The 57,671-nt window shown below is 60.2% G+C and carries 46 protein-coding genes and 13 pseudogenes (1 of these 59 cut by a window edge); 41 read left to right on the forward strand and 18 right to left on the reverse strand.

The features are described 5' to 3' along the window. Positions 1-452: 452 nt before the first annotated feature. Entirely contained in the window at positions 453-704 is a 252-nt protein-coding gene (locus ACFSOZ_RS18730) for a DUF6074 family protein (protein WP_379100383.1), read from the forward strand. Positions 705-1,409: 705 nt separating this feature from the next. Here ACFSOZ_RS18730 and ACFSOZ_RS18735 read toward each other — a convergent pair. The 3 genes and pseudogenes from ACFSOZ_RS18735 to ACFSOZ_RS18745 all read right to left on the reverse strand — a co-directional run. Beyond that, entirely contained in the window at positions 1,410-2,384 is a 975-nt protein-coding gene (locus ACFSOZ_RS18735) for a hypothetical protein (protein ID WP_379100385.1), read from the reverse strand. 639 nt (positions 2,385-3,023) lie between these two features. After that, positions 3,024-3,511: pseudogene (locus ACFSOZ_RS18740) on the reverse strand (4-phosphopantoate--beta-alanine ligase); the annotation flags it as partial. Further along, a pseudogene (locus ACFSOZ_RS18745) lies at positions 3,508-3,792 on the reverse strand (3-methyl-2-oxobutanoate hydroxymethyltransferase); the annotation flags it as partial. The pseudogenes ACFSOZ_RS18745 and ACFSOZ_RS18740, both read right to left, overlap by 4 nt. Before the next feature lie 79 nt (positions 3,793-3,871). Here ACFSOZ_RS18745 and ACFSOZ_RS18750 point away from each other — a divergent pair. The 16 genes from ACFSOZ_RS18750 to ACFSOZ_RS18825 all read left to right on the forward strand — a co-directional run bounded on the left by ACFSOZ_RS18750 (position 3,872) and on the right by ACFSOZ_RS18825 (position 16,608). Next, the gene (locus ACFSOZ_RS18750) at positions 3,872-4,834 is read left to right on the forward strand and encodes an NUDIX hydrolase (RefSeq protein ID WP_379100386.1); all 963 of its coding nucleotides are present in this window, start codon (positions 3,872-3,874) and stop codon (positions 4,832-4,834) included. Positions 4,835-4,898: 64 nt separating this feature from the next. Beyond that, on the forward strand, positions 4,899-5,873 hold the full coding sequence (gene nadA, locus ACFSOZ_RS18755) for a quinolinate synthase NadA (RefSeq protein WP_379100388.1): 975 nt from the start codon (positions 4,899-4,901) through the stop codon (positions 5,871-5,873). Further along, positions 5,870-7,414, forward strand: coding sequence for an L-aspartate oxidase (locus ACFSOZ_RS18760; RefSeq protein WP_379100390.1), 1,545 nt, complete (start codon positions 5,870-5,872; stop codon positions 7,412-7,414). The genes nadA and ACFSOZ_RS18760 overlap by 4 nt, the downstream gene beginning before the upstream one ends. After that, the gene (gene nadC / locus ACFSOZ_RS18765) at positions 7,411-8,265 is read left to right on the forward strand and encodes a carboxylating nicotinate-nucleotide diphosphorylase (protein ID WP_379100392.1); all 855 of its coding nucleotides are present in this window, start codon (positions 7,411-7,413) and stop codon (positions 8,263-8,265) included. Before ACFSOZ_RS18760 ends, nadC begins: the two co-directional genes overlap by 4 nt. Positions 8,266-8,361: 96 nt before the next feature. After that, on the forward strand, positions 8,362-9,360 hold the full coding sequence (bioB, locus tag ACFSOZ_RS18770; protein ID WP_379100501.1) for a biotin synthase BioB: 999 nt from the start codon (positions 8,362-8,364) through the stop codon (positions 9,358-9,360). Then, positions 9,357-10,496, forward strand: coding sequence for an 8-amino-7-oxononanoate synthase (locus ACFSOZ_RS18775; protein ID WP_379100394.1), 1,140 nt, complete (start codon positions 9,357-9,359; stop codon positions 10,494-10,496). Before bioB ends, ACFSOZ_RS18775 begins: the two co-directional genes overlap by 4 nt. Next, the gene (bioD, locus tag ACFSOZ_RS18780) at positions 10,493-11,128 is read left to right on the forward strand and encodes a dethiobiotin synthase (RefSeq protein WP_379100396.1); all 636 of its coding nucleotides are present in this window, start codon (positions 10,493-10,495) and stop codon (positions 11,126-11,128) included. The genes ACFSOZ_RS18775 and bioD overlap by 4 nt, the downstream gene beginning before the upstream one ends. After that, on the forward strand, positions 11,128-12,393 hold the full coding sequence (locus ACFSOZ_RS18785; protein WP_379100398.1) for an adenosylmethionine--8-amino-7-oxononanoate transaminase: 1,266 nt from the start codon (positions 11,128-11,130) through the stop codon (positions 12,391-12,393). The genes bioD and ACFSOZ_RS18785 overlap by 1 nt, the downstream gene beginning before the upstream one ends. Further along, positions 12,390-13,373, forward strand: coding sequence for a beta-ketoacyl-ACP synthase III (locus tag ACFSOZ_RS18790; protein WP_379100400.1), 984 nt, complete (start codon positions 12,390-12,392; stop codon positions 13,371-13,373). Before ACFSOZ_RS18785 ends, ACFSOZ_RS18790 begins: the two co-directional genes overlap by 4 nt. Before the next feature lie 26 nt (positions 13,374-13,399). Further along, complete coding sequence (locus tag ACFSOZ_RS18795; protein ID WP_280952830.1) at positions 13,400-13,534, forward strand: hypothetical protein; 135 nt, start codon at positions 13,400-13,402, stop codon at positions 13,532-13,534. Between the two features lie 228 nt (positions 13,535-13,762). Then, positions 13,763-14,587 carry a cyclase family protein gene (locus ACFSOZ_RS18800; RefSeq protein ID WP_378924072.1) on the forward strand — a complete coding sequence of 275 codons (825 nt, stop codon included), beginning with the start codon at positions 13,763-13,765 and terminating at the stop codon, positions 14,585-14,587. 133 nt (positions 14,588-14,720) lie between these two features. Further along, the gene (locus ACFSOZ_RS18805; protein WP_379100402.1) at positions 14,721-14,987 is read left to right on the forward strand and encodes a hypothetical protein; all 267 of its coding nucleotides are present in this window, start codon (positions 14,721-14,723) and stop codon (positions 14,985-14,987) included. Between the two features lie 293 nt (positions 14,988-15,280). After that, the gene (locus tag ACFSOZ_RS18810) at positions 15,281-15,571 is read left to right on the forward strand and encodes a hypothetical protein (protein WP_379100404.1); all 291 of its coding nucleotides are present in this window, start codon (positions 15,281-15,283) and stop codon (positions 15,569-15,571) included. Positions 15,572-15,776: 205 nt separating this feature from the next. After that, the gene (locus ACFSOZ_RS18815) at positions 15,777-16,133 is read left to right on the forward strand and encodes a hypothetical protein (protein ID WP_379100406.1); all 357 of its coding nucleotides are present in this window, start codon (positions 15,777-15,779) and stop codon (positions 16,131-16,133) included. Between the two features lie 33 nt (positions 16,134-16,166). Further along, a complete protein-coding gene (locus tag ACFSOZ_RS18820) occupies positions 16,167-16,340 on the forward strand; it encodes a hypothetical protein (RefSeq protein WP_379100408.1) in 174 nt (57 codons plus the stop codon). Positions 16,341-16,395: 55 nt separating this feature from the next. Next, entirely contained in the window at positions 16,396-16,608 is a 213-nt protein-coding gene (locus ACFSOZ_RS18825) for a cold-shock protein (protein ID WP_379100410.1), read from the forward strand. Positions 16,609-16,832: 224 nt separating this feature from the next. On the opposite strand, the gene ACFSOZ_RS18830 is transcribed toward ACFSOZ_RS18825, so the two are convergent. Continuing rightward, positions 16,833-17,297, reverse strand: a complete 465-nt coding sequence (locus ACFSOZ_RS18830; protein WP_379100412.1) for a Ros/MucR family transcriptional regulator — start codon at positions 17,295-17,297, stop codon at positions 16,833-16,835. Positions 17,298-17,732: 435 nt separating this feature from the next. Beyond that, the gene (locus ACFSOZ_RS18835) at positions 17,733-18,542 is read right to left on the reverse strand and encodes a hypothetical protein (RefSeq protein WP_379100414.1); all 810 of its coding nucleotides are present in this window, start codon (positions 18,540-18,542) and stop codon (positions 17,733-17,735) included. A gap of 270 nt (positions 18,543-18,812) precedes the next feature. Between ACFSOZ_RS18835 and xopAD the strand changes: the two genes are divergently transcribed. The 5 genes and pseudogenes from xopAD (at position 18,813) to ACFSOZ_RS18860 (ending at position 30,738) form a co-directional block, all read left to right on the forward strand. Beyond that, positions 18,813-24,635 carry a XopAD/skwp family type III secretion system effector gene (gene xopAD, locus ACFSOZ_RS18840; protein WP_379100416.1) on the forward strand — a complete coding sequence of 1,941 codons (5,823 nt, stop codon included), beginning with the start codon at positions 18,813-18,815 and terminating at the stop codon, positions 24,633-24,635. 148 nt (positions 24,636-24,783) lie between these two features. Further along, positions 24,784-25,853, forward strand: a protein-coding gene (locus ACFSOZ_RS18845) for an IS630 family transposase (RefSeq protein WP_095081613.1) whose coding sequence is annotated in 2 segments (ribosomal slippage) — positions 24,784-25,270 and positions 25,270-25,853 — 1,071 coding nt in all. Because the reading frame shifts where the segments join, the coding sequence is not laid out codon by codon here. An 11-nt stretch (positions 25,854-25,864) separates the two neighbouring features. Further along, positions 25,865-27,165: pseudogene (locus ACFSOZ_RS18850) on the forward strand (IS1380 family transposase). Between the two features lie 223 nt (positions 27,166-27,388). Further along, a complete protein-coding gene (locus ACFSOZ_RS18855; RefSeq protein ID WP_095090057.1) occupies positions 27,389-27,985 on the forward strand; it encodes a shikimate kinase in 597 nt (198 codons plus the stop codon). A gap of 1,586 nt (positions 27,986-29,571) precedes the next feature. Further along, on the forward strand, positions 29,572-30,738 hold the full coding sequence (locus ACFSOZ_RS18860) for a porin (protein WP_095090051.1): 1,167 nt from the start codon (positions 29,572-29,574) through the stop codon (positions 30,736-30,738). Positions 30,739-30,911: 173 nt separating this feature from the next. Here the strand turns inward: ACFSOZ_RS18860 and ACFSOZ_RS18865 are convergent, their stop codons facing one another. Next, complete coding sequence (locus ACFSOZ_RS18865; protein ID WP_095085660.1) at positions 30,912-31,991, reverse strand: IS5 family transposase; 1,080 nt, start codon at positions 31,989-31,991, stop codon at positions 30,912-30,914. Positions 31,992-32,128: 137 nt separating this feature from the next. Beyond that, positions 32,129-32,359: pseudogene (locus tag ACFSOZ_RS18870) on the reverse strand (transposase); the annotation flags it as partial. Between the two features lie 615 nt (positions 32,360-32,974). Here ACFSOZ_RS18870 and ACFSOZ_RS18875 point away from each other — a divergent pair. After that, on the forward strand, positions 32,975-33,259 hold the full coding sequence (locus ACFSOZ_RS18875; RefSeq protein WP_095090048.1) for a type II toxin-antitoxin system TacA family antitoxin: 285 nt from the start codon (positions 32,975-32,977) through the stop codon (positions 33,257-33,259). Next, entirely contained in the window at positions 33,260-33,769 is a 510-nt protein-coding gene (locus ACFSOZ_RS18880) for a GNAT family N-acetyltransferase (protein ID WP_378924384.1), read from the forward strand. It abuts the gene before it with no gap. Positions 33,770-33,852: 83 nt separating this feature from the next. Here ACFSOZ_RS18880 and ACFSOZ_RS18885 read toward each other — a convergent pair whose 3' ends face one another. From ACFSOZ_RS18885 to ACFSOZ_RS18895, 3 genes are all read right to left on the reverse strand, one after another. Then, complete coding sequence (locus tag ACFSOZ_RS18885) at positions 33,853-34,509, reverse strand: nucleotidyl transferase AbiEii/AbiGii toxin family protein (protein ID WP_378924383.1); 657 nt, start codon at positions 34,507-34,509, stop codon at positions 33,853-33,855. A gap of 84 nt (positions 34,510-34,593) precedes the next feature. Next, positions 34,594-34,857, reverse strand: coding sequence for a hypothetical protein (locus tag ACFSOZ_RS18890; RefSeq protein WP_095090044.1), 264 nt, complete (start codon positions 34,855-34,857; stop codon positions 34,594-34,596). 66 nt (positions 34,858-34,923) lie between these two features. Further along, positions 34,924-35,097 (reverse strand): hypothetical protein, encoded by a 174-nt coding sequence (locus tag ACFSOZ_RS18895; protein WP_379100508.1) that lies wholly within the window; start codon positions 35,095-35,097, stop codon positions 34,924-34,926. A 932-nt stretch (positions 35,098-36,029) separates the two neighbouring features. On the opposite strand from ACFSOZ_RS18895, the gene ACFSOZ_RS18900 reads away from it, so the two are divergent. From ACFSOZ_RS18900 to ACFSOZ_RS18910, 3 genes are read left to right on the forward strand one after another with little or no spacing between them, the layout of a single operon-like run. After that, positions 36,030-36,716, forward strand: coding sequence for a response regulator (locus ACFSOZ_RS18900; protein ID WP_095090041.1), 687 nt, complete (start codon positions 36,030-36,032; stop codon positions 36,714-36,716). A gap of 28 nt (positions 36,717-36,744) precedes the next feature. After that, on the forward strand, positions 36,745-38,205 hold the full coding sequence (locus ACFSOZ_RS18905; protein WP_378924382.1) for a type II and III secretion system protein family protein: 1,461 nt from the start codon (positions 36,745-36,747) through the stop codon (positions 38,203-38,205). A gap of 10 nt (positions 38,206-38,215) precedes the next feature. Beyond that, positions 38,216-38,782: a CpaD family pilus assembly lipoprotein gene (locus ACFSOZ_RS18910; RefSeq protein ID WP_095090039.1), complete on the forward strand. Its 567-nt coding sequence runs from the start codon at positions 38,216-38,218 to the stop codon at positions 38,780-38,782. 76 nt (positions 38,783-38,858) lie between these two features. Here ACFSOZ_RS18910 and ACFSOZ_RS18915 read toward each other — a convergent pair whose 3' ends face one another. Continuing rightward, positions 38,859-39,233: a hypothetical protein gene (locus ACFSOZ_RS18915; protein ID WP_378924381.1), complete on the reverse strand. Its 375-nt coding sequence runs from the start codon at positions 39,231-39,233 to the stop codon at positions 38,859-38,861. A 111-nt stretch (positions 39,234-39,344) separates the two neighbouring features. Here ACFSOZ_RS18915 and ACFSOZ_RS18920 point away from each other — a divergent pair. After that, a pseudogene (locus ACFSOZ_RS18920) lies at positions 39,345-40,064 on the forward strand (DDE-type integrase/transposase/recombinase); the annotation flags it as partial. On the opposite strand, the pseudogene ACFSOZ_RS18925 reads toward ACFSOZ_RS18920, so the two are convergent. After that, positions 40,064-40,658, reverse strand: a pseudogene (locus ACFSOZ_RS18925) (transposase); the annotation flags it as partial. The pseudogenes ACFSOZ_RS18920 and ACFSOZ_RS18925 sit on opposite strands and share 1 nt — an antisense overlap. Further along, positions 40,654-41,313: pseudogene (locus tag ACFSOZ_RS18930) on the reverse strand (IS5 family transposase); the annotation flags it as partial. The pseudogenes ACFSOZ_RS18925 and ACFSOZ_RS18930, both read right to left, overlap by 5 nt. A gap of 76 nt (positions 41,314-41,389) precedes the next feature. On the opposite strand from ACFSOZ_RS18930, the pseudogene ACFSOZ_RS18935 reads away from it, so the two are divergent. After that, a pseudogene (locus ACFSOZ_RS18935) lies at positions 41,390-41,689 on the forward strand (DDE-type integrase/transposase/recombinase); the annotation flags it as partial. 29 nt (positions 41,690-41,718) lie between these two features. Here the strand turns inward: ACFSOZ_RS18935 and ACFSOZ_RS18940 are convergent. After that, positions 41,719-41,844, reverse strand: a pseudogene (locus ACFSOZ_RS18940) (hypothetical protein); the annotation flags it as partial. 446 nt (positions 41,845-42,290) lie between these two features. Between ACFSOZ_RS18940 and ACFSOZ_RS18945 the strand changes: the two are divergent. From ACFSOZ_RS18945 to ACFSOZ_RS18965, 5 genes and pseudogenes are all read left to right on the forward strand, one after another. Further along, positions 42,291-43,766 (forward strand): coproporphyrinogen-III oxidase family protein, encoded by a 1,476-nt coding sequence (locus tag ACFSOZ_RS18945; RefSeq protein ID WP_378918893.1) that lies wholly within the window; start codon positions 42,291-42,293, stop codon positions 43,764-43,766. 18 nt (positions 43,767-43,784) lie between these two features. Then, positions 43,785-44,978 (forward strand): hypothetical protein, encoded by a 1,194-nt coding sequence (locus ACFSOZ_RS18950; RefSeq protein ID WP_095090032.1) that lies wholly within the window; start codon positions 43,785-43,787, stop codon positions 44,976-44,978. Positions 44,979-45,056: 78 nt separating this feature from the next. Next, the gene (locus ACFSOZ_RS18955) at positions 45,057-45,539 is read left to right on the forward strand and encodes a GNAT family N-acetyltransferase (protein WP_095090031.1); all 483 of its coding nucleotides are present in this window, start codon (positions 45,057-45,059) and stop codon (positions 45,537-45,539) included. Between the two features lie 456 nt (positions 45,540-45,995). Beyond that, positions 45,996-46,538: pseudogene (locus tag ACFSOZ_RS18960) on the forward strand (transposase); the annotation flags it as partial. A 382-nt stretch (positions 46,539-46,920) separates the two neighbouring features. Beyond that, positions 46,921-47,249 (forward strand): annotated as a pseudogene (locus ACFSOZ_RS18965) (IS66 family transposase); the annotation flags it as partial. 7 nt (positions 47,250-47,256) lie between these two features. Here the strand turns inward: ACFSOZ_RS18965 and ACFSOZ_RS18970 are convergent. Continuing rightward, positions 47,257-47,826: pseudogene (locus tag ACFSOZ_RS18970) on the reverse strand (IS66 family transposase); the annotation flags it as partial. Between the two features lie 7 nt (positions 47,827-47,833). Continuing rightward, positions 47,834-49,288, reverse strand: a pseudogene (locus ACFSOZ_RS18975) (ISKra4 family transposase). Between the two features lie 240 nt (positions 49,289-49,528). Between ACFSOZ_RS18975 and ACFSOZ_RS18980 the strand changes: the two are divergent. Both ACFSOZ_RS18980 and ACFSOZ_RS18985 read left to right on the forward strand, forming a co-directional pair. Beyond that, the gene (locus tag ACFSOZ_RS18980; RefSeq protein ID WP_095090027.1) at positions 49,529-49,765 is read left to right on the forward strand and encodes a hypothetical protein; all 237 of its coding nucleotides are present in this window, start codon (positions 49,529-49,531) and stop codon (positions 49,763-49,765) included. A 223-nt stretch (positions 49,766-49,988) separates the two neighbouring features. After that, complete coding sequence (locus tag ACFSOZ_RS18985) at positions 49,989-51,644, forward strand: MFS transporter (protein ID WP_095090025.1); 1,656 nt, start codon at positions 49,989-49,991, stop codon at positions 51,642-51,644. A gap of 206 nt (positions 51,645-51,850) precedes the next feature. Here ACFSOZ_RS18985 and ACFSOZ_RS18990 read toward each other — a convergent pair whose 3' ends face one another. Then, entirely contained in the window at positions 51,851-53,653 is a 1,803-nt protein-coding gene (locus tag ACFSOZ_RS18990; RefSeq protein ID WP_379100418.1) for an HrpF/NolX family T3SS translocon protein, read from the reverse strand. Positions 53,654-53,956: 303 nt separating this feature from the next. Beyond that, a complete protein-coding gene (locus ACFSOZ_RS18995; protein ID WP_095090021.1) occupies positions 53,957-54,661 on the reverse strand; it encodes a secretin N-terminal domain-containing protein in 705 nt (234 codons plus the stop codon). A 213-nt stretch (positions 54,662-54,874) separates the two neighbouring features. Between ACFSOZ_RS18995 and ACFSOZ_RS19000 the strand changes: the two genes are divergently transcribed. The 5 genes in view from ACFSOZ_RS19000 to sctN are tightly spaced (at most 12 nt apart) and all read left to right on the forward strand, a layout consistent with a single transcriptional unit that may run on beyond the window. After that, positions 54,875-55,381 carry a nodulation protein NolB gene (locus tag ACFSOZ_RS19000; RefSeq protein WP_095090019.1) on the forward strand — a complete coding sequence of 169 codons (507 nt, stop codon included), beginning with the start codon at positions 54,875-54,877 and terminating at the stop codon, positions 55,379-55,381. A gap of 9 nt (positions 55,382-55,390) precedes the next feature. After that, positions 55,391-56,257, forward strand: a complete 867-nt coding sequence (gene sctJ / locus ACFSOZ_RS19005; protein WP_095090017.1) for a type III secretion system inner membrane ring lipoprotein SctJ — start codon at positions 55,391-55,393, stop codon at positions 56,255-56,257. Positions 56,258-56,269: 12 nt separating this feature from the next. Then, the gene (locus tag ACFSOZ_RS19010) at positions 56,270-56,902 is read left to right on the forward strand and encodes a nodulation protein NolU (RefSeq protein WP_378922819.1); all 633 of its coding nucleotides are present in this window, start codon (positions 56,270-56,272) and stop codon (positions 56,900-56,902) included. Further along, positions 56,899-57,537: a type III secretion system stator protein SctL gene (sctL, locus tag ACFSOZ_RS19015; RefSeq protein ID WP_095090013.1), complete on the forward strand. Its 639-nt coding sequence runs from the start codon at positions 56,899-56,901 to the stop codon at positions 57,535-57,537. Before ACFSOZ_RS19010 ends, sctL begins: the two co-directional genes overlap by 4 nt. Continuing rightward, positions 57,518-57,671, forward strand: partial view of a type III secretion system ATPase SctN gene (gene sctN / locus ACFSOZ_RS19020; protein WP_095090011.1) — the 5' portion only. The gene runs 1,196 nt beyond the window's last position; 154 of the gene's 1,350 nt are visible here — the first part of the coding sequence; it begins with the start codon at positions 57,518-57,520; its stop codon lies beyond the right edge, outside the window. The genes sctL and sctN overlap by 20 nt, the downstream gene beginning before the upstream one ends.

A 57,671-nucleotide genomic window follows, 5' to 3' on the forward strand; every position in this document is an offset into this window, starting at 1 on the left:
CTCAGATTGCCGACGTTTTCGGCAATGAGCGGCACCTTCATAGACTTCTCCAACAAAACAGGGACGCGTGATACAATTGGGAGATTTCCTCCCGACCGGCGCTCCCAACAAATTTAATTGAACGGCTCGATTTCGGCCGGATCGGCCTCGTCCACCGACTGGCCCAGCTTACCGCGGCAGCCAGGATGGAATATGGCGGTTCACCTGGGTTCTGATCAAGTCCAAGAGCCTGCTCGCCGATAGCGCTTCCTGTCCTATTCCCTGCTGCTCATCATCACTGATGGACTTCCTGGACGGAAGTCGAACTCGCGAAAGCCGCCGCATCCATCGCGGGGACACCCAACCAAGCCCTGGTCAATTTATTGCAGGGCCCCCCATAAAAGAAAGCGCTGTTAACCAAATTTTTCAACGCGCCAATTCTTATTCGCCAAACTGAAGGGGTGAGGTGATCGATGTGTGATTCAAACATAAGCGTGTTCCCGCTGCATCGTCGGCGGAAATTGGTCGAAGGGATCGCCCGGGTCTTGGAATCCAAAAACGGGAAGGATGCGAATGCGTTCTGGCGCAGCACCGTCACGACAATTCTCGTTCAACTGTCCGAATCGGGAATTGCACCCAGGCTCGCCGAACAAGAGGTTCGAACGCTTCTTCATGCCGTCATAAGCGATATAGCGACCCGGAATGCTGCGAAGTTTGCCCAATAGAACGCCAACAGAGTCATCGGTCGCCACCCCCCTTTGGATAGACGTGGTGAGAGCATGGAAGAGGCCGCCCCTATAGGAACGATCGATGCTTCAAACTCGTTGGAGATCGGAATTTGAACGCATCGACAGTCGGGGCGAATAACAGAACTCTATGCGGGCCATTGTGGATCTCGCCGGATACATCCGCCCGACGCTTGCGGCCTGGATGAATAGCAAGGGCTAGGAGAAGGGTGTTCTGGAGCATAATCCCCTAACCGGCTTTACAAGCAAATCGGCAAACCTCTTCATCCCGTGTCCATTGAGTTCGTCCAGGCGAGCAGCGAGGATCTAACGCGATTTCCTCGCAGTAGCGCCCTCGGATGCGCGGCGCCGTGCTGCGCCGCTGTCAATTCCCATGATGCGAAGTTTTCCGCTGAGATGAAAGATTGCTTCCGTAACGGACCAGGCTGACCAAACGCACGCTCGAAGTAAAGCACTCGAGCCATGTCGATCTGACAACTGCGGGAGGCCTATTGGGCCGTGTTGCCGAAAGCGCGGCACGGCAACCGATTCGCACACGCGATCGAGAGGCGTTTGCCTGTCGCCAGGCGGCGCCTCTGGCGACAGCTCGAAACCGACCTGCACAAAACGCTTTGGGCCAATCATCCGGAGATGGCGCCATTGCCCTTATCTCAGTTGGGAAGGTTGTTTCGGGAATTTTCGAAATCAGCGAATGACCGGCTCGCCATGGAAGCGTCGCCGCGAGGGCGGGGACACGCCGAAACCGACTTCCATCATCAAGCGTGGCCTACGCGCCGGCACAGTGCCCATATGGAAGCCGAACGGATCCTCGACGAAACCGAGACCGGCTTCGCCGGTCAGTGTAATGGGGCTCTGCTGGCCGTAGACGTCCAGAACCTCTTGGGCCGGATGGTCGACGAGAAGCGTCAGCTGGTGCTTGAAGGTCCGGCGGTTATGGCTGCCGCGGACATAGACGTGCGGGCCGGTGCCTTCGTCGACTGGCACCAGATAGAAGAAGAACTTCAGCATCCGCCAGTCATCGAGATCGAAGTGGTATTTGCCGAGCGAAGCGAGGTTCTTGTCGGCGTCGGAGGCCTGTTCGGTGGGGAAGCTCCACCAGACGCGCGTGGTAATCAGTTTCGCCTGGCCTCCGAGATAGTGCGCAGCGACATCCATGAGCAGCGGATCGCTCTGTATGGCGAGTGCGGCCTTACAACCGAGAATGCGCTCGAAATAGTGGCCGCTGAGCAACGGACGGCCGAGCCGGGCCTCAGCTTCCGCATGCTCCATCGGCATGAATTCGAGACGGCGATCGAAATTGCCAAAGCAAGGCGTGCACCGGGCGAAGGCGGCGATCTCCTGGTGGATAAATGGCGGCAGGACGAGCCCGGAAAAGAGCCCCTGCGACCGCAGCGCGTTGACGACATCCTGTCGATTGACACCCATGAACATCGTGTCCAGGGCTTTCTGTGACTCTTGAACAGGCTTTGCACCACGCCAGTGCATTCTGCGCGCCGGCATGGTGCGGGCGAGTACGAACATCGGCAGCCATGCAGGGTTCTCGCGAATATCCGACAAATAAGTCGGAATGCGCACGGCAATGCGATGCAGCATGCTGCCGTTTCGCGCGACGGCCTCAAGGCTTGCAGGGCTGGATTTGTCAGGGCTTGTACAGGTCATCAGGATCCTCATGCACTTTCAACGAAGCGAGGTTCTCACCGCTTCGTCATTATTATCCAAACCCCGCTTCCCGCACCGAAAGGACGCTGACCACGCGTCAAGTTCTTGTGCAATGCACAAAAACCTCGCGCCGTATTAGCTGCATTCAGATCGTGGCGTTTCGAATAAGCCAGCTATCAGGCAAACGGCCGCGGAGGGGAACCCGAGCGGCACGCAAACCACGTGCCCTGCAATATTCTATCTAACCGCGTCCCCTTCCCCGCCGCCTGACCCAGAGAATTTGCCGGTCTCTAACCGAAACGACAGCCCATCTGACAATAAATGTCCACGCGACAACCATTGGTAGCGGCGCTTCATGCCTAGCGAGGACGACAGTGTCGGGTTTACGACGCAGGTCGGAGACCAGACATAGATGGGGTGGCTCACCACGTTGTAACTGAAAGCTCTAGTCCTTTGGCACGACTAGTGAGGCGGACGATCCGCAAACGTTGCACGGAACCGATGGCAATGGAGAGGTGAGCGTCATCCAGATACTTGCGTTTACGGCCCACGGAGTCGCAGCCGCGCAGGCGCTGGCGGTGCGAAAGTGTTGATGCCGTCGATCTGCGTGAGGCATTGGCATCCACCGCAGCCGGCTTCGACTTTCCGCCTGACAAGCTGAAGCTGCTGGAAATCTTTTTCGCCGAAAATGGCGACATCAGCGCCGGTCTGCAGGAAGTGCTTGGAAACGACAGTCGCCACCCCATCGAAATGACCTGGCCGGAACGCGCCGCACAGACCTTCGCCGATGCGGGAGACTGAAACGGTCGTGGTAAAGCCTGCCGGATACATCTCCGCTACGCCCGGCACATAGAGCAGATGCGCGCCCAGAGACGCGAGCTTTGCAGCATCTTCCTTTTCCGTCCGGGGATAGACGGCAAGGTCGGCAGCACTGTTGAACTGCTTCGATTGACGAACAGCGTCACGACAACCCGATCGGCCCTGTGAAGCGCCGCACGCACGAGGCTCAGATGCCCTTCGTGCAACGCCCCCATGGTCGGCACCACTGCGATGGTGGCGCCAGAACGGCGCCATTCCGTGGCGATGGAGCGAAGTTCGGCAATGGTATGGACAACCGGCACGTTTATGCCACATCTCCGTCCTTCGCCTGGTCGTAAACATGTTCGGCCGCCGGAAAGCGCCCTTCCCGAACATCAGCCGCGTATCTGGCAATGGCAGCTTCTGCCGCTGAAGCAAGTTCGCCGTAGCGCTTGACGAATTTCGGGCGAAAACCGGTGAACATGCTCAACATGTCGTCGACCACCAAGATCTGCCCGTCGCAGGCGGCCGAGGCGCCGATTCCAATCGTTGGAATTGCGATTTCCGCTGTGATCCGGCTGGCGAGCGCCTCGGGCACCTTTTCGAGCACGAATCAGTTATCGTAGAAAACCAATTTAAATCGGTTCAGCCGCCTTCTTGGCAGGGCTCTGCCAACCAGTTCAGGGATCATGGAGCACCAGGCAAAGGTAACCAGGAAAGGCAGAGCTGCAGGCAGGGCCAATGCCGTCAAAGCGGACCTTATCGCCGTGGTCGTCGCCGTGAAAAGCAGCGACCCTTACGTTCTCACCATCGGGCAGGCAAACGCATTGCCGTCGGGTCCGTTCGAGCAGGATCACCGCTCCCTGCAGTCGGGTCTCAGAGGATGGGTGGAACAACAGACCGGCCAGCCGCTGGGCTATATCGAACAGCTTTACACCTTCGCCGATCGCGATCGGGTCGGCGCTGAGGAGCGTGTAATCTCGATCAGCTACCTCGCACTGACGCGAGACGAAGATCCGGCTGCCTCGGCCAAACGCTGCTGGGCAAGTTGGTACGACTATTTTCCGTGGGAGGATCATCGCTCCGGCACGCCGGCGGTTGTGCTGGAAAAATTGCGACCGCGATTGAGGGAATGGGCGGACAGCGCTGACGATACCGCCGTGCGGCTCGATCGTCGGCGGCGTGCGGCGGTCACCTTCGGCTTCGACGACCGAGCATGGAACGAAGAGCTCGTATTGCAGCGCTATGAGCTTCTCTACGAGGCAGCGCTGGTGGAGGAAGCGACCCGCAGCGGGGATTCAGCCGCGCCCACTCCCGTGCCGGGCACATCCATGGTCGCCGATCACCGCCGCATCCTGGCAACGGCTATTGCGCGGCTGCGCTCAAAGATCAAATACCGACCCGTCGTGTTCGAACTGATGCCGCCGCTCTTCACACTTCTGCAGTTGCAGCGAACCGTGGAGGCGCTCTCAGGCAGGCTCATTAACAAGCCGAACTTTCGCCGGCTTATAGAGCAGCAGGATCTGGTTGAGAAGACCGGCGAGGCGACCGCCGAAACCGGCGGCCGGCCGGCGCAACTCTACCGCTTCCGCCACGCCATTATCGACGAGAGGCCTGGGGCGGGGACAAAATTGCCGCTCGCGCGGGCTTGACATTGCTTATAGTCACAACGAATATAAAGGTCTTATAATCATGTAGATTATAATTGGAGGCTCGATGAGCACCATCCTGCCTTCGGCCGCATCCCTGTACGACCGCGTTCGGCGCGTTATTCCTCCGATCGAATGGCCGAGCTTTTCGGACGACATCGAGGCAATTCTGGCGCTGAAGCGGGAGCGCAACGCCGTCATCCTGGCGCATAATTATCAGACGCCGGAGATCTTCCACTGCGTGGCCGACATCGTCGGCGACAGTCTGGCGCTTGCCCGTAAGGCAATGTCGACCGAAGCCGACGTCATCGTGCTTGCCGGCGTGCATTTCATGGCTGAAACGGCGAAGCTGCTCAATCCGCAAAAGACGGTACTCATTCCCGATTTGCGAGCAGGCTGTTCACTGGCCGACTCGATCACCGCCGAGGACATTCGCCTGCTGCGGCAGCGCTATCCGGGTGTGCCGGTTGTCACCTATGTCAACACCTCGGCTGACGTGAAAGCAGAGTCCGATATCTGCTGCACGTCCGGCAACGCAAAGGCCGTCGTCGAGTCCCTCGGGGTTCCCAAGGTGATCATGCTGCCGGACGAATATCTGGCCCAGAACATTGCCGCTCAGACAAAGGTGCAGATCACCGCCTGGAAGGGTCATTGCGAAGTGCACGAGCGCTTCACGCCAGCCGACATCCGTCAGTTGCGCGAAAGCCATCCCGGCGTGATGGTGCTCGCGCATCCCGAATGCCCGCCCGACGTTGTAGCCGAAGCCGATTTTTCTGGCTCGACAGCCGCCATGTCCGACTATGTCGAAAGGCAAAAGCCGCCACGCGTCGTGCTGATGACGGAATGCTCGATGAGCGACAATGTCGCGCTCCAGCATCCCGAGATCGAATTCATCCGGCCCTGCAATCTATGCCCGCACATGAAGCGCATCACGCTCGCCAACATCCGCTCTGCGCTCGAGCAGAACCGGCATGAGGTGATGATTGAACCCGACATTGCAGCACGAGCACGGCTAGCGGTAGAGCGGATGCTCGCCATATGAGCGAGGAGGTCCGCAGTTTCCTTGGCCGCCCGATTATCATAGGCGGCGGTATTGCCGGGCTTTTGACTGCGCTTCATCTGGCGCCAGAACCGGTGCTTATTCTGTCCAGGACGCCGCTTGGATCTGAGGCATCAAGCGCATGGGCACAGGGCGGGCTGGCTGCCAGCCTTGGCGTGGACGACGATCCTGCGCTGCATGTCGCCGACACGCTCGCCGCCGGCGATGGCCTGTGCGACGCAGAAATCGCAACCCGCATCCTTCATGCGGCTCCTAACGCGATCAAGACCCTGGCGACCCTTGGGGTTCGCTTCGATCGGACGCCTGAAGGAGCCCTGCGCCTGGGATTGGAGGCCGCGCACGGCCGCCGGCGCATCGTCCATGCCGGCGGCGATGGCAGCGGACAGGAAATCATGCGTGTGCTGGTCGAAGCTGTGCGTTCTACTTCATCGATCGTGGTCGTCGAGGGTGTAGAGGCGCGGCGGCTGGCGGTGGAGGACAATACGGTCCGAGGTGTCTGGGCAAGCTGTTCGATGAGTCCTGTGTTCTTCGGTACAGGACGGGTCGTCCTCGCCACGGGTGGGATTGGCGGACTGTTCCTCGACAGCACCAACCCTTTGGGCAGTTGCGGACAGGGCCTGGCGCTTGCGGCGCGCGCCGGTGCTGTGGTTGCCGACCTGGAATTCATCCAGTTCCACCCGACCGCGCTTGATGGGCCGGCGCGCCCGATGACGCTGATCAGTGAAGCGGTTCGCGGTGAAGGCGCGATGATCATCGACGAGACGGGCCGACGCTTCCTCGACAGCTTGCCGGGCGCGGAACTCGCGCCGCGCGATGTGGTGGCGCGCGCCATCTGGACGCATCTTTCGAACGGCCACCGCGTCTTTCTCGATGGACGAGAAAAGCCCGGCCCGACATTTGCGCGGCAATTTCCGACAATCGCATCAGCCTGCCGGGGCGCGGGCATCGATCCCGTGCGCGACCTCATCCCGATACGGCCGGCCCAGCACTATCACATGGGCGGCGTCGCGGTGGATCGGGATGGACGTACCTCGGTTGCCGGACTATGGGCGTGCGGCGAAGTCGCCTCCACTGGACTGCATGGCGCCAATCGGCTTGCCAGCAACTCGCTGACCGAGGCGATCGTATGCGCGCGCTGGGTCGCCGAAAGCGTGGCGGGATCTCCGATCGGCATCAGAACACGCTCGACGGCACGGGAAATTCCGGCTCCCGATCCACTCTCGTTGCGCCCTCTCCTGTCACGCAGCCTTGGCGTGAAACGAGATGGCGAGGTCTTGCGCGAGGCCGTGAGCACATTACTTCCGCTGGCCAAACGCCAAGGTGCAGCGTCCGATCCTGCGATAGCGGGACTGATGATCGCGGTTGCCGCCTTGCTGCGAGAAGAAAGCCGCGGCGCTCACTACCGGATCGACTGTCCAGATTGTGCGGTTGCCGCCCGCCGCTCCAGGCTCACGCTCGATGAAGCCTTAGCGACAGCTGAGGAACTCGCATCTTCGTCTACGCTTGAAGAGACCGAGCAATGAACCTCTCGCCGCTGCCCCCAGTCATGCTCGAGCCTCTGGTACGGACTGCTCTGCTCGAAGACCTCGGCAGGGCCGGTGACGTATCCACGGACGCCATTGTGACACCCTACCACTATACAAGGACCGTGCTTGTGGGGCGTCAGCACGGGATTGTCGCGGGGCTCGATCTAGCCATGCTCGCCTTCCGCCTGATCAGCCCCGATGTTGAAATCTCGGTGGAGCGGCCAGACGGCAGTGGTGTCGTGGAAGGCCAGGTCATCGCATCGGTGAGCGGCCCGGCCCGGGCCATACTCACAGCGGAACGGACGGCGCTGAATTTTCTCTGTCACTTGAGCGGCGTCGCCACGGCGACGGCATCCGTCGTCGCGGCGGTCCGCGGGCACGGCGCGAAGATCGTCTGCACGCGCAAGACGACGCCCGGTTTACGAGCCGTCGAAAAATATGCCGTGCGCGCCGGTGGCGGCGCCAATCACCGCTTTGGCCTCGACGACGCGATTCTGATCAAGGACAACCACATCGCCATCGCCGGCGGGATCCGTGCGGCCATCAAGCGCGCGCGAGCAAGTGCAGGTCATCTCGTCAAGATCGAAGTCGAGGTCGATACGCTGACCCAGTTGGAAGAGGCCTTGACGCTCGCCCCCGACGCCGTTCTGCTTGACAACATGTCGGTTGACCAATTGCGAGAGGCAGTGCTGATGGTCGCCGGCCGGGCGATCACCGAGGCGTCCGGCAGGATCACCGCCGCGTCAGCGCCGGCCATCGCGGCCACCGGTGTCGACCTGATTTCTATCGGCTGGTTGACTCACAGCGCGCCGATCCTCGATATCGGCCTTGACTGTCGGGCGCCCTGACGACTCACGAGCAAACATATGGGTCAATCGGGCATTCGAACCCCAGGAATCGTAAGACGAAGATAGCGCAAGCGTAGACTAGGAAACAGGATGGACATGCACGCCACCAATCCGACGAAGACAATGCCACAGGCTCAAGCCCCAGACGCCACGACGTGGACGCTAGAGAAGGCTCGGGCACTTCATGACGCGCCCTTCAACAATCTGCTCTTCCTGGCGCAAACCGTGCACCGCCAGAATTTCGATCCCAACAAGGTCCAGCTCAGCCGGCTTCTTAGCATCAAGACGGGCGGCTGCCCTGAGGATTGCGGCTATTGCAGCCAGTCGGCCCATCACGAAACCGGGCTGAAAGCGTCGAAGCTGATGGAGATCCGGCGCGTCATCGCCGAGGCGACCAAGGCGCGTGACGCCGGTGCCACCCGCTATTGCATGGGCGCGGCATGGCGAAATCCCAAGGCGCGCGACATGGATGCGGTGGTGGCGATGGTCGAAGGCGTAAAGGCGCTGGGCATGGAGACCTGCATGACGCTGGGCATGCTTGATCTGGGCCAGGCGCAGCAACTGAAAATGGCCGGCCTCGACTATTACAACCACAACATCGACACTTCGGAGCGCTACTACAACGAGGTTATCTCGACACGCACGTTTGCCGATCGGCTGGACACGCTGGCCAATGTCCGCGACAGCGGCATCAAGGTCTGCTGCGGCGGCATTGTCGGTATGGGCGAAGAGCCTATGGATCGCGTCGACATGCTGGTGACGCTGGCCAATCTGCCGGAACATCCGGAAAGCGTTCCGATCAACATGCTGATCCCGATCGCCGGTACCCCGCTTGCCGACGCCAGGCCGATCGAGCCGATCGAATTCGTGCGCGTGATCGCACTGGCGCGCATCATGATGCCGAAATCGCATGTCCGGCTTTCAGCCGGCCGCACCGCCATGACCGACGAGATGCAGGCGCTGTGCTTCTTTGCCGGCGCCAACTCGATCTTCGTCGGCGACACGCTGCTGACGGCGGACAATCCCGGCGAGGACAAGGATAGTCTGCTGTTCCGGCGTCTCGGCATCGAGCCGATGGACCTCGAGACGCAATGAGCGGGGTACCGCTTGCCCGCTATGACGCGACCTTGCAGGGGCTGGCGCGCAAGGACCGGCTGCGGACACTGTCGCCGCGCGCCGGCCTCGACTTCTCGTCGAACGACTATCTCGGGCTTGCCGCTTCGAGAAGACTAGGCGACGCGGTTGCGGCTGCGATCGCGCAGGGCACGCCGGTCGGCGCCACCGGGTCGCGGCTGCTGCGCGGCAACGCGCCGGAGCATGAGGCTCTGGAGGCGGACGCGGCGGCGTTTTTCGGAGCTGAACGCGCGCTGTTCTTCGGCAGCGGCTACATCGCCAACTTCGCTCTCCTGACAGCGCTGCCGCAGAAGGGCGACCTTTTGGTCCTCGACGGACTCGCCCATGCCAGCATGCATGAGGGGGCTCGCGCTGGCCGCGCTGAGTTCAAGCTCGCCGCGCACAACGACGTCGATTCTATCGAGGATGCGATCACGCGCTGGCGCGCCGAAGGCGGCACCGGGCGCGTCTGGATCGCGGTCGAAAGCCTTTACAGCATGGATGGCGACCGTGCGCCGATGGAGAGCCTGGTCGCGCTTGCCGATCGACACGAGGCATTCATCGTCGTCGACGAGGCGCATGCCACCGGCGTTTGGGGACCGGAGGGCCGCGGCCTTGCCGCCGGTTTCGAGGGCCGCGACAACATCATCGCACTCCACACTTGCGGCAAGGCGCTCGGAGCGTCGGGCGCGCTTGTCACCGCTCCACGAACGCTGTGCGACTATCTCGTCAACCGGTGCCGGCCATTCATCTACGCCACCGCACCGTCGCCGCTGATGGCGGTCGCGGCGCGCGAAGCGCTCGCCATGCTGTCCGATGAGCCGATGCGCCGTCTCCAGTTGCAGGAGCGAGTTGCCTTCGCGGGTGGCCAATTGGCCGGGCGCTGCGGCGTGATACCGAGCGGCTCGCAGATCCAGCCATTTGTCATCGGCGACGTCAGGCGCACCATGGCGATGGCGACAGCGCTGCAGGCGCGCGGTTTCGACATTCGCGGCATTCGTCCGCCGACCGTGCCCGAGGGCACCTCGCGTCTGCGCATTTCGCTGACGCTCAACGTCGACGAAGCCGACATTTCGGCCATGGTCGAGGCGCTCGTCGAGGTGTTGGCCTCGGCATGACCAAGCGCATCGTCATCACCGGAACGGATACCGGCATCGGCAAGACGGTGTTTTCGGCGGGATTGGCCGGCCTTCTCGACGGTTTCTACTGGAAGCCGGTGCAATCGGGCCTCGACGGCGAAACCGACAGCGAGGTTGTGGAACGGCTCGCCGGCCTGCCGAAAGGACGCGTGCTGCCCGAAGGGTATCGCCTGAAGGAGCCGCTGTCGCCGCATCGTTCAGCCGAACTCGACGGCGTCGCGATAGACGTCGCAGAGCTCTCGCTTCCGGACTTGCCGGGTCCGATCGTCATCGAAGGGGCCGGGGGACTGATGGTGCCGCTCAACCGGCGCACCAAGTTCATCGACATATTCGCTCAGTGGCGGATGCCGGTTATCCTGTGCGCCCGTACCACGCTCGGCACGATCAACCACACCCTGCTGTCGATCGAGGCGCTCAGGGCCCGTTCCATCCCGCTCATCGGCATTGCCTTCATCGGTGATGAGGTGGCCGATACGCAGAGAACAATCGTGGAGTTCAGCGGCGCGCGCCAGCTAGGCAGACTGCCGCACATCGATCCGCTGACGAGTGAAACGCTGAGAGATGCAATGGTTGCCGGCTTCGACCTTGCTTTGATCCCCGGAGGCGAGTGATGTCGCAATCTCAAGTCTGGCATCCGTTCACACAGCACGCGCTCGAACCGGCGATCCCTGAAATCGTCCGGACGGACGGCGCCTACCTCCACAAGGCCGACGGCACGCGCATCCTGGATGCCATTTCCTCCTGGTGGGTCGTCACCCACGGCCACCGCCATCCCCATATCATGAAGGCCATCGAAACGACCGCGGCGAGCCTCGACCAGATCATCTTCGCCGGCTTCACCCACGAGCCGGCCGAACGCCTGGCCAGGGCGCTTGTCGGCCTCGCTCCGGCCGGCCTTGACTGGGTGTTCTACTCCGACAGCGGCTCGACCTCTGTCGAGGTCGCGCTGAAGATGGCGCTCGGCTATTTCCGCAACATCGGCGCACCGCGCTCGCGCATCGTCGTCATGGAGCACAGCTATCATGGCGACACCATCGGCACGATGAGCGTCGGCGCCCGCGGTGTGTTCAACGCTGCCTACGAGCCGTTGCTGTTCGAGGTCGATACCATCCCCTTCCCGGCCGCCGGGCGAGAGCAGGAGACGCTGGATCGGTTCGAGGCCGTCAGCCGCGACCGGCACGCCGCCGCGCTGATCGTCGAGCCGCTGGTGCTTGGCGCCGGCGGTATGCTGATGTATCCGGCCTCGGTTCTGACCGAACTGAAGAAGATCGCCGAAGCTTCGGGCACGCTGCTGATCGCCGACGAGGTGATGACCGGCTGGGGCCGCACCGGAACCATGTTCGCCTGCGAGCAGGCATCCATCTCTCCGGACATCCTGTGCACCTCGAAGGGCTTGACCGGAGGCGCCATCCCGCTGGCGGCGACGCTTGCCACCGACGCCATCTTCCGGGCCCATTTTTCCGACGACCGCAAGAAGACCTTCTTCCACTCGAGTTCCTACACCGCCAATCCGATTGCCTGCGCGGCCGCACTCGCCAATGTCGAGATCTGGCGCGACGAGCCGGTAGCCGAGCGGGTCGCGGCCCTGAGTGCAAAGCAGGCCGCCGGGCTTCAACGCTTTCGCGATAACCCTCGCTTCACCGATAGCCGGGCGACCGGGACGATCACGGCTCTCGATCTGCGCACCGGCTCCGCCGGCTATCTGGCCGAGATCGGGCCAAAACTGCGGGCTTTTTTCCTCGAGCGCGGCCTGCTCGTGCGTCCGCTTGGCAATGTCCTCTATCTTCTGCCGCCCTATTGCATCACCAGCGAGGAACTGGACGGTCTCTATGACGCCATCGAGGAGGCCAGCGAACGCTTCGGGTCGGGGCCATGAGCAGGTCGTCTCGCATTCTCGGGTTCGGCCATCATGCGCCGGCGCGCAAGGTCGAGAATCCGGAGATCGAAGATCGTCTCGGGCTCGAGCCAGGCTGGATCGAGCGGCGCACCGGAATTCGTTCGCGCTTCTGGGCGACAGATGAAGACACGCTGTCCGGCCTTGCTGTGCGTGCAGGCGAGATGGCGCTGGCGAACGCCGCTATTGATCGCAGCGACATCGGTCTCCTGTTGCTTGCCACCTCGACGCCCGACCACCTTCTGCCGCCCAGCGCACCCCTCGTCGCGCACAAGCTGGGACTTGGACGAGCAGGTGCGATCGATCTGACCGGCGCCTGCGCCGGCTTCATCTATGCGCTGATGTTCGCCGACGGCGTCACCCGCCTGCATGGCAAGGCGACCCTTGTGATTGCCGCCAACATCCTCAGCCGCCGCATCAATCCGGCCGAGCGCGCAAGCTCGGTCCTTTTCGCCGATGCCGCCGGCGCCCTGGTGATCGGTCCCTGCGAGGATCCCGACCGGGGCATTCGAGGTGCCTCGGTGGATTCCGACGGCTCGCGCTACGGGCTGATCCAGATCCCGGCGGGCGGAAGCAACATCCCGTTCCAAAGTGGCCTGGATCTCGGGCAAACCCGAATGACGATGACCGACGGCCGCGAAGTGTTCGCCAGGGCCGTGGACATGATGACTGCATGTTCAAAGGACGCGCTCGCCGCAGCCCGAACGCAGCCGCAGGACATCGATCGGTTCGTGCCGCACCAGGCCAATGCCCGCATCTTCGATGCGGTCGGGAGGAGCCTCGGCATTGCAGATGAAGCAATCGTCAAGACAATCGCCGACTACGGCAACTCTTCGGCCGCGACGATCCCGCTATCCCTATCGTTGGCCAATCAGACAGAGCCATTGCGGCCTGGCGAAAAAGTCCTTCTTGCTGCCGCGGGGGCGGGCTTAAGCGGCGGGGCACTCGTCGTTGGAATTTAGCCGGCGCTCGTTGGCGCGAACGCTGCGTGCCTGACCGGCATGCAGCAGTCGCCTCTGGCCGGCTTTCGAGTCGCGAGCGCGAAAAGGAATTCGCCGCGCTGACCGATGACGAGGCAAGGCGGATCGAGGCGGTCTACGCGCAAATCTTTGGTGCCGATTGAAGAAATCATCTTTCGATCGGCGCTCCAGCTTTTCGGAAATGGCATTCAGAACCATCAGAGCGGGAAGAGCATCAGGTGTGGTCAACAGCGCGTTAACGCCGAAATTTTGCGACAGGCCCAGTTGATCTCAAGCAGGGAGACGTGCTGGAAGGCATTGTTGACGGCCTCGGCACCCTGCGCAACCAAGTTCTTCGCCGGACGTTCGAATAATTATTGAGAAGGAACTCCATGACCCGCCAAATCATCGATCTCTCCATCGCCCTCGACAATGAAACGCCAGCGGACCCCCCGCCGATCCGCCCCGTGATCAGCTATACTGGGCATCGCGAAAGCGCCGAAGGCATGGTGGCGTTCTTTCCCGGGCTCGGCGTGGATCAGCTGCCCGGTGGCTATGGCTGGGCAGTTGAAGAGTGCAAGGTCAACACGCACAACGGCACCCACCTTGATGCGCCATGGCACTATCACCCCACCATGAACGGTGGTGAACGGGCAATGACCATCGACGAAGTGCCGCTGGATTGGTGTATGCAGCCGGGTGTGAAGTTGGATTTCCGTCATCTGCCAGACGGTTATGTGGTGACGGCCGCCGACGTTGAGGCCGAGCTTGACCGCATAGACCACACGTTGAGCCCGCTGGAAATTGTGCTGGTCAACACTTCGGCCGCCGCCGCTTATGGCAGCCCGGCCTATCTGGGCAAGGGGTGCGGCATGGGCCGTGAGGCCACGCTTTTCCTGACCTCACACGGCGTGCGGGTGACCGGCACGGACGCATGGAGCTGGGATGCCCCCTTTCCCTTCACCGCCAAACGTTATGCTGAAACCGGCGACGCCAGCATCATCTGGGAAGGACATAAGGCGGGAGCCGAGATCGGTTATTGCCACCTCGAAAAACTGACCAACCTCGACCAGCTTCCGCCCAAGGGCTTTACGGTTACCTGCTTTCCGGTAAAGATCAAAGGCGCCTCTGCCGGATGGACGCGCGCAGTGGCCCTACTCCAAGAGGTTCCGGCCATGGCGCTGCAGCGCCTTCCGCAAGAGAATTCGAACGGGTGACGTTTGACCATGGCGTGAGGATGGAGTCCGCAAGCGCATCGCTGTTCACGACCGTATAGACGTGCGCTTCCCGCAGCCTCCGCTCCCTCCGGCGGCCGCCACGGGAACAGGGTTTTCGTGCTTGATGTGGCGGGTGAAGGAGCTGCAGAAGTCGCGTATCCAGGTCCTTGTAGGCATCGATGTGACCCGCGTTTCCGCCAATGCCGAGGTCGACGAACGGAGCGGCGCGACGTCCTTCACCGCGACTATCGAGGTGGGTGCCGACCAGTTCAAAGCTCTACCGTACGTGAAGCTCTATCCGGATATGCCCGTCGACGTGTCGATAGTGACGGGTGAGCGCAAGGGCATTGTGCGTGCTGCCACACTAGCCGCGGGACTGACGAGCGTTGGCATTGTGTAAAAGACATCGTCATAGCCCCTGCGGAACGACGCGATCGCAAGAGGATCGCCACTGCTTTTCGGCAGCGTCGATGAAAAAGGGTCTGTCAAGGCCGGTGAGATAGTTTGGCTATTCAGATAGTGCACATAAGTCGGGACCTGTGGCCGCCCGCAGCAACAGGCTCGCTCGTCTCGACCTTCCTCCATCCCCTCATAGCTCGCATCGTCGGCACCTGCATCTAATCGGTAGGTCGTGAAGTGCTGGCTGTTCAAGAGGCGGATGGTTCGGCTCTGTACCGGAGCAAGGAATCAATCGTGTTCAAGCGCACCATCGTTTCCGGCCTGATCGTCGCCGCCGGTTCGCTGGCCGGAACCGTCCGGCCCTCGGCCGCGCGTGGCTATCATCACCACCGCGAAATCGGCATTGCCGCCGGCGTCGGCGGGTTCGTGCTTGGCGCCTGCTCGCCCAGCAGCCCCGGACCCTCTATCTCGACGAGTACAGCGGTTCCTGGTAGGTCCGCCGCTGCCTCGCCTGCTACGCCAGCTACGATCCGGGCTTGGACACCTATATCGGCTATGACGGCTACCCCCTATCGCCGCCTTTAAGAGGAGATGGACCGTTTCAGCAACATGAGGGCTTCCTCATGGACCGTTTTTCGTTGGTCTGAATGGTTCCAGCCCAGGCTGGCTTGTTCCGGCCCGGCTGCCTGGCCACGCATTTGGCGAGCGAAGCCGGTGGTGTACAGTGATTTCCAGACAGCCTAATCTCGACCACAAACGACCGGCTGATCGCCCCGAGGAGAGAGAAGGTTTGAACGAGCAGGATCCCAAGGAAGACTTGATCGACACGATTTTTCGCAATGGCACCATCACCGCCGTCGGCATCCTGCTGGCGTTCTCGCTCGGCTTCATCACGCATTGGGCCGCCAACCCAATACCGTGGCAGCTCCACCATTTGCTGGCCGCAGCGCCGATCCTGATGGGCATCGCGCTTCAGATGCGGGCCCTGTCGATGCTGCTCGACATTAGTTCCCTGCAACGGCGCATTTATGAGCGCGCCAACCGCATCTTCCTGACCGGGCTTATTCTGACTGCTAGTGGTGTCGGGCTGGCCATCTTGCTCGATGTCTTCGAGATGGCGCGCACGGGCGCGCTGCCTGTCGGCTAGCCGACAGCTACAGCGCCGTGGCCATCCCAACAGATGTCGCACCATTCGGCGCCGACCCGGCTGGCCATGCGCTCGCCGATCCTGACCGCCGGGTTGGTCGCGCAGGGCCATGCGCTTGGCGGCAGCGCGGGGTGGGGCTGGCTGCCGGGTGGTCCGGCCGGGCCTTGCAATTTTTTGCCTTTGCTGCGCGTAACGCCTCGGCTGTGAATCGAGTAGGCTTAATGGCCTACCCACGTTGCAATTATTACAAAGGAATACGGATATGGCGACTGGAACGGTGAAGTGGTTCAACAGCACCAAGGGGTTTGGATTTGTCCAGCCTGACAATGGCGGTCAGGATGTGTTCGTCCACATTTCCGCTGTGGAACGTGCGGGTCTCTCGACTCTCATTGACGGCCAGAAGATCAACTATGAGATCGAACAGGACCGCCGTACTGGCAAGTCCTCCGCTGGCAGCCTCAGCAAAGCTAACTGACTTTTCTCCTGCGGCCCGGCAAAAGCCGGCACGACGCGCCACGTCCCGATCGTACTGACCCGCTCGATAAGAGCGGGCGAGAACATTACCGCAGACCGGGACAGCAGATTGTTGCAAGCCGCGAGGATGTTTGCGAGTGGAGAGGGGGCTGGTCCGCGCCTTCTGATGTTCTGCGCAGACGCCGACGGCAGCTGCGCGCTTCAGAACGAACTTGATAGATAAGATCAAGCTGCGACCTTCTTGCGGGTCCGCTTCGCCGGCGCCGGCGTTTCCGGCTCTTTCGGCTTGCGGCCGAGCCCCATCGTCTTGGCCAACGCCGAGCGCGCCGCGGCGTAATTCGGCGCGACCATGGGATAATCCGCCGGCAGACCCCATTTGGCGCGATACTCATCCGGCGTCAGCCCATAGTGGGTCGACAGATGACGCTTCAGCGCTTTGAATTTCTTCCCGTCCTCAAGGCAGATGATGTAGTCCGGTGTCACCGACTTCCTGATCGGGACTGCAGGCTTGAGAGCCTGCGGCTCTTCTGCGGAGACACTTTCGGCCGTGCCCTTCAAAGCTGCGTGCACTTGTCCGATCAGGGCAGGGAGATCGCCCACCGGCACCGGATTGTTGGACACATAGGCTGAGACGACATCGGCGGTGAGCTCGATGAGGACGTCGATGTTGTCGTCGGCTTCTTCTGTCATGAAACTCTCCGGGTAGCGTGAAAACATAGTCGGTGAAGGATTGCTTCATTAGTGGTGGTTGCCGCGGAAAGCAATAAATCTCTCGCCAGGTTATTGCGATACTCGTCCAACATGAGGTCTAGTCAGGCTTCCGTCAGATACCACGAGTATGATGATACCCTCAGCGTGCAATGCGACAGGAATGACCGTGCGCAATTGTATTTTCATTTGCACTCGGGGTTGGCTATGACGGGTATTGGTCGACGTGGTGGCTTGTACAGTGGGCAAGTCAGAGCTGGGGGCGCGCAGGACATAGGGGGGGCCCGCGGTCCTGCCTCTGGACAAGGTGGCCAACAGTTCAATTCGCTCATGGAGCGGATGCGTTCCGACCATGAAAATCCAGAGGGCGGACCCGTCCGCACCAGTGATATCCTGCGGGACGCGTCTCCTCATCCATCAGTTGGCGCACGCGGGAGGCGGCGCGGGTTGGATAGGGAGGAAGGCTGGTCGCATTTCGAGGATGAACCCTGGCGCGGCGATCAGGTGGCGGAGGGCTCGCAAAGGGGCGAGCGCCCGCCTCAGCGACAGGATCGTGGCGCATTCAATCGGGAAGAAGGCCCCTCGCGTTTCGGGGATGAACCCTGGCGCCGCGAGCGCCCGCCCCAGCGACAGGATCGTGGCGCACCCTATCGGGAAGAAAGCTCTTCCCGCTCTGGTGGCGAGCATTGGCGCGACGATCGGGCGGCCGAGGGCTCGCAAAGGGGCGAGCGCCCGCCTCAGCGACAGGATCGTGGCGCATTCAATCGGGAAGAAGGCCCCTCGCGTTTCGGGGATGAACCCTGGCGCCGCGAGCGCCCGCCCCAGCGACAGGATCGTGGCGCACCCTATCGGGAAGAAAGCTCTTCCCGCTCTGATAGCGAGCATTGGCGCGGCGATCGGGCGGCCGAGGGCTCGCAAAGGGGCGAGCGCCCGCCTCAGCGACAGGATCGTGGCGCATTCAATCGGGAAGAAGGCTCTTCCCGCTCTGATAGCGAGCATTGGCGCGGCGATCGGGCGGCCGAGGGCTCGCAAAGGGGCGAGCGCCCGCCTCAGCGACAGGATCGTGGCGCACCCTATCGGGAAGAAAGCTCCTCCCGCTCTGGTGGCGAGCATTGGCGCGGCGATCGGGCGGCCGAGGGCTCGCAATGGGCTGAGCGCCCGCCTCAGCGACAGGATCGTCGCGCACTCTATCGGGAAGAAGGCTCCTCGCGCTCTGATAGCGAGCATTGGCGCGGCGATCGGGCGGCCGGAGACTCGCAAGCAAGCATGCGCCAGCGCAATCAGGCGGCCGAGAGCTCGCAATCGGGCGCGCTTCCGCAGCCAAGGCAATCCGCAAGCGACCTGGGTCCTGGACTTGGAAAGCGGCGCGTAGACGACGTAGCCGCGCAGAGCCACGCCAGCTTTGAGCGACCTGATCCACAGTATTCAGGCGAGTTGCATGCAGCACTAAGAGGAATTGCTAACGCGCGTGACATCGGGGGGTTCTCAAGAGAGGTGGTGAAGCATTCCAAGCGCCTGCGGATGCCGGATCAAGCAACGTTCATGCAAAAGGCCTCCGTCGATTTTGAACGCAAATTTGTCCCGCGCTTGGAGGAAGATATCGACGCCCGGCAATCATGGGGGTACGCCACTACGTGCAATGCGGTGAGCCGGTATGCGGGAGGGCAGGCAGGGATAGAAGCTTGCAGGGCTGTCGCAGCTCGGCTGTCGCAGCTTGATCTCGCGTTAATGAAGAAGATTGAACCGAGAGCGCTTTCGCTCTTCGCATCATCATTCGGTCGGGACCCATTGTCGACGAAATGTCGCGATGGAGCGATGAGAATCGCCCGAATTTGTCAGGATCAAAGGGGCGTACTAGGTGAGCTGGGCAGCCAAAATCTCTCGTTGCTGGCCAATGGTTTCAGCAAGTGGCCGGAAGCACCGGACTGTCGCAAGGCCACAGCCGCGATCGCCGATGAGGTCCTTCGCCGCGGGGTTCAGCTCACCCGCTTTACTGCGCAGGAGCTATCGAATCTCGTGAACGGATTCAGCAAGCGGCCGAACGACGAGGGCTGCTGTCAAGCCGCGGCCGCGATCGCCAATGTAATTGTCGGCCGTTCCGGCGCCCCCCCCCGGCTCTCCACCTTTGTTCCGCAGGACCTGTCAAACCTAGTGAACGGTTTCAGCAAGTGGCCGGAAGCACCGGACTGTCGCAAGGCCACAGTCGCTATCGCCGAGGCGGTCCTTCGTCGCTCCGGAAGCGGCGCCTTGATCTCTGATTTTACTCCGCAGGACCTGGCGAACCTGGTGAACGGTTTCAGCAAGTGGCCGCAAGCGCCTGGCTGCCGCGAGGCCACAGTCGCGATCGCCAGCCAGGTCTCTCGCTTTGCCAAACGCGACGTCCGGCTCTTTGACTTTACCCAGCAGGGGCTGGCGAATCTGGTGAACGGTTTCAGCAAGTGGCCGGAAGCGCCGCACTGCCGCGAGGCCATAGTCGCGATCGCCAGCGAGGTCTCTCGCCTTGCCAAACGCGAAGCCCAGCTCTCTGACTTTAATGCGCAGGACGTGGCGAATCTGGTGAACGGTTTCAGCAAGTGGCCGGAAGCACCGGACTGCCGCGAGGCCACAGTCACGATCGCCGGCGAGGTCTCTCGCCTTGCCAAACGTGAAGCCCAGCTCTCTGACTTTAATGCGCAGGACGTGGCAAACCTGGCGAACGGTTTCAGCAAGTGGTCGGAAGCGCCGGACTGCCGCGAGGCAACAGTCGCGATCGCCGGCGAGGTCTCTCGCCTTGCCAAACGCGAAGCCCAGCTCTCTGATTTTAATGCGCAGGACGTGGCAAACCTGGCGAACGGTTTTAGCAAGTGGCCGGACGGAGGGGCCTGTCGCGAGGCCACAGTCGCTATTGCCGAGGCGGTCCTTCGTCGCTCCGAAAGCGCCTTGATCTCTGATTTTACTCCCCAGAACCTGGCCAACCTGGTCAACGGTTTCAGCAAGTGGCCGGACGAGACGGGCTGCAGCAAGGCCACGGTCGCAATCGCCAGCGAGGTCGCTGGCCGCACCTCGCGCGAGGTGCAGCTCTTTGACTTTACTCAAGGGGATCTGGCGAACCTGGCGAATGGTTTCAGCAAGTGGCCGGAAGCGCCGCACTGCCGCGAGGCCACAATCGCGATCGCCGGCGAGGTCTCTCGCCTTGCCAAACGCGAAGCCCAGCTCTCTGACGTTACTGCGCAGCACCTGGCGAACCTGGTCAACGGTTTCAGCAAGTGGCCGGACGAGACGGGCTGCAGCAAGGCCACGGTCGCGATCGCCGGTGAGGTGCTTCGCCGTGACAACCGGCTCTCTGATTTTAGTCCGCAGGGATTGGCGAACCTTGTGAACGGCTTCAGCAAGTGGCCGGAAGCAGCGGCGTGCCACCAGGCAGTCCTGGACATCGTGCGCAAACTGGGCTCCGGAGGCCAACGATTCGGAACGTTCACCACACTTGAGCTCGGCATGATGGCCAATGCTCTGGGGCGAAGTGTCGCCAGGGGAGAGGACACAGGAGAGATCATAGAGACCGCTCTGCTGAAGGATCGGCTACACCAGCTGGCCCGCTACCTTCACTATGCCAGTGATCGTCTGGAGCAGACCCACGTTCTGAACATCGCCGTGATTTTCAAGGCGCTGGCCAAGGCTCGATTGTTTGACGATCTCGGTTTGCTCGCACGGCCGGCGTTGGATCGGCTTACGGAATTGCATCGTGCCCCTGGTTTTGCCGCTGAGAACAACCTCGAAACCATGGGCAATCTCTGCCTCGCCGTGCTGCCGCTGGCGCGCAGCCCGCGCAAGAGCCTGCGCTGGCATCGGAGGCAGGCTCTGAATTTGCTGAACGACATTCAACCGATCGTCGAGCATAAGATTGAGGCGCATCTCAAAGCAGGCGATGGCGAGCGGACCCGTGGCCCGTACTCGAGCCGTCGCCCCGCCTTGTCGATCTATCAAGTGCTCAAGACCCGCACGGTTCTGGCGACATTGTTCCGCCGGCCGTATGTCGAGGGCAAGAAGTCCGATTTGCGGGTGAGGCAAGAAGAGCTGCAGTTCAAGACCAAGGAGATTTTGGAGAAAACGGCCGGCCTCATCGAAGGCGACCTTTCCACCATGAGTTGGAACCTGATCGCGGAGATCGCTGCAGAGACCCCGCTTGATGGGCTGGACACGTTCATGGCGCAGAATGTGGCGACGGTCCAGGCCCAACATCCAGCGTCGGTGTTCGACGTCCATCAGGTGTTGCGAGCAATGGACCACGAGCCCAGACCGCCGCAAGGTGAGGCGGGGCTGATGCAGTTGCCGGTGGTGGACATGCAGGGCCGGCCAGTGGCCACGGAGCCCGAGACACGCTATTCGATTTTTCATCGCCTGACCTCGGGAGCTTTGCCAGTCGTCGCGGTGCAGCTGCCAGGAAAGCCCAGCCCCTTCATGCTGGCGCGTACGGTTACCGTCGAGGGTGTGCCATACCGCATGGACCTGTTCGGCGGAAGCAAGTTAAAACCACCGAAACCGACCCTCTCGCAGCTCGCCGCCCGCGCCCCGGACGCCGCGGCAGCCATGTCTCCTGGCGGAAAGCTGCTGGCCATTCCGTATGCCGATACCGCATCGGGCACGGCGTTCGAGCAGCTATTGCGCGCATGGGCCCCTTTCAAGGAGGCATATTATTACATGCAGCGCAGGGGTTTTGCCGCGCCTCCAGGAATCAAGGGGCTGGGCCCTCACGACTACGCGCTGGAGGGCGCCTTCAAACTGTCGCTGCTGCCGGATCGCCCTGCGAACCAGGAACATCCCTTCAAGCTAACTGGGCCGGAAGGCCCGATCGCCTTGCGATCGCATGATGGCTGCGGTTTCATCAAGGCCTCGCTGGCCAACCGCATGCCGGCTGTTCATCGCGCCCGCCGGCAGGAAGGTCCTGATCGGGTGCCTGCCTTTGCTGAGGGACGCAGATCGTCCCTGCCTGCCTCGGCGCTGCAACATTATCCACGCAGCGAGTCGGTGGCCGATGAGGCGCAAGAGAAGGCCAAGACCTGGCTCGAGAGCCGACAGGGGCAAAGGCTGTCGGCCGAGGAGCTGTTTCGAACCGTGACTGGCGGACATATCGACGGTCCTGGCGCGGTTGCCATACCCTCCAGCGACGAGTGTCTCCATGTGCCGACGCTCAAGAGCGAGACGTTGACGGGGACGAGCGGCGTGCTGATCGGGCGCTCGCCCTATGACAAGCCCAACCTGCGCCCGTTTGCCCCAGAAGGAGTCAAGTCGGCCCTCGAGGGGGATCCGACCGCTGTGTTTCTCGACAACTGCACGGCCATCCAATACAGCTTCAACGTCGCCCAGAAGTCGGGGAGGGAACTGGCGGCCAACGATCCGACCTTTTTTGCCAAAGGCATTCTGATCGTTGTCCCGGATAAGATGTGGCCGGCCGCCTACGCCGACCGTGGGCTGGTGATGTCTGCCGAGGACGTCAAATGCCATGCGAGCTGGACCTCGAGCAAGGACCGCGTCAAGGTGGACACGCCGCTCGACTGCCTCGGCATCCTGCAGGCGACCGAGGTGTTTGCCCCGGGCTCGTTGGTGGCTGTCCCGACCGGTGAGCAGAAAAAACTTGACGGCGACTTCGACGGCGACACCGTCATCATCCTCGGCGACCGGCCCCAGCTTTATGAGCATTTGCGCGCGTTCGATCACCGGGAGCAAGCTCTGGGACTTCCGTCGCTGAAGCCGCCAAAGTCCCATACCCCGGCGCTTGAGGGCGACGATTACCAGTTCAGTCGCGCCCGCCAGATCCTCTCTGCCACGCAGAATGTTCTGGAAACTTATACCTGCCTGCAGCGAAGCTTTCTGGCTCAATCCCATGAAGCACGACGCTGGTTTGCCGAGCGTGCCGTCTTTGGCACCTATGAGGGCGTTCACAAGGAGCTCCGGCGAGATATCGGTCAGCTGTTGAACCAGGAAGAGGTGAGTGGCCAGGATATCCAGAACACGTTTGCGAGGGCGAGGCGCGAGATTGAGGTCGCCAAACATCCGGTTGCCCGCGAAATGGCCGAGTTGCTCGTCTCCGACCTTGTGGCATGGGCAGTCAAGCAGGGTGGACAACTCCTGCCCGAAACAATCGAAAGCGCGAACGCCGCAAACCCGAGCTTCAGCGCAAGGCTGTGCGAGCTTTTCCCGGGTCTGACCGAGACCTATCCGGCAACGCCTCAGCCACGAGACCGCATCCAGCTTTTGCTCGACCACTATCCTGCTCGCATCGATTCTCGCCCAGATGGTTACAATCCGGACGACCTCGTACAAAGCGCAACCAACTTGCTGAGCCTCGGCATCAAGGTCGGCACCGACGCCTATAAATCCGATAATGGCGCCAACCTTTTCTTCAAGAAGGGCAGTTACCTTCAGCGGCTCCTCCACCAGACACCGGGCTTGAAGTCCGTGCCCTATGTCAAGGGCGTTGCGGCGACCCTCGCCCAGGGAAGGTTTGACGTCGATGCGACCTTGGATGATCTGAAAGACAACCCCACGCTGGCCGCTGGCATCATGGAGGCCTCGATCAAATTCGCTGCGGAGCAAGGCATTCTGCCGAAACCTTCTGGCCTCCGGCCCACCGCCGAGGATGCCGACATGATGATTGCGCTGACCCGCGCGGAGGCTTCAGAGCGCGCCCAGATCGAGGCTGCCTGCGCTAGAGCCGAAGAGAGCAAAATCACCGAGGCCGCGCTCGGCGTCGCCGAAAGCCTCTGGAAAGCGGACTTCCAGGTGAAGATGCCCCATCTGGAGCGCCGCTTGAAATCGCATGCCTCCATAACAGATGAACTCACCGGCATGAGCGTCCCGCCCGGCAGCGCTCCACAGCTCCTCACCAATGCTGTACGCCATGTCTTCGAAATCCCTGACGAGCATTTTATAAACGCTTTCAAGAAAGCCATGCTGGCCTTCGATGACCGGGGCTACACCGAGGTCAGCGTGGTCAACTGGTTCAGTAAGCAGACTCGAAATTTCTTGGGCATCAAGGTAGTGCTCGCCACGCCCGAAGCCTATCGCTTCGAGGTCGAGTTTCACACGCCAGGCAGCTACAGGGCCAAACTGGCCAATCACGACACTTATAAGATCCTTGGCAAGCTTCGGCAGCAGCATTCAAGCGGGGATGCTCCGCAAGCCAAGGCCGAGGAACTGATGCAACGCGCCATCGAGGTCTGTGCCGAGGTTGCGATCCCCAAAGGCGCCCTTGGCATACCAAACTGGAAAGCCGAAGAGGATCCTAGCCCGGAAAATTCATGGGGGTTGGCGGATGTGGTGCAAGCCGTTGAAATGACGTAGGATTTGGTTGCTTAAGCCGATCCGAACCATTTCCCGGAGACCACACCCGCGATGAATGATCTTATACCAACGGTCTCGGGTGCTGACTCTTTTGTGATTTTGGAGCATCTCCGAAGCGTGATTCCGTGTTGCCGAAGGAGATTCGGCCATGGGATCAGCGGTGAGGTTACGAACGGACTATTCGGCGACGGAACTGCGTCGCCTGGCGCGTGGGTCGAAGGATGTGCGGCAGAGCAGCCGGCTGTTGTCGATCGCTGCGGTACTGGACGGGATGAGCCGGGCGGATGCGGGGCGGATTGGCGGCATGGACCGCCAGACGCTGCGGGACTGGGTGCACCGGTTCAACGCGGCCGGCCCCGATGGCCTTGTCGACCACTGGTCGTCAGGCCCGCCGTGCCGGCTGTCGCCTGAACAGAATGCTGAACTGGCGGCAATCGTGGAGAGGGGGTCGGATCGCGCCGTCGACGGCGTCGTGCGCTGGCGGCGCATCGACCTCAAGCGCGTCATCAAGGAGCGTTTCGGCATCGATTACGATACCCGCTATGTCGGGAAGCTGCTGCACAAGCTCGGCTTCTCGCATATGAGCGCACGGCCGCACCACCCGGCGCAGGACGCCCATATCATCGAAGCGTTCAAAAAAATTGGCAGCGCACGCTGAAGGCTCATCTTTGCGACCTGCCGCCGCGTACGAAGGTGGAACTCTGGTTCCAGGATGAAGCCAGGATAGGTCAGAAGAACGGCATCACAAGGCAGTGGGCCAGGCGTGGCACGCGGCCGCGACAGCCAGCCGACCAGCGATACAAGAGCGCATATCTGTTCGGCGCCATCTGCCCGGCTCGGGGCACCGGCGCAGCTCTCGCGCTGCCATTTGCCGACACCGAGGCCATGCAACTCCATATCGACGAGATCAGCCGCCATGTCGAAAAGGGCGCGCATGCCGTGCTCATCATGGATCGCGCCGGATGGCACACCACCGCCAACCTCAACATGCCGCGCAACATCACGCCGATCTTCCTGCCCCCGCGTGCGCCCGAATTAAACCCGGTTGAGAATGTCTGGCAGTACATGCGGCAGAACTGGCTCTCAAACCGCGTCTTCGACAGCTACGAGGCAATTATCGACGCCGCGTGCGATGCTTGGCACAAACTGCTCGCCGCTCCCGAAACAATCACATCCATCGGAATGCGAGAATGGGCCCATGTCGGTCAAACCCAATGACTCTTGGTATTATGCTGCCGTTGAGCGGTTTGTCATCAGTCGGCGGCAAGTCCGTCGTCGCCCGTTTTGACGGCGGCATGTTGTCCTCGAACAGTGGTGTTCTGGCTCTGGCCGAGGTGGACCGTGTGGCGCGTTGCATCGACGATCCGCGCCGCCCGGACCAGATCATCCACAGCCTGGCGGACATGATCGGCTTTCGCATGAAGATGATCGCCGCCGGCTACGAGGATGGCAACGACGCCAACTGCGCTGCGATCCGGTCTTCAAGATGGCCCAGGATGCGCTGCCTTCGGGTCGGGATCTGGCCTCTCAATCGACGATGTGCCGGCTGGAGAACCTGCCTGGCGTGCGGGAACTGATCGTTATGGGCCGGGCGATGGTCGACCTCTATTGCGCTTCCTTCCGCCAGGTTCCGAAGCGGATCGTGCTCGACATTGACGACACTTTTGACGCCGTGCATGGCGGCCAGCAGCTCCGCCTGTTCAATGCCCATCACGACGAATACGGCTTCCAGCCGATTGTTGTGTTCGATGGCGACGGCCGGTTCGTCGGTGCGGTCCTGCGACCAGCGAAGCGGCCGAGCGGGGCAGAAATCCGCCCCCACCTGCGCCGCCTGGTGCGGGCGATCCGGAGCAACTGGCCGAACACCCGGATCCTGATCCGGGCCGACAGCCACTATTGTAGTCCGCAGGTCATCGACTGGTGCCGCGCCAACGATGTCGACTTCATCCTCGGCGTGGCGCCCACCACGACCCTGCGCAAGCATGTCGCGGACCTGGAAACCAGCACGATGGCGCGCTTTGAAGCATCGAAGACGAACAAGGTCCGCCGCTTCAAGGAGTTTTTTGACGGCGCCGCCAGTTGGAGCCGCGTAGAGCGCATCATCGCCCGCGTCGAGGTCGGCGCCCAAGGTGCCGATACCCGCTTCATCGTCACCAACCTTGCAAGTGGCAAGGCCAAGGCGCTCTACGAGGATGTCTACTGCCGGCGCGGCGCTGCCGAGAACCACATCAAGTCGTGGAAGACGCATCTCGCCGCCGACCGCACCTCCTGCACAAGAGCGACGGCCAACCAGTTCCGGCTGTTCCTGCATGCCGGCGCCTACTGGCTGATGTGGGGCCTGCGCGCCGCGATGCCGAAACGCTCGAGCTTTGCCGTCGCCCAATTCGACACGCTGCGATTGCGCCTCATCAAGATCGCCGCCCGCGTAGTCGAGATGAAAACCCAGATCCGCCTGCACCTGCCGACCTCCTGCCCCGACCAGCGCATCCTGCGCATCGTCCTCAATCGCATTGCGCGGCTCGTGACATAGCCGACGGGGCGCAGACGTCCCGAAACAAACCCGCCGACCTCAACCCGCAAACCCCCTTCCATCACGACGGATCATCGCCGGCGCCCGACGAGGCTTGTCAAAATGCACTCCGAGGGCGGCCAGATCGCCGATGTAGGCCGCCGAAAGCCGATCGCCGTGCATCAAGCGGGCTAGATGGAGCGCTGCTGCGGCATTTGGAATGCGAGTTGGCGAAAAATCAAGAATGTCCGAGATCGCCAGGTCGCCGGAAGCAAGCCAGATTGCGCCGGCCCTCGGCGTGCGGCCGATAGCGCTCGTCGGCATGTCGGGCGTCGGTAAATCCACCATTGGCGAGCGGCTTGCAAAAGGGTTGGGGTTGAAATTCATCGACTCCGATGCCGAGATCAGGAAAGAGGCCGGCATGTCGATAAAAAAACTTTGCGAAACCCATGGCGAGGAGCATTTCAGGGAGCTTGAGGCGAGAGTGATTGCGCGTGTGCTGAAGCAAGGACCGGCAGTGCTCGCGACCGGTGACAGTTCCTTCATCCATCAGCAGACCCATGGGCTCATCCAGGACAAGGCGGTCTCGATCTGGCTCAAGGCCGATGCCGACCTGATAATGCGACGGCTCGGGAGACGACGCGGTCGCCGGCTGCAGCAGGCCTCGGACCTGCTGGGCACTATCACGCAACAGATCGCTGAGCGTGAGCCGATCTATCAAAATGCTCATCTCACGATCGCTTCGCGCAATGTGTCGCATGAGAGGCAGATGGATGAATGCGTCAGGGCGCTGCACGCCTATCTGCGTCCCGAGCCGGCAGCCGCTCAGCCGGGCGTCTAATAAATCCCGTTAATGAGTTTCCCGCTCCCGACGCGGATAAGAACCCAGGAGCACGCTCGCCCCATTATTTCATACAAAGTGAGCCTGCCCCCCTTGTGCGAAGTTCTGGGTTCAATCCGGAAGAGATTTTAGCACGCGCTCCCCCAACTTTGGGGAGATGACGAGACCTCCAACCTCCGCGACGGAAACGCCGCCGTCTCATGGGATGAGCATGCGACATTCGCTTTGCCCGCGCTCCCTGGGAGGCCTGCGCAGGGGCCAAGCAGGCGGCTTCTCCTTAAAGTGTCCGACTAAAGCAAGCTCGCCTGCTCAGCCTCGCGGCGCAGTTTTGCCGCGGCCCCGGCCCGGCCGGCAGGTCCCTTAGCAGCCGGGCCTTGTGATATTTTGTCAGGATCGAGGTCCGCAACAGTTTACCGTCCTATGCCGATAACTGTCATCCTTACCGCTGCGGTTCTCCTGGGTCTTGCGCTATGTCAAATCCGTTCCGCTTTCGCCGCGACACTGTATTTCGCCAATGCCTTTCCTCACGCGATGGTCCGCTCTAACCGCCGAACGCGATGGCATGAACACAATATCGGTTAGCTACAAGCGCCATCGTTCGCCCTGCCGAGATCATCACGCACACCGAGATTTTCGACGCTTTCCCTTCAGACTGCGCTTGGTCGAGGAGATCGGAGCGCGGCAATGCTATATGCTGGGGGACGATACGGCTAGGAGCCAGACATTGCTCGCTAGCGGACGCCCTCGGATAGCGATATCCGGCACTTCGATAACGCGTGGTATCGATTACAGGCAAGAAGCATTGGCAGTGGGCGCGCCGTGATCAGGACAGGAACGTGCTCGGCGTGTTCTTCCAAGGCTGCCAAGCGCCTGCTGACCCAGTCGCTTGCACAGAGTTGCGGCCCCAAGGGCATGATCATCGACAAATGGCGTTCCAATAACGCGATAGAACGTCAGGTGATGCCGAAAGTCGATCATCGCAAAAGAGGCTCAACAATCGCGCCGGGGGGTGCCATCGCGAAAACAGTTGGCCATACAGGACTTCCGATCCAGAGGCGGTTTACAACGCGTCGATCTTTCCAGCCTTGCGAAATCACTTGTCCGGACTGATTGGCAAGCTGCTGCACGCGATCGCCTTCAAGATGGGCCGTGCACCAAAACATGGCATACCCGGCCTGGCTAGTGAATTTCATGTCGACGTCAGTGGGTATCTCGCCCGATGTACCGAGCGGTGCCGCCTATGATGTCTCAAAGCCTACACAACAAACAAAAGCTGTCGCTATTGAACGAAAACGCTGGGCAGCGAACAGACTATCTATCCGAAACGTCTGCTTTTCGTGCTCAGCTTGACCTTCAAAGCGAAAAGACGGAACCGCAACAAGATGCGCCGGCCAACCTGAGCGTAAGCCCGCAGCTACGTCTCCAGGATGGCGCGTTATTTGCGTGGTCGATTTCCGTAGCCGTTGTGACGTCTGCCTACAACAAGCGGAGATGACTATGGCGATTGGCCCAGACGCGCTGAATTCCGTGGGGCAACTGACGAGTGTCGCTTTGCGTCGAGGCGCAGCCCACCGGAGCACGCGCGAATGAACATCAGGAGCCTTCTCCTCGGCTCAACTGCAGTGCTGATCGCCCTTTCCGACGCGCGCGCGGTCGATGCTGTGGCTGTGGCCGAGCCAGAATCGACCGAATACATCAAGGTCTGCGACGTGTACGGCTCCGGCTACTTCTACATCCCCGGCACCGAGACCTGTCTGCGCATCGGCGGCGATGTCCTTTACGACATCGGCCTGGGCCATGTCGGATCGTATGACGGCGCCAGAACCTCAGACCTGAGGACTGGTGAGGATCAGGGCACATGGCGAAACAACGCTCGCTTGACCTTCAAAACTTGGACCGGCCAGGAGACCGAACTCGGCACACTGAAGACCTATACGGAAACCCGCATGGACTTTGGTAATCGCAACGCTTATTCGGGCACGGACAGCCCGCAAAACTACGCCTTCAACAGAGGCGTCAAATTGGCTTTCACTTGGATTCAGCTTGGCGGCCTGCGAGTTGGTAAGGACTGGTCGGCCTTCCACGTGTTTACTGGCCACGCTGGCGACGTCCTCAATAAGATGCTTGTTCCGCACGGCGGCTACGAAGCCAACGTGGTTCAGTACTACTTTGACAGCGGCAACGGCTTTTCGGCGGTGGCTTCACTCGAAGAAGGCTCGGGCGTAGTCGGGACTATCGACAGCTATGTTCCGCATGTCGTCGGCGGCGTGAAATACATGCAAGGCTGGGGGGCGATCACTGGCGTTGTCGCTTATGATAGCAACTACGAATCTCTGGCTGGTAAGGTCCGCGTCGACGTCAATGTCACAAACGAATTTTCGCTATTCGGAACGTTCGGCTACGGCTCCTATGGCAAGCTCAGCGACAACTCCATTAACACAATCGACGCTCATCGTCGCAGCTTCTACAAATTTTGGGGCGGCAACTGGGCTTTCTGGGCCGGCGCCACTTACAGATTCAACGAGAAAACTTCGTTCAACCTTCAGGTCTCGGGTGATCAGCTCAAGGACTATGGTCTGACTGCAAACGCTGTCTATACGGCGTTTGCAGGTCTAATAATCACAGCCGAAATCGACTACGACCACTATGGCGACTTCGGCGCCGGCATGGTTGACCCTTCCAACGTGAACTGGACCAAAGCTGACAAAAAGAACAGCGTCGGCGGCATCATCCGTTTCCAACACTCATTCTAACGGAATGAGAAACTGCATCTGGGCACCTCGAACTACGGCATTTCCGAGACCTGTGGGGCGGCAAAGCGGTTCGGCCCGGGCTGATGGCGGGAAGTGGCTTCGGTTTTGGTCGTTGAGGTTGATGCTGGGTGCCGAGTTTGGCGTCGCGGCGGCGTTTTCCGCCGCTTTTGGCGTCATGCAGGCGCAGTTCGCCCCTGGTGCCAGACGTAGCGCATCAGATTGTAGGCGAGGTTCGTCATGCCGATCTTGGTCCTGGCGCGGGCGATGCCGATCGTGCGGATGAAGAGTTTCATCTGCGCCTTCTGACGGGCGAAGACGTGCTCGACGAAGGCTCGGGTCTTTGAGCGCCGGCCGTTGGCCCGCGACGTCGCTTCGCTCATAGGCCGGCCCTTCGGCTTCTTGTGGTGGATTTCGGAGACATATCCGTTCCGGTCGAGCCACTCCTCGTTCTTCTTCGAGCGATAGGCGGTGTCGGCCCAGACCGTAGACCCGGTATTGGCGCGGTTGAGCACGTTGCGAAGCTGCGCGCCGTCATAGGCGGATGCGCTCGTGACGTTCCAGCCGCGGATGAAGCCGTGCCGGCGGTCGATGGCGGCATGGTTCTTGTAGCCGAAAGCGGGAATGGCGATGTCGCGCTGCTGCGCCTTTCCCTCCTCGGCGACCTTGGCCTTGGAGAACTTCACCGTCCAGCGGGCATCGCGATCCTTCTGGCGCAGCTTGGCCGGCTTCTCCTTCCATGCGTCCGGCACCTTGCCCGCCTTGATGTCGGCCTTCTCGGCGTCGGTGTTGCGCTGCTTCGGCGCCGCCACGATGGTGGCGTCGACGATCTGCCCGCCCATCGCCAGATAGCCGGCCTTGGCGAGGTGCTTGTCGAAGCGGGCAAACAGGTTCTCCACCGCGCAGGCCTGCGTCAGATGCTCGCGAAACAGCCAAATCGTCTTGGCGTCTGGCACTCTGTCGCCGAGCCCCAGTCCGAGGAAGCGCATGAAGGACAGCCGGTCCTGGATCTGGAACTCGGCCTGGTCGTCGGACAGCCCGTAGAGCGCCTGCAGCACCATGATCTTGAACATCATCACCGGGTCGTAGGCAGGACGACCGCCCCTGGCGCCGTCCGAGCGCTTCAGCACCTTGGCCAAAGGCTTGCGGAAAACCTCCCACGGCACAACGGCGTTCAACTTCTCCAGGGGATCGCCGGCTTCGCTTAGCCGAGCATAGCGCTCATCGATATCCCAGAACCCGGCCTGTCCCCGCATCCAATCCCTCCTTCCAAATCGCAACGGCAGTGAATCACAAACCGGTCAAAATGAGGAGGTTTTTCGAGACCTCCATCTGGGTGGTCCGATTGAAAGCAACCCATCGACCGGGTGCAGCAGCCCTGCGCATCCACGCTCCAGACGCCGGCCTTGGCCCAGCGGGTGAAGCGGGCATGGACGCTCTTCCACTTGCCGTAGCGCTCCAAAAGGTGCTGCCAGAATGCTCCGGATCGCAGGACCCATAAAACTCCGTTCACAAACAGGCGGTTGTCGGCGCCGCTACGGCCCGGATCACCAACCTTGCCCGGCAGAAGCGGGGCGATCCGGACCCACTGCGCCTCGTTCAGTTCATAGCGCTTTACACCCATCAAACCCGCTCCGAATCAGTAAATCCGGAACGCATTGATTCAGCACATCTCAGTTTTGGAAATCCTGAATGTGGATTGGTCCTAGCGCGCGCCTTGCAGGATGCGGCTGATCATGCCCAGGCCATGCGAGCGCTGCTAGCGGGATCGCCTGCACATGCCGGGCATTGCCGCCGATGACGCTCGAGCGCAGGTCCAGGCCGAGAGCCTTGCAGAACGACCGGATCAGGATCGTCTGGTCGGGATCCCACGCTTGCGGCCGGCGTGCCGCAGAGCGGGCCTAGCGGATCGTCCTCGATGATGCCTACCTCGGGGTAGCGCTGGAGGATGCCGGCCAGCGCTTCAGCCCGATCATTCGACATGGAAAGGCCGAGCGGCAGGTGCGCGCGCGGCTGGCAGACGAAGGCCATGGGCCGCTTCGCCAGAGCGTTCGCCAAGGAAGCGAGCGCCGGGCCCTCGGCATCCCATGCCACGGCTCGATAGTGCCCGGATCCGGGACGGGTCGGTGCAAAGGCTCGTCGCGTTTGCCGCCACCCGGGCACAGGGCCCGGGCGTCACGATGTATTGCGATCTGCGTTACAAACGTATATATACGCTCGCAGCACAGGAGAGAGCGCCATGGCCGCGACAGGCCCCAGGAAGGAAACGCCCGTCTCGATGCGGTTTCGCGATGACGATCTGACCATTATCGACCGCGGCGCGGAACTGCTAGGCCTGTCTCGCACCGAGTTCATGCGCCGCGCCGCACTGCACGAAGCGCAGGCGGCAATCCTCAACGCGACCGTCATTCGCCTGTCGCCGGACGCCTACAATGCATTCATGCAGGCGATCGCCGCCCCAGCAAGCCCTCCGCCGCCTAAGGCGGCGGAGCGGCTCCGCCGGTTTGCCCCTTGGGAAAGCTAGGTGGCGCTTTCAGGCATAGAACTGCTGGACGACACGCATCGTCTCGACGCATTCGATTGCGGCAAGCCCGCCCTCAACGCATGGCTGCTCGGCTTTGCGCGGACCAACCAGGCTCGCGGGTTTACCCGAGTCCTGGTTGTTCACAATGACAGAACCGTGGTCGGTTATTATGGGCTCGCACCCAGCGTGATCCAGCCGAACAGTGCGCCGCGCTCGATCCGCACGGGGCGCCCACCGGATCCGATCCCTTGCCTTTTGATCGGACAACTCGCGGTCGATCAAAACTACGTGGGGCGTGGCGTCGGCAGCGGACTGGTAAAGGACGCGCTGCGGCGCTGCATCGCCGGCGCCGACATCGTCGGTGGCCGCGCGGTCGTGGTCAGGGCAATTGACACCGAGGCCGAGCGCTATTGGCACAGTTGGGGCTTCATCGCCGCACGGGATAATCCTTCCGTCCTCATGCGCTCGATTCAGGATGTGCGCCTCTGGTTGGCAGACACTGCGCACTAGCTACGTGCAGAAACAGCTCGGGCACACCAGCGCTGAGATGACCCGAAAATATCAACTGCGCCGCGACCGCTTCCGGGTCAACCTCACCAAGGCGTCGGCGTTATAGAAAAAGCCCCTCCCCTGCCCGGCAACGATCCGGAGGGGAGGCGATCAGGTCGGCTTGGACGATGACAACGCCTATCAAGCACAGCGATCGCAGCATCCAGACTGTCGGCGGCCGACGCTTCATAGTCGGGCATGATCATCAACTGTGCGATGGCACGACTAACGAATTCCGGATTGAACTTTTCCAACCGTTCCCTGGTGCGCGCGACTTGTTGCGGAAACGCGCGCAAGGCATCGACGACTTCGCCGAGTTGCGACCGGGCTGCGGCTGCGATGTCGAAGATGTCACGAGGCCTGGCTTGGGAGCCGCGATAATAGACCTTCTTGACAATGATTTCGGGAATGGTCTCGAGCCGAACCGTCCTCCCTTCGACATCATATGTCTTGAAGGGCGTCTTGGTCAGGACTCCGGCTATGATGAAGTCGATTTCGCCGATGCCTTCGAAGGCGAACTTCATCACCCTGACAGTCCGATGGCGTCGGCGCAAAGCGCAGGCGGCTTCTGGACGGGTCGATGAAGCCAAGCAGTGCGGGTCATCGAGGAAAACATCGATGTCATGGCTTTCACGATGGCCGATCTTGATCATCATAGCCGTCCCACCGCCAAACGACCATTCGAAGTCTGACCGCCGCATTCTCCCGAAGCTGGTTAATCAGATCGACGGCGATGCTAAAAGGCCGCCGCCATTCGGAAGGGCGCCGGCTATCGTGTTCGGCCATCACGCAGCGAGCGGATAGCTCTCGCCGGACCAGGCGGAGAACGCAGCGGCGAAGGCCTTCAGGTCGGGGACCGGGATGTGGTGCACGACAGCGAGCTCGACCTGCAGTGCGAGGGGAACCTCGCCAAGAAAGGCGCTGATATGACCAGGATGCTGTTTGGCCAACTCGAGATCCGCCAGGCAATAAGCCAGACCTGCATAGTCCAGCTGTACGCTGTAGGGCGCGTTCACGGTCGTCAGGACGGACGCCAAATGCTTGCTCATAATGGCTTAAGCTAGTTGTTTCGGGACCATCGCATAAGCTACCAACCTCTCCAGCACCTGATGGGATCAAGAATTTATTCCTTTAGCTATCGACAATGACCTCTGATTGATCTCGCCGATGTCCTTGCGCTCCTCGATCAGCCCGACGATGAAGGCTTCATGCGCATCGAGGCTGGAGGCGCGGCGGCGGCCCTGCCCGCGGCGCGCCGGCGGTGCAAGGCGCTTCGGTGATCGTCGCAACGCCGGCCGAATCATAGCTGCGATGTTCGAGATGCTTCAAGGCGTTGACCAATCGCTCCGATACCGGCAGTTGACAAACGATGCCAACAATCCCGCACATGTTGGCCTCCGAATTGTCCCCAGCAGTCCCAACCGACGCAGTAATAGAGAGGGGCGGGGCATGACCGCCTTGGGATCGATATATTAGAGCCTTGGACGATTGATATAATTGATTATAGCAATAATTATCATTCATCTTTTGGATAGCTGACAGGCCTTTGAGGGCCCTGATCTCCATCTCCTGAGGCTCCACGCACTGATCGACCGCAAGCTCGCCGCGCGACGCGAAGATCAACCTGTCGAGCGCGAATGGCTGTTGCTACGCAAATGCAATGCCGCAGGAGTCCTACAAGCCTCGGCAGCGGCAGCCCCTGTCCAGGCCTGCCCCCAGTGTGGTTCCGACACCTCCAGTGTCGTCCCTTCTCCATCCGGTGATATTGACCGAACAGCCGCAGCGTGTCGCGATGGATGAGCTTGAGGGGGCCACGCCCCTCCCTTCGACCGGACCTGACAAGCGCTCCTACCGGCCATCATAGTTGTCGCTCAACCGGACACCCTAATTGTCGCCGCGCAATGGCAGCGTGCGCGCGAGTTGAGGTGAATATGCTAGATGCATCCATCACGTGGATGCGACCTCATTCGAACAATCGATTTGTTCAATGGGCCAGCTTCTCGATAGCTAAGCCTCAGTCATCGAATCATGGGGGTCTGGAGGGCAACGCAAGCCTAACGAATGCGGGGGACCGCACTAGGAGGATCGATGCGCAGAGAAATCGAAATCGGGTTGCTCGCATCCCGCGCTAGTTTCGACTTCCGCGACTTCTGCTGTCGCCCCGATCTCAGAGCCCACGGTGGCGTGTGCAATGGATTGTCCTCCCTTGAAAGGAGAAGAAATGCGAACGCTGCTCGTGGATCATCATGCGGATCTTACGCACACAGTGCCAGTTGCGCTCGCGGAAAACGGCTTTGCCGTTGATGTCGTTGGTAGCCTGGACCAAGCGTCGAGTGCATTTTCTTGCGCGAGCTATGAAATTCTCCTGCTGGAGTTGGCTCTACCAGATGGCGATGGCTTAGATTGGCTGAGGCAGCTTAGGAGCGAGGGACACTCAGTTCCTGCCCTCGTTATGAGTAACCTCGACGATCTCGATAAGCGAATTGCGATTTTCAATGGTGGCGCGGACGATTTTCTGCTCAAGCCATTCTCTACCGACGAGCTTATCGCCAGAATGAGAGCCGTTCTGCGCCGGTCGACACAGAAGACCGACCCCATCATAGTATTTGGCAATCTCCACTTCGATCCAATCGGCCGAGAGGTTTCGGTTGCCGATCAACCGCTGAGGATGGCACGCCGCGAACTATGTATTCTAGAGCATCTGCTTAACCGTGCGGGCCGCATCGTGCCACGTGCGCAGTTGGAAGATCACGTTTATTCGTTCAACGACGAAATATCTGGCAACGCGCTTGAAGTCGGAATCTATCGCTTACGGGGACATCTGTGCAGGTCAGGTGCAACGCCACGAATCACGACCGTGCGCGGCATTGGCTACATTCTTGAATTGACCGACGGTCTATCCGCATAGTTGGTCGAATTTGAAAGAAAAGACTGCCTTGAAAATCGTTCCAACTCGTCATCCTGACACCAATCGGCGGCCGACGCTCATCGTCGGTTCGAGACCTGCCGTCTCTCCTTACTTGGGCCATCTCCTCTGCGCGCTCGTTCTGCTATCTCCACTTTCTGCGGCTGCCCAGAACAAGCCGGATGCGGGGGCGCCCCGTGCCGCTTCCAACAGCATCAACACCACGCTGAACCTCTCCTCTTCGCTCGGCAAGACAGTTCATTTGCCGGCGCCAGCCGCGACCATCTTTGTTGCCGACCCGACGATCGCCGATTATCAGGCACCCTCGAGTAGCACCATCTTCGTCTTTGGCAAGAAATCCGGGCGAACCAGCCTGTTCGCCCTGGACAAAAACGGCGAGGCACTCGCCGAGTTACGGATTGTCGTCAGCCAACCGATCGGGGATCTGCGCGCTATGTTGAGGGACCAGGTCGGCGATTATCCGATCCGCGTCAACTATACGCCGCGCGGCGCAATCCTAAGCGGTACAGCGCCCGACGCGGAGGCCGCCGACACTGCCAAAAGGGTTACTGAGCAATTTCTCGGTGACGGTGCGCAGGTCGTCAATAACATCAAGGTCGCCGGATCCTTGCAGGTTAATCTCAGTGTGCGCGTAGCAGAGGTCTCCCGTAGCGCCATGAAGGCACTCGGCATTAACCTGTCCGCCTTCGGTCAAATCGGCAACTTCAGAGTGGGTTTGTTAAGCGGCAAAGGTGGTGGCTCTGGGGCGGCGAATGGTGGCGGTACAGCAGAAATCGGATTCGACAATGGTGCTGTCAACGTCGGCGCGGTTCTCGACGCGCTCGCCAAGGAGAACATCGCTTCGGTGTTGGCTGAGCCGAACCTTACCGCTATGTCCGGTGAAACCGCCAGCTTCCTTGCCGGCGGCGAATTTCCCATTCCTGTCCAGCAGGAAAATAGGCAAGTCTCGGTAGAATTCCGTCACTTCGGCGTCAGCCTGGAATTCGTGCCAACCGTTCTCAACAACAACCTAATCAATATTCACGTAAAGCCGGAAGTCAGTGAACTTTCGGCACAAGGTGCCGTTGAGATCAACGGTATCTCGGTGCCAGCAGTTTCCACGCGCCGAGCCGACACGGTCGTCGAACTCGCCAGTGGGCAGAGCTTCGCAATTGGTGGTCTCATCAGGCGTAACGTCAACAATGATATCAGTGCTTTTCCATGGCTCGGCGAAATGCCGATCCTTGGCGCGCTGTTCCGCTCGTCCTCGTTTCGAAAGGAAGAGTCGGAACTGGTTATTCTTGTTACGCCCTACATCGTAAGGCCAGGCTCCAACCCCCACCAGATGAGCGCACCCACGGACCCGCCGGCGCCGACTTTGGACGCGGGAGGCACTCCGACGAATTCGTTGGCAAGTCCGCCGCCAGGCCGCGCGACTGCCCGCACCGGCGCGCCAGGCGCCAAGGGCGGTCCTGGCTTCATCATAGAATAGCTGTCGGCCAATGACGTTGCGGAACATAGTTCTCCAGATCGCTCTGACGGCAAGCGTAAGTGGCTGCACAAGCACTACGCCGATCGATGTCGAGCCATCGGCACCAATCCTTATCCGACAGGAGACCACCGTCCTGACCATAGAGAGCCTTCGCGCTTCCGGACGGCAGCGCTTGCGTGTCTTCCTTGAGAGGGCCAGTCGCGGTCGGCGCGATGCCCTCCACCTGCTTATCAGCGGGTCGTCCCAGCTCAGCGCAGAGGCAGTCCATCAGGCCAGGCAGATGGGCCTCGACGCTTACAGCATCCATTTGCTCGACCAACACGACGGTGGCGCAGTGCGAATAGAGGCGATTGTCTATCATGCCCGCCCCCCTGTCTGTCCGTCGTATTCCGGCGCTTTACTCACTGACAAGTCCTTCCACCAGCCGCTTGGCTGTTCGACGCGCCATAACCTGGCGGTAATGGTCAACGATCCGCGCGATTTGCTCGACAACAAGGCTATCGAGCCAAGCGATGGCGATCGTGCGGCTATACCAGTTGCCACATACAGGACATTCGCGACGGGTAAAGGTGGCTGACATAAGGTCTTTTCGTCTAAGCCCGGTAGACCCTCCGGCGCCAGCACATACCGTCGCGTATTGTTTATCGGTTGCATTATGGAGCGGCACGTTGCGCCGGACGCGGCTGAACGCGGGCCCGCACTTGATCATAGAGCCGAATCTCACCGGGCATTGCGAGAGAGACCGCGAGGCCAAATGGCACCAACTCGTCGACCGGCGCGGCCGGATCGGCATCTCTGTGAATTTTCAGCTGCAAGCTCATGCCTTCGGCGACGACCGCGGCCTGCGCGCCGCTCCACACCCGGGTGAAGACGGTTCCGCGATTTGTCTGGTTCCCGTCCGGTTGCCAGGCATCGGCGGATACGCCAAGCCCGGCAACTTCGGCGGGATCAAGGATCCTCATTTTCACCGCTCGATATGATTTCTGGCCAGGGATGACCGGCGTAAACCATGCGAGCGTCGCAGACACCAAATGATCCCGGGCCTGCCCGCCTAGCTGTGAGCTTTCAGGAGGTTGTCCATTCGGACCGGACCGGGGAGACTGGAGTTACCAAGCTTCAGCACTCACCGGAGGGTCCGAATGAACATCCACAAGAATGCCCGTCTCACGCCGCTGCGTCGAGAGGAAATGGCGCTGTCGGTCGTTGAAGGCCGCCTCTCCAAAGCCGATGCGGCGCGGACGTATGGTGTGTCGGCGAAGATCGTGACGCGCTGGGTCGAGCGCTACACGGCCGAGGGACGGGCCGGCATGGCCGACCGCTCGTCGCGGCCCCATGTCATGCCGGGCATGACCGGACAGGCGGTGGCCGGGCGCATCGTGGCATTGCGCCGCCAGCGGCTGACCGGCCAGCACATCGCCCTGGAGGTTGGTGTGTCGTGCGCCACCGTCAGCCGGGTACTGAAGCGAGCCGGGCTGTCGCGGCTGAAGGACATTGAGCCTGCCGAACCGATCCGGCGCTACGAGCGCGAGCACCCCGGCGAGATGATCCACATCGACATCAAGAAGCTCGGCCGCTTCAGCCAGGTCGGGCACCGCATTACCGGCGATCCACAAAAGGGCAAGTCGCGCGGCGCGGGATGGGAGTTCGTTCATGTCTGCATCGACGACGCCTCTCGCATCGCCTTCTCGCAAATCCTCCCCGACGAGAAGAAGGAAAGCGCCGTCGCCTTCCTCAAGGCGGCGGTGGCCTACTACGCCGGCCTCGGCGTCGTCATTGCCCGCGTCATGACCGACAACGGCTCCTGCTACAGGTCGAAAACCTTCGCCAGGGCTTGCCACGAGCTCGGCCTTAAGCATGTCAGCTTGAACGACGGCTGGAAGAAGTTCACGAACAGCCGTACCGTCGAATAGAGCTGCGCGAGCGCTGCGGCGGCTTCAAGTCCCTCCAGCCGGCGATAGCCGACAATGCGGCGAACAACGGCGCCGTTCTTCTGCTCGACAAATGCCTGGTCATTCTTGCGGTAAGGCCGGCAGCGGGTGAACTCGATGCTACCGTCCCGGCAGTAATCGCGCACAGTCTCATTCAGGAACACGCTGTCATTGTCCGTATCGAACCCGAGAAGTTTGAATGGCAGGAGCCGCCGCACTCGCTCAGCAGCTTCTGCTCGCGGACAAGCAGGGGAGCGCATTCCGTCCAACCGCTCGCAATGTCGGTGAGACAAAGCGTTTGAATAAAAGCTGCCGCTCGTCACCGGTCCACTGTGCGCCACCAGGTCAGCCTCGACAAATCCGGGCGGAGGGGTCCTGCCAGTCGGAGAAAGTACGAATCGGAATGCTCCGTCGTAGCGCCGTGGATACCGCGCTGCGGCGCCGTGCCCGTCCTCCGGCGGTCTCTCGAGCCCCGCGAAGAACACGGTCGATTGTCGCCGCGCTCATCGTCAGAAGCCGACTGCGCGCTGTCCGACCGCTTGACGATCTCCATCGTGAACGTTCCGAGCTTTTGCAGGGCGCCGCGCAGTTTCGGCCCCGCATAGCCGCCATCGGCAAAGACATGGCGCAGCCACGGCCAGCGCTTGAGGATGGATTTCAGGACGGCCGGGGCGCCGTCGCGGTCCTGAATGTCGGCGGCGTGAACGACGACGCCGACCAGCAGGCCCAGCGTGTCGACGACGATGTGCCGCTTGCGGCCCATGATCTTCTTGCCGGCGTCGAAGCCACGAACGCCGCCGCTTTCGGTGGTTTTCACGCTCTGGCTGTCGATGACGCCGGCGGACGGGCTCGCCTCCCGGCCTTCCCGTTCGCGCGCCGCCATGACGAGTTCGTTGTTGATGGCGCGCAGCAATCCTTCGTCGCGCCAGTGCCAGAAGTATTTCTGCACCGTCGAGAACGGGGGGAAGTCCTTGGGCAGAAGCCGCCATGCTCCGCCCGACGAAGCCATGTAAAGCAGCGCGTTCACAACCTCGCGCAGGTCCGTCTTGCGGGGGCGGCCGATCCGGTTCGGCGCCGGCATCAGCGGCTCGATCAGCGCCCACTCCGCGTTCGTCAGGTCGCTTGCGTAGCGCGGGCAGCGCCGTTCATAGTGAGGGCGAGTGGTTTCGGTCCAGGGCATCGTGATCTCCGTCGAATCTCAGCAATCCGACTGAATCACAACCCGCTGAAATCACTCACTTCTTTTTGGAGCAGATACTAACAGGCTCAGATCCTACGACGCAGCCAAGAGGGAAATCATGCCCGGTGTCGAGCATCGTTCGCACAAAGCTCTCAATAACCGGGCGGAGAACTCCCATATGGCTGTTCGACGACGAGAGCGAGGCATGATCCGGTTCAAGTCGGCGGGGCAATACCAGCGCTTCATCTCCATCCACGGCCCGATCGCCAACCTCTTCAACCTTCACCGCAAACATCTGACAGCTGCCGGTCATCGCGATATTCGTGCTGCCGCTCTGGCCGTCTGGAACGATATCGCCTTGTCGAGCGCCGCATGAACAGGGGCCGCAATCCTTTGCTGCGCCCTTCAACATTTTAAGGCGACGCTACCCGAGTTGCCCAAGAGCGGATCCTCAAACCATTGTAAGGTGAACACGATCCGTTCGATGCGCCCGATTTTGCGCAAGGCGGATGCCAGACTGTTCTGCTGCCGGTAGGCGGATAAATAGCTTCTTCAGGAAAGTGAAGATGTCGTGTTCAGCCGTGTCCGGTTGAAGACGCGTATGTCCGAAAGCCGACTTTGAGGCGCAGTCGGCGCGGCGATGCGATGCACTGGTTTTCCAGTCTTTCAGGCAAGGTCCGCACAAAAGTCTTTGTTGGCATGTCTATTGCGAGGAGGCGGTAGTGGATCCGCACGACCGCGCGCGGTCTCCCAGTCGCCGCAATAATTCAAATGAAACCTCCTCGATTGATCTAAATCAATGCCATAGACGCTGCGCTGTTGAGCGCGTTCCCGCCAGAGCCTTTGCCGCATCAACTGGGAGGAATACGGATCGCTGATCGAAATGCACTGCTTGGCCCAAGCAGAAAACACCGATGTAGTAGCGCGAATGCACATCACGCATCACCTCCACACGAAAGCTTAAGGAGTCCTAAAGAATGCACGCGCCGAGCTATTCCGAGGCCTTGGAACTTGCGATCGATCGTTCGTACGACATCAATCTAGATATGCTGAGGTCGCAAAATTTGCATCTTGACACGCACAACGATTATCTCGTTGGTACATATCCTCCCCTCAAGGCAATGAGCAACCTGAGTAGCGAGCAATTGTTGGCTCAGATTGCCTCGTCGATCGACCTCTATTTCCACATTCCTTTCTGTAATCAGCATTGCACCTTTTGCCACTTCGCCAAGGAAATCAATCCATCCTCCGAGCGAGTGGAACGATATTTGTCGGCCTTAGATAAAGAGATGAGTTGGTCAGACGCGGCGCTCGCTGGCAAAGCTATTGAGACTGCTTTTTTTGGGGGTGGCACCCCCTCATTTTTGACCAACCATCAACTAAAAACGCTGTTTGGTATAATCAACAAGCGATTTGATTTATCGAAATCCGAAGTGAGTTTCGAATTGCATCCCTCACTTGTAAAGCATGATGATGCTGCGGATCGCGTGTCCACTTTACTTAGTGGCGGTGTAAATCGCCTCGTTCTTGGCGTTCAAACTCTGGATCGAAATATTTTGCGCATATTAAACCGTGGGCATGGTGTAGATGAGGTGGTCCGGACCGTAAAATTACTTAAAGATATGGGCGCTGAGAATCTATCCCTTGACTTGATGTATGGGTTGCCGGAGCAAACGCTCCGGAGCTGGTACGACTCACTTATCGGCCTATTGGACATGGGAATAGAGAAGTTCAATATATTCCCATTGATGTTTAAATCGACGGATCCCATAGCTCGCCAATTGGCCAGAGGACGATATCAATTCGCGGGAGCTAAGGAGCGCATCGTAATGCATTTCATGGCGGAGCACATCCTCACCAGCCTTGGCTATCGACATGGACCGATTTTCTACTGGACTAAGAGGCCGCAGCCACACTCCGTTCAACAGCGTCGCAAATACGATTCCTGGAACGACAATAATCTTGTTCCGTTCGGGCTTGGCGGATTTGGCTACATGAGCCAGTGCCAGTTCTATAACGAAGCAGATTTAGATCGCTATCTATCTAGAGTTGAAGCGGGCGAAAAACCAGTGTGGAAAGGTGCTGTACTGTCGCACGACGATCTCATGCGCAGAACATTGATGTTTGCCTTGCGAAGCAGCGGGGTGTCGCTCTCCCGCTTCGAGGGACAATTTGGAGTGTCGATTGAAAAATACTTTGGCCGCGAGCTTGAACTTTTAAGCAAGGCGGGACTCGTCCGCATCTCAAACGACGGCGTGCTTTCATTAACTGCGGCCGGCATTATCAATTCGGGCGCAATATCGCTGCTGTTTTTCTCGGACAATGTGCTTGAGCGGGTCGCGTACAACGATAGCAGAATAACAGACAAACGAACTGACCTGCTCGAAAAACACGATTACTCGCCGGCGGCGAGATATGGGTCAAGTGCAGAAATGCAAGCTGTCTTTCGGTGAATCGGGGGGCGCTCGTCAATGGTCACCAAGTTGTCCTTTTCCATGCCGGAACAGCCGCTTTATCGGGCGCAGGGGATATTTTCTCATCAGAGCGATAGCATTGATCGCCGGGAGCGAAAACGCCCCTTTGGGCCTCTCAGCAATTTTGTCGCCGATCAGCTGCCGCACTGTATCGCGGAGATCAAAGCCAGTGCACGACCTGGTGAAGCGGTTAAGGCACTTGGGCGTAGCATTAACGCAATGATTGCGGAGACGGACTATGAGGCGCAGCTGCTGAATCTGCCCCAATCCGAGTTCGGGGTCGCTAAGACAGATATCCAGTATCTCGTTAATTGTGCTTATCAGATGTCTGCGTTTGCCGGCCTTCATTCCGTTGATGCCGAGTTGACAGTGGGAGAGGCACTGAGGCAACTTGCACGCGTAAGTCGGCAGCGGCAGCCTAGCATTGATGTCCTCTCCTATGAAGATATGATCCTTACGAATCCGTTGCAGAGCGATCCACGCGTATATTGCCTCGGGTCGGCCGGGGTCGAGGAGCGAGATTTTTGCCTTGGCCATCAACTCATTGAGAGTGAATTACAGTCGGCAATAGACGCTCTACTCGCTTTGCGTGATGCGGTCGGGGCGGACGCGCGTCAATGTCTTGCGGTATGCGTGGAGCGCCTTGAGTCAGCAAATTATGTTCTGGCGCGTTTTTATGAACGTATGTCGCCCGATCTATTTGGCCAATTTCGTGTATTTTACGGAAAAAACCCTTACAAGGATAGGCTGGGCCCAAGCGGCCGTTTCTCTGCCCGCATCGTCGCGGTCTCGGTGCTACTGATCGGTGAAGAACTCTTCCATCAGAAACCGCAATTCTATATGGATGTGTATCGGTTGTCAGAATACTATCCACAGGGATGCATCCAGGAGGTATTTCGCTGGTTGTCGCCAGACAAGGGCGGCTCGGGGCTCCAGCCAAGCTGGCTAGAAGGGAAAGCGGACTTCCCTAAGTTCGCAACCATCTTGCCCGTCATCGAGCGCCACGGCAGTGAAACTAGAAAGCTGCTCGCGTCCTGTGTTTGTGCGCTGGATCAGTTTAGCCGGATGCACCGCAGTACGGCGTTAAAGTATACAATCGAACCTGGCCGCCCAATTGTCGGAGTCGAGACTTCGGAAAGTGTTGAAGCTGTCCTTTCACAGCGGCTGCTAATGGCGGCGCGTCAAAGCTAACGCGGTATTTGCCCCGGCAAAAACATGTCACGACGCCAGACGCGCCGACGTCCGACGTCCGAAAAAAGGTGATGGTCGATGTCTCAAGACGGAGTTATCTTTCGTCGGTTCGAGTCAGGGGATGCCGATGATGTATGGCATCTGCATAGAAGCGCCTCTGAGGCAGTTGGTGTGCGCGGTCCGGAAGGAACGTGGGAGGATGATTTGCGTAATGTCGGGGAAGTATACATCGCGTCAGGCGGAGACTTCGTAGTTGCGCATATCGGCCCCCAACTCGCTGCAATGGGTGGATTGAAACCCGTTGACAACGATGTCGCACAGCTGAAGCGTTTGCGGGTCGATCCCGCCTTTCAACGACGAGGGCTTGGAAGGAGAATACTTAGTGAATTGGAATCGCGAGCTGTTTCTCTGGGATTCAAGTGGATAAAGCTCGACACGACAAAGAGCCAAGTAGGAGCTCAAAGAGTTTATGAGACGGCTGGATATACGCGCTGCGCGGAAGGGATGTTGCACGGACATGCAGTGATCTTCTACGAGAAGCGGCTCGCCGGTCCGGATTGACCTATCTCATATGATCGATGAGGCTGTGAGCCGATGCTGACGTCGGTGCACGCCATAACGTCATGGTCACAACCCAAATTTCGCGTGGAGGTCAATCGTAAGAACGCGCCCGTTTCGTAAGACCTTATGTCCTTTCTGGTTGCCGGCTGTGAGGTGGTTCGCCCTACACTGGCAGTGTTGAAACGAGGGTTGCTCGTCGAGCCTATCCTCATGCCAGGAGGACGAACCATGGAAGAATATAGCCCCGCCGCGCTCGCCAGGTCGACCAACGCGCGCTTCTCTGTGCAGCTCCACAGCCTTCGTTGCCGCGCGCGCCCGGGCGTCGTTGCACGATCTTCGGCCGGCGCGGCGCCGCTGAGCTCGGCGACCAGATCGCCCTTTGCATGTTCCAATGTCATGGCGCGAAAGCTCCATGTTTATCGGCCTATTGCAAGGTGCCTTGGCGCACCGCTTACGTTGATCCTCGCAGAGTCGCAGTGCCGGGAAAGAGTAGCGCGCCTGGAAAAAGCAATCGAGGACGGCCTGCTCGACTGGCCACTCGCGCCGGTAGTCGAACGCTTGCAGGCTTTGCGTGGGGTCCAGCTCATTTGTGCGGCTACCTTCATGGTCGAAATCGGCGATGTACGCCGCTTTGCCAACCCGCGACAACTGATGGCTTATCTCGGACTTGTCCCCTCGGAGCGCTCGACCGGGGACGCCGTGCGACGGGGCGGTATCACCAAGGCTGGGAATGCCCTAGTGCGCCGCGTCTTGGCCGAGAGCGCCTGGACTTACCGCTATCCGGCCAAACTGGGGAAAAGAAAATACTTCGAAAGCCGCCACATGCCTGAAGTCGTGCGAGACATAGCGTGGAACGCACAGGCGCGCTTGACCAAGCGCTACAGGGCCATGATCGCGCGTGGCAAGCGCAGCACCGTGGCTGTCACCGCAATAGCTCGCGAACTCGCAGCTTTCATGTGGGCCATCGCCCGAGCGGATGAGCAGCAGGCAGGAACCTGATCCTCGTCGCGACGAAATAATCATCGCGCCTATCGGCGGGGACGTGGCATTGAATGGGGAATTCCCGGCATCGCTTTGTGGCCGGCAATGCCGACGCCCGTTGTAAGAGAGGGACCAGCCGCGGACGAATACATGGACATGCGGTAACCAACCCGCGCATCAGAGCTTGTTCACCCGCGTCCCAGGCCACGTCTCCACCGATAGGCGCTCAGTCAATGAGAAACCGACCGAGGAAATCGGTGTCGGGTGGGATTACTGCGCAGATCGCGCCTTGCAAAAGGACATCAGAGCGATGCGCCAAGGCACCTTGCATGTTCCAATGTCATGGCGCGAAAGCTCCATGTTTATCGGCCTATTGCAAGGTGCCTTGGCGCATCGCTTACTGTCCTACGAGCGGCTGCAGGGCGCGTTCGCGGACCTTTTCGGTCTTGCCGTCAGCCAGGGCGGCCTGATGAACATGCTGCGTCGCGCCCAGGGCGCCTTCATGGCTGAGCGCGATAACGCGATCATGGCGTTGCGTCGGGCCAGGGTCGTCGCCTGCGACGAGACCGGGGGCGGATCGAGGGAAGCAATTCATACCACTGGGTGTTCCGCTGCGCGGAGGCGGTCGTCCATCGGTCCGCTCCGACACGCGGCACCATCGTGGTGCCGACCCTGATGGACGGGCATCGACCCGACGTGTGGTGTTCCGATCGCTATGCCGCACAACAGTAAGCGGTTAGCTGACGGCGTCTGGTTTGAAGTTCCAGGGCATGAGCATTTCGATTTTGGCTGCGGGCCAGCGCTGAGCGATGCGGGTCAAGGTCTGGGAGAGCCAGGCGAGTGGGTCGACGCCATTCATTTTACAGGTTTGCAGAAGTGTCGCGACGGTCGCCCAAGTGCGTCCACCGCCCTCGCTTCCAGCGAAGAGACTATTTTTTCTCGTAATTGTCTGGGGCCTGATTGCACGCTCGACGATATTGGAGTCGATCTCGATACGACCGTCCATCAGAAAGCGTTCCAGCGCCTCCCGCCGGGTGAGCGCGTAGCGGATCGCCTCGGCAGTCTTGGATTTTCCGGAGACCTTGTGCAGTTCTTTTTCCCACAGGTCGAAGAGGCTCGCGACAATGGCCGCGGACTTTTCCTGACGCAGCGCGGCGCGGCTCCCAGCATCCTTGCCGCGAACCTCGTCCTCGACCTTCCACAATTCGGTCATGGCGGTGATCGTTGCCGTCGCGGCCGGTGAGATCCCGCTGATGTGCAGATCGTAAAACTTGCGCCGCAGATGCGCCCAGAGACCGGTAACTTCTCTGGGGTTATGCGGCTCGAAGTAGAGGCGGTTTGGGCTTGAACAGTGAAGGCACCTGCGGCTCTGACTGTCGAAATCTCGCGCGAAGTCGGTCGCGAAGCTCACCATTCTTTTCGGCGGTTCGCACCTGCATTAGCATGTGGGCGCCATGCTGAGACCATCGCATTTGTTGTGCTTTTTCACCATACGTTTGGCGACCAGCGAGTTGACCGCCGACTCGGCAAGAGTGGTAGCGACGCGAAGGCCGGCTCGGTAGCGTTTGCCGTAGTTGACGATCGCACAGCGGTTCGAACGGACATAGGTGAGCAGTTGCGATGCGAGCATGTGAAGACGCGCGACCGACAAATTTCCAGCCGCTTGCAACGGAAGCAATTGCGTAACAATACCCTGGAGGTCTCGGATAGCTCGATCCAAGCATCCGTGCCACAGTCGCCACTTCACCGCTTTGATGTCCTTGTCGATGGTCGAGAGCGCGCCGACGGACTCAGCTTGGGATCGAACCATGAAATCGGCGATCTGCTGCATGGGGCTGAACCTTCATAGCAATGTGAAACCAGTCGATGATGTGGGCCGTCGGCTTCGGGATCGCACGCGGCAGTCGCTTGAGAATTTCAGCACCCTCCGAAATTACCGTGACGTCGCCGTAGCCACGATGCCCTTCTCGCTCAAGGGGGTGAAGGGCGCGATCTCGGATTGCGTCTTGGTCGGTATTGCTGGTGGTGAAATATCGGCCACCCCGATCTCCCCGCCCACCACGACCGCAGCGGGCCACGACGATCTCGAAATTCCGTCCTGAATTCCGCTCGGCGCCGCGAACATGCGCCGTGTCGATGCTGATGACGAACACTTTGCGGCGATCGCCGGGAAGCGGCATTTCGAGCTGCCGTCGTTCATCGGTCTGCAATCTTACTCGCCGGGTTTCTTCCATGATCTGGCCGTCAAGCCGTTCGCCGGCGCTGATCGTCCGCTTGCGCACAGTGGCGTGGGTCTCCGTCGGCTCGATAGGCAGAAAGGCAGCGAGCATGCTGGCAGCCTGGCGGTAGGGCAGCAGGCTTCCCAGTCGCGCCGCAATTCCATCAGTTCAGGCGTCGCCCGATCGGGGCAGATTTCCTTGAGCGGAGCGAATGCGCCGTCCATTCCCGGATGGCAATCCCGACACAGCATCCATCGTGGATTGCGAGCCTCCACCGTGCCAAACACCGTTCGAATTCGGCGTGTCGTGTAGTCCTTGACCGGCCGAAAGGTATGGCAGTCCGGACATACCCGGCGAAACAAGGCGTAAGTCTCCGCCTCCTGAGTGACCACCGCCTTCTGCAAGGCGACCATGATCTTCTTGCCATCATCGACCGACAGGCCGAGATCACCGTCGCACAGACGCTACTCGCTCTTATCGATTCGGACTTCTTGACAGACAAACGTCACCGAAGTCGTTCTTCCCCTCGATCGAGATCGTCCATTCCATCGCCTTCAACGCCTCCTTGAACAAAGCGCGGTGATGGCCAATCGGCGCTAACAAATCGTATCCGTACTGACCCCAGAGAAATTACCGGTGTCACGGCGCTTGCCTCAGAGTCGAGAGAAAGCACATAGGAACCAGGCGCAAGACCGCTGCTGATACTGCGAAGCTGCCTGCAAGCGCCTGACAAGACCGGTTCTGTGGGGGGCGTAATTCACCCCAGTAAGTGTGTACTCGGTGGTAGCATTGTCCCTGATTGGTCAGGAGCCGAAGATCCGCACGGTTCTGGCGACCACTGCCCGTTTCACGGAAAACAAGAAGCGGGTCGCCCATATCCATTCAAGCGACATCAGCGTAGGCGGCCTGCCCGAGCAGGTCAATGACTGGGAACGGCAAAGTCTCATCCTATCTTTTCATATCAATTCGCGTATTCCAGCGCATAATCCAAGGTTCGGCAACCGGGAGAACTCCGGGATAATCTGACCCCGGGTCAGCTCCATTCCTGAGCGCCTCTGCGGCCGGCCGGCTCCTCTAGCGCCGCAGGTATTCTTCGGCGGCAAAACTATAGATGTCTCGCTCGTGTCGAACGGTGCGCCGACGCCTGAAAAAATTTCCCTCGGCATCATCTCTCAGCCCATGGCCGCCACGGTCCAGTCGAGATTACATGCGAGAGCGGCCGATAAACGGAAAGCAAAGGCTTGCAAAGATGAGTGGTGTGGCTGGCTCTGATGAAGATTTTGCTGCGCCATCGACATTTGCGCCACTCATGCAGCCGACCTTTCGTTCGATATGGCTCGCCACGCAGGTTTCCAGTCTCGGCTGGCTGATGCAGACTGTTGCCATCAGCTGGCTGATGGCGACGATCTCGACTTCCGACTTGATGGTTGCGCTGGTCCAGGCTTCGTCGACGCTGCCTGCGTTCATATTGTCTGTCTTCGCCGGGGCGCTCGCCGACAATTTCAGCCGTCGCAGGGTCATGTTCGCCGGCCGGTCCCTTATGGTGGTAGCCTCTGCGATGCTGACTGCTTTAGTGGCGCTGGGCTTTGTCGACCCGTGGATGATCCTCGGCTTCAGCTTCTTGATCGCATGTGGCGGAGCTCTCAACGATCCCGCCTGGCAAGCTTCGGTTGGCGATATCGTGCACCGACGCGATATTCCCGCTGCCGTTACGCTGCTTTCCGTGGGCTTCAACACGGTACGCACCGTAGGTCCGGCGCTGGGCGGCATCGTGGTTGCCTCGTTTGGGCTTTTGGCAGCTTTTACTGTGACCACCCTCACCTATTTGGTACCCTTGGCCACCATATGGCGCTGCAAGTGGAAGGTTCGCTCTTCACCTCTGCCGCGTGAATCGATGAGGACGGCGATCTACGACGGAGTTCGCTTCACGGCGATGTCGTCCGAAATCAAGGCGGCGATCGCCCGCGGAACCCTCTTTGGCCTGGCGAGCATTGCCATACTCGCGCTGCTGCCCCTGATCGTGCGCGATCAGTTGGGAGGAGGACCACTCGCCTATGGCACGCTCATGGCCGGCTTCGGGACAGGCGCCGTCTTCGCCGGCATCTCCAACAGCAGGTTCAGACGGAGCTTGTCGCAGGAACGGCTGATGACACTGGCCTGCGTCGCCTGCGCGGCGTGTTCCCTCTCCCTTGCCCTGAACTCTTCGATTGCAGTGGCGGCAATTGCACTCGCCTTGGGCGGCGCGGGGTGGGTCACAGCCTGGTCCGGGGTTGGCGTGAGCGTGCAGCTGGCGAGCCCGCGCTGGGTCGTGGGGCGCACGATCTCGATTTACTATGCATTGATAGATGGCGGGATCGCGGCCGGCAGTTGGGTGTGGGGCACGGTGGCCGAAAACCATTCGCTGACCTGGGCGCTGGAAGGCTCCGCTGGAGCTCTGCTGCTGGTCGCTGCAGCCGGAGTGCTGTTTCCTCTGCGTGAGCGCTGCGATTCCGAGCCCGACCCTTTAGAGGAATTCGACGCTCCCGCGGTCGCGCTTGATGTGAAGCCAAGAAGCGGTCCTATCGTTGTCAAGGTCGAGTATCTGATATCCGAGAAAAACCTTGAGGCTTTCCTCGATCTCATGAGCGAGCGCCGGCACGTGCATAGCCGCGTCGGCGCGCGGCAATGGACACTCCAGCGTAATCTTCAGAAACCTATGCAATGGACAGAAACATTCCGCACGCCGACCTGGACCGACTACCTTCGCCTCAACCATCGTCTCACGACCGCAGACAAGCAACTGGACGAACGCGTTTGCCAACTGCACGCGGGGGAGCACCCACCCCAAATGACGCTTTCGATTGAGCGGCCGACAAGCTCGGCCCGCAAACCCGAGCAGTCAGTCCTTCACGTTCCCCGTCATTGAAGCTAAACTGTCAAATATCGGGGCACCAGCGATAGCGAAGGTATGGCGCTCGAGAACGAGCGTTGAGTGGTCGAAGCATCTCAGCCAGGCGCCCAAGCAGGACCTGCTCCAGACTTGGACTAGAGAGCGTGTATTCCGATCTTCCCAGGCGCGCTGAGCTGACTGATGAAAGGACGCAGTGCGGTGAGGAAGTTCGAATTTGCTGGTCAGGCCGAGCTCTGAGACGGCCCAGAGTCGGTCGCAAGTCTTTCTTGCAGGTTGTTCAAATAATCTACCGCATAGGTTTGCGCCGTGGAAAGCGGTAGATTGATGCCGGCCGTCGCGGCCTCTTCAATCGCCTTCTTGACGAGCCCGTTGCGGATTGCCAGTTTGACCTCGGGCCCAGCGACAAGGCTGACAGCCTGCGCCGCCAAGTTGATGCCGGCTTCTGCCAGCGCGTGCATCATATTGCCTCCGCTAATGGCTGTATGTAGGATGTTCGCCGCTTGCGACTCCCACTCGAGGGCCATCGATGCGAGATCGGCTATTTTTCCCAGGCCCGGAACGAAGCTGAGCAAGCCCACCGCCGTTGCGGCCGTGTCAAGCAGGCCAGAGGCTTCCTTGCAAACGCCGTCGACTATATGCATGAAGATGCCGCCGTTCTTTTTGGCTGACTTGATCTCAGGCTGGTCCGCCAGGCCCATCGTCATGTCCGCGACAGCGTCCTGCTCCGCAGCGGTTTTGGGCACATGGATCTTTGGCTGTTGAATGGTTTGGTTCGCCGACGACATGTTGGTGTAGAAGTAGGCAAAATCTTTTTTGCTGACGTCACCAGAATCGACTGTATGTCCGCCGCCGAAGTCGAAGACTTTATTATGGGTCTTGTAGCCGGTGATCGAATTGTTGAGCAGACCGAACAACAGAGGATCTGAAAGGAGCTGCGACGCCGTTTTCCGTACTCCCGGATCAAGGCTCTTGTCGTCCGCCATGCTCGCCAGCTTGTCACGAGTCATGACACCGCTTCCAAAGAAAGCGTCCTGATGGCTATTCATCGTCTCGAGCGTATTCAGCTCGGCTTGCGTGAGGCTCATCGACGATGAGGCGACTTGCAGGAAGTCCTCTTTATGGACCTTATCTATAGCACCGCCGTACAACTGTTTCCAGGCATCCGGGTGATTGACAAAGTATTGAGCCGCCGCAATGACCTGGGGCGGACATTTGACGGTTTTCGCTTTGCCGTCGACGATCTGATTGAAATCAGCCAGACTCAGGTTCTTGGGCAGGCTTTCAGAGTACCGGTAAAGCTCGCGCAAGGCATCGCTCAAGGTCATGACCGAAGGCTGAGCATTTCCAGTGCTATCGGATGGAATGTAGTTCTGCTCGTAGCTTTGCGCCTGCCGCTCCTGAAACTCGGCAACTTGTGAATGATGGCTGGAGAACCCAGACAAATCTTTCGGCTCGATCCTGCCTCCACAGCGGCCGTCCCCCTGCGAGCCGATCGCGTAAAAGAGTTCTGGATCCTGCTGCAGTGCCTTGAGCGCCGCTTTCAAATCCGGTGGCGCAGAGGGCAGATTGGCTTGGGCATCGAGCTTGTCCCACCAGATTGGGGTGTCCTTGTGACGGTTAAGCACTGCCACAATCTGCAACTCAGCCTCGGTCAGGGAGCCGCCGTCCCAGGTGATTCTTGAGCTTTTCACCGGCACCGGCGGGACGGAAGGGGGCTCGATTGCAGAGGGCTGGAGATCCTGATCCATCGATTCAATTGCCGCCCTCATATGTGGCGGCAGCAGGTCCAATGGGTGCTGACGCAAATCTTCCATCGACGACTCGAGATCCGAAGCCTGCCGGTCCCGGAGCGCCGCAGGTTCGGTCTCACCTTGCAGCGAGTAAGAGGACAGCATTGCGTCGAAGAAGGATGCGCCTTGCTGAGCCTGGGCGGACATAGGCGCAGAAGGTGTCCGGCCCGACCAGGCCTGCACTGACTGTGCGGTATTTGAGCTGTTGGATGGTGAAAGGTTGCTGGCCGACATTGTGCACCCTCAGGCGTGACGTTGAAATTCCCACAAGGGCCTGATGTGAGGCCAATGCGCTCACGAACGCGACAATTCCGAGCGTCGGCCGGGTCCCAATGCCCTAGCCGTGCTTTTAATTGATCCGCTCCTTGCTAGCCCCAAGGCTCAATTCCAGCACAGTGCCGGCGATATCTTTGGAGTTGCCGGTTCTAATCATGAACGGCTTAGCTTTCGATAAACTGACGAGCTTCACACGAATTCACACTCAGGAGGTGGCGGTCGTGATCTTTTTCTTCAGAAGCTACGGCGTTTGCTCCGATGTCAGTTCTGGTTCCGCTCAGGCTTCCCGGCGACGCCGTCCTGTTGCGGCACGACAGAGGAGTAAGACGCTTCCGGTTGCCCGTCGCGGACGACCATGGTGGAAGAGCCTCGAAACAATATCAGCACCGATTCTCTTGGCGGCGTCTCCACGGCGCGGGGCTGCGCCTGGGCCTCCGCCACCAGGCCGTTGAACGTCTGTTCCACCAGCGCCATGAAGCGTGGAGGACCGGAAACCAGGACGAGGCCATTTCCGGGCGCAGGTCGCATGACATAGCGCTCATCGGAGATGCCAAGCTCATCGAGGGCCGCCTTGAACCCATCGAAGCCAACCGAAGTCAGCACAAGCATCCGAGTCTGCGCTTCTTTTGCAGCGGACACATAAAGCACCATCCCATCATAATACCATTGGAGATCATACAGGTCGGTCAAGCGGTCGAGGAACTCGCGCGGTGGTAAATCCGGCATACGCCCGCGAATCCGCCCCTTCACCTCCGGGCTGATGTTGAGCCTGATATTCAGGTTGTTGCCGAATTGCTGCAACGCTGCAGAGAGATCCTGATCTAGAACCGTATATCTATAGGGCGTCGAGGGAAGCGACAGAGGCGCACCCACAGTGGTGTGGATACCGGTGGGGAGAAAAAACCCGACACAGAGAAGTATCTTCAAAATGTGCAGGGCGGTGGATTGGATGAGCGTTCTCGGCATCTGGTCTTGATAAACCAAAGGCTGAAACTCTCACAAGTGACTAAAGTCGACAACGTGACTTTTAAATAGCCAAACGACGCTCTCGTTGGTCAGCTTGTCGTCAGTTCGCCTGCCTAGGGTATTGATCCAACAGCCGGTGATGAACGTGCTGACCTCATCCCGCGTCAAAGAGAACACCTCATCCCGCGTCAAAGAGAACAAACGAGTCCTTGCATGATGATGCCTGTCACCTCGATCTCTGCCACTATAGCCGATCCTTTCTCCAGGTTCGCGCCATTCGACGAGCAGGCCCAGTTTGAGCGCGCCCTGGCGCAGGCGGCCGCCTCGACGAAAAACGACATTGCTTCGGCGCCAGCGAGGGCGGCGCCGGTTCCTGCGCCGATGGATGTCCAACGCGCGCCTGCGCGGACAAGTCCGGTAGGCGATCGCGTGATCCAGACGATTTCTTCGATGTACCGCGACAATACAGCCACTTCTGCCGCGCGCGACCATGAGGTTGCGCTTGCAAAGGGCGCTCTGTCGGGGCCGGCCCAGAGCCTCCCCGTCGAGGGTGGGGCTGCGGGAACGCGGATGCCGGGCCCCCTGCAAGGACCGCATGATTTCGAAACGATGGTTGCCGGTCTGCGGAATGTTTATAGCGAGGTCACCCAGGTTGCTCTTGTTTCCAAAGGTGTCAGCGGGCTCACCTCATCTGTCAACAACCTGATAAAACAAGGATGAACGGCGCGCATGATTGGTTTAGCCCGTGGCGAAAACATGCGTAGTCGCCCGCTTGGCTGGCGTTCGCTCTATTTTGTCGTACTGCCACTTCTCTTCGCCCTGAGTGGTTGCAAGGTCGATCTTTATACGCAATTGCAGGAGCGCGACGCGAATGAGATGCTCGCGCTTCTGATTGACAATGGGATTGATGCGGTCCGGGTTGCGGCTAAGGATGGGACCAGCACGATCCAGGTCGACGAAAAGCGGCTTGCCTTCTCAATCAATCTCCTGAGTGCCAAGGGGCTGCCGCGCCAGTCTTTCAAGAACCTCGGCGAGATATTCCAGGGCTCAGGCCTGATTGCCTCGCCGACGGAGGAGCGTGCCCGTTACGTTTATGCCCTGAGCGAAGAGTTGTCGCGTACCATCAGCGATATCGACGGCGTCTTCTCTGTACGCGTTCATGTCGTTCTGCCGCAAAACGATCTGTTACGAGCAGGCGCCGCGCCATCCTCAGCCTCGGTCTTTATCCGACACGACGCCAAAGAAAATCTCTCAGTTCTGCTGCCGAAGATAAAGATGCTCGTCGCCGACAGCATCGAAGGCTTGTCCTACGATAAGATAGAAGTGGTTTTGGTACCAGTGGAACGGCCCGTACCCGTGCAACGGCCCGTACCGGTGACTGTTCTGGCAAAAGCATCCAATTCCATTCCAGCGCCACTTCTGGCGATCGTGATGGGTGTTGCGGCGGCTGTATTCGCTGTGGCGTGCTATCTCTTAGCCAGTCTGGTTGGTCATCGGCGCAGGCAATCAAAGGGCGACCTATCCAAGGTCGAGGGGCGCTCGGGTGCTTCCGTTGTCGAGGCCATTCGCAAGAAGATCATCGGCGATACGGCGTAGGTGATATTCCCAATGACGATATCGACAAAGACCGCCGAACGTGATCGTACGTCCCAATTGCGTTCCGTGTTTCGGAGCGAGCTTGCTGCTTCGGCCCATCCGACGCGTCTTGCCGCCCATCTTGATCCGGCGTTATCGGCTGCGACATTGATGCGCTTGCAGAAGTGTCCCAGGCTGCGGCCAAGGCTGGTAGAATTGCTGCTTGACAATGACATGGATTCGAACGGAGGCGACTGGGGGCCGGATCTCCTGCACGGACGTGACCCGCATCGGGCTGCCCTCTTTGCCGGAAGTATATGGCATGCCCGTTCGTTGCTGAAACTTGTTTCGCAGCCTCACCTCAATGCGCTTATTGGATATATCGGCGCTGATGCGCACGCGTTTGGCATCCGACATCCGACGCATGCGATCGCAAACGGATTGATTGCTGATCCCGAAAAGCTGGCGCAGCAAATTGAACACGATGGACATGCCTGTCTTGGTGCTTGGCTCAATCACAGTCCAGAGCTTGAGCGTACACGCGTGCTTCTACGGTTGCCCGTCGGGACCGCCGCCGAGAATCCAGCGCCCGAACACGATGCTGCCGCAGGCCAGTTGTTTTCGCTTGTAGCCGCTCATTTTGAGGCGGAGATCCCGGTGATATGACAGCCGTTGTTCCTGCAGCGCCCGTCCCGCCCCAGATGCGCCCAGTGGACCCACTGATACGGGCGAGTGAGATCGAAATCTGGCATAGCGCCATGGAAGCGCGTGCTGCGGCGGAACGGCATCAGCGGCGGGTTCGCAGCTGGGCGCGCGCCGCCTATCAGCGTGAGCGGACACGCGGCCATACCGAGGGCTTGGATGCAGGCGCCGAGGAAATGGCCCGGCTGATTGCGGGGGCAGCCTCCGAAGTGGCGCGACGAAAGGCGGTTCTGGAGCAGGAATTGCCACAGCTCGTAATGGAGATCCTAAGCGATATTCTGGGCGCTTTCGATTCGGGCGAGCTGTTGGTGAGGGCTGTTCGTCACGCGATTGAGCGCAAGTACAGCGGCGCGGAAGTTTGCCTTCATGCATGTCCCAAGCAAGTCGATATGCTCGCGCGCGCGTTTGCTGGGTGCGACGGGCGGGAGGGCCGGCCGAGGGTTCGGATTGATCCGGATCCGACCTTGTCGCCGCAACAGTGCGTGCTGTGGAGCGACTATGGCAATGTCGATCTGGGACTTGATGCGCAGATGCGAGCGCTGCGCCTCGGCTTCGGGTCACTTTCTGACGAGGCGAACTGTGACCACGCCGGTGCATAGTCCCGCCGGCATCCGGCCTCCCGATCCGGCCATCTCGTCCTTGAGGTCTTCGGCAAAGCGAATCGACACGCGTGTCGTGCGCGGACGGATTACGCGGGCTGTCGGTACACTGGTCCATGCCATCTTGCCCGACA

This window comes from Mesorhizobium newzealandense (assembly GCF_042682145.1).
GTDB classification, from domain to species: Bacteria; Pseudomonadota; Alphaproteobacteria; order Rhizobiales; family Rhizobiaceae; genus Mesorhizobium; species Mesorhizobium newzealandense.

Coding starts and splice junctions, on each gene's coding strand:
- ACFSOZ_RS18775 (WP_379100394.1), top strand. CDS start 9,357: ATGAGCGGGGTACCGCTTGCCCGCTATGACGCGACCTTGCAGGGGCTG.
- ACFSOZ_RS18990 (WP_379100418.1), bottom strand. CDS start 53,653: ATGTCGGCCAGCAACCTTTCACCATCCAACAGCTCAAATACCGCACAG.
- ACFSOZ_RS18865 (WP_095085660.1), bottom strand. CDS start 31,991: ATGCGGGGACAGGCCGGGTTCTGGGATATCGATGAGCGCTATGCTCGG.
- ACFSOZ_RS18760 (WP_379100390.1), top strand. CDS start 5,870: ATGAGCGAGGAGGTCCGCAGTTTCCTTGGCCGCCCGATTATCATAGGC.
- ACFSOZ_RS18830 (WP_379100412.1), bottom strand. CDS start 17,297: ATGACAGAAGAAGCCGACGACAACATCGACGTCCTCATCGAGCTCACC.
- ACFSOZ_RS19010 (WP_378922819.1), top strand. CDS start 56,270: ATGACGATATCGACAAAGACCGCCGAACGTGATCGTACGTCCCAATTG.
- ACFSOZ_RS18855 (WP_095090057.1), top strand. CDS start 27,389: ATGTCCGAGATCGCCAGGTCGCCGGAAGCAAGCCAGATTGCGCCGGCC.
- sctL (WP_095090013.1), top strand. CDS start 56,899: ATGACAGCCGTTGTTCCTGCAGCGCCCGTCCCGCCCCAGATGCGCCCA.
- ACFSOZ_RS18825 (WP_379100410.1), top strand. CDS start 16,396: ATGGCGACTGGAACGGTGAAGTGGTTCAACAGCACCAAGGGGTTTGGA.
- ACFSOZ_RS18910 (WP_095090039.1), top strand. CDS start 38,216: ATGACGTTGCGGAACATAGTTCTCCAGATCGCTCTGACGGCAAGCGTA.
- ACFSOZ_RS18890 (WP_095090044.1), bottom strand. CDS start 34,857: ATGAGCAAGCATTTGGCGTCCGTCCTGACGACCGTGAACGCGCCCTAC.
- sctJ (WP_095090017.1), top strand. CDS start 55,391: ATGATTGGTTTAGCCCGTGGCGAAAACATGCGTAGTCGCCCGCTTGGC.
- nadC (WP_379100392.1), top strand. CDS start 7,411: ATGAACCTCTCGCCGCTGCCCCCAGTCATGCTCGAGCCTCTGGTACGG.
- ACFSOZ_RS18730 (WP_379100383.1), top strand. CDS start 453: ATGTGTGATTCAAACATAAGCGTGTTCCCGCTGCATCGTCGGCGGAAA.
- ACFSOZ_RS18800 (WP_378924072.1), top strand. CDS start 13,763: ATGACCCGCCAAATCATCGATCTCTCCATCGCCCTCGACAATGAAACG.
- ACFSOZ_RS18790 (WP_379100400.1), top strand. CDS start 12,390: ATGAGCAGGTCGTCTCGCATTCTCGGGTTCGGCCATCATGCGCCGGCG.
- ACFSOZ_RS18875 (WP_095090048.1), top strand. CDS start 32,975: ATGGCCGCGACAGGCCCCAGGAAGGAAACGCCCGTCTCGATGCGGTTT.
- bioD (WP_379100396.1), top strand. CDS start 10,493: ATGACCAAGCGCATCGTCATCACCGGAACGGATACCGGCATCGGCAAG.
- bioB (WP_379100501.1), top strand. CDS start 8,362: ATGCACGCCACCAATCCGACGAAGACAATGCCACAGGCTCAAGCCCCA.
- ACFSOZ_RS18835 (WP_379100414.1), bottom strand. CDS start 18,542: ATGCTCGCTATCAGAGCGCGAGGAGCCTTCTTCCCGATAGAGTGCGCG.
- ACFSOZ_RS19000 (WP_095090019.1), top strand. CDS start 54,875: ATGATGATGCCTGTCACCTCGATCTCTGCCACTATAGCCGATCCTTTC.
- ACFSOZ_RS18950 (WP_095090032.1), top strand. CDS start 43,785: ATGGTCACCAAGTTGTCCTTTTCCATGCCGGAACAGCCGCTTTATCGG.
- ACFSOZ_RS18750 (WP_379100386.1), top strand. CDS start 3,872: ATGGAGCACCAGGCAAAGGTAACCAGGAAAGGCAGAGCTGCAGGCAGG.
- ACFSOZ_RS18955 (WP_095090031.1), top strand. CDS start 45,057: ATGTCTCAAGACGGAGTTATCTTTCGTCGGTTCGAGTCAGGGGATGCC.
- ACFSOZ_RS18900 (WP_095090041.1), top strand. CDS start 36,030: ATGCGAACGCTGCTCGTGGATCATCATGCGGATCTTACGCACACAGTG.
- ACFSOZ_RS18735 (WP_379100385.1), bottom strand. CDS start 2,384: ATGACCTGTACAAGCCCTGACAAATCCAGCCCTGCAAGCCTTGAGGCC.
- ACFSOZ_RS18820 (WP_379100408.1), top strand. CDS start 16,167: ATGTCGCACCATTCGGCGCCGACCCGGCTGGCCATGCGCTCGCCGATC.
- ACFSOZ_RS18785 (WP_379100398.1), top strand. CDS start 11,128: ATGTCGCAATCTCAAGTCTGGCATCCGTTCACACAGCACGCGCTCGAA.
- ACFSOZ_RS18995 (WP_095090021.1), bottom strand. CDS start 54,661: ATGCCGAGAACGCTCATCCAATCCACCGCCCTGCACATTTTGAAGATA.
- ACFSOZ_RS18985 (WP_095090025.1), top strand. CDS start 49,989: ATGAGTGGTGTGGCTGGCTCTGATGAAGATTTTGCTGCGCCATCGACA.
- ACFSOZ_RS18885 (WP_378924383.1), bottom strand. CDS start 34,509: ATGCGGCGGTCAGACTTCGAATGGTCGTTTGGCGGTGGGACGGCTATG.
- ACFSOZ_RS18860 (WP_095090051.1), top strand. CDS start 29,572: ATGAACATCAGGAGCCTTCTCCTCGGCTCAACTGCAGTGCTGATCGCC.
- nadA (WP_379100388.1), top strand. CDS start 4,899: ATGAGCACCATCCTGCCTTCGGCCGCATCCCTGTACGACCGCGTTCGG.
- ACFSOZ_RS18945 (WP_378918893.1), top strand. CDS start 42,291: ATGCACGCGCCGAGCTATTCCGAGGCCTTGGAACTTGCGATCGATCGT.